The 57,671-nt window shown below is 46.3% G+C and carries 51 protein-coding genes, 1 tRNA gene and 1 pseudogene (2 of these 53 running past the window's edge); 6 read left to right on the top strand and 47 right to left on the bottom strand.

Annotated features, from left to right (window positions below; genetic code table 11):
* The 5 genes from yedF to DWX61_RS03470 all read right to left on the bottom strand — a co-directional run.
* A protein-coding gene (gene yedF / locus DWX61_RS03490) for a sulfurtransferase-like selenium metabolism protein YedF (protein ID WP_118623818.1) crosses the window boundary here: on the bottom strand, nt 1–397 show its 5' portion. Its footprint begins 215 nt before the window's first position; only the first 397 of its 612 coding nucleotides appear in the window; the start codon lies at nt 395–397; the stop codon falls past the left edge of the window.
* Nucleotides 398–492: 95 nt separating this feature from the next.
* On the bottom strand, nt 493–684 hold the full coding sequence (locus DWX61_RS03485) for a hypothetical protein (RefSeq protein WP_118368363.1): 192 nt from the start codon (nt 682–684) through the stop codon (nt 493–495).
* A gap of 2 nt (nt 685–686) precedes the next feature.
* A complete protein-coding gene (locus DWX61_RS03480; protein ID WP_118368364.1) occupies nt 687–1,331 on the bottom strand; it encodes a GTP pyrophosphokinase in 645 nt (214 codons plus the stop codon).
* Nucleotides 1,332–1,454: 123 nt separating this feature from the next.
* Nucleotides 1,455–2,702, bottom strand: a complete 1,248-nt coding sequence (locus DWX61_RS03475) for a DUF1015 domain-containing protein (RefSeq protein ID WP_118623816.1) — start codon at nt 2,700–2,702, stop codon at nt 1,455–1,457.
* Between the two features lie 116 nt (nt 2,703–2,818).
* On the bottom strand, nt 2,819–4,189 hold the full coding sequence (locus DWX61_RS03470; protein WP_118623814.1) for an MATE family efflux transporter: 1,371 nt from the start codon (nt 4,187–4,189) through the stop codon (nt 2,819–2,821).
* Between the two features lie 270 nt (nt 4,190–4,459).
* On the opposite strand from DWX61_RS03470, the gene DWX61_RS03465 reads away from it, so the two are divergent.
* Nucleotides 4,460–4,759, top strand: coding sequence for a BMC domain-containing protein (locus DWX61_RS03465; RefSeq protein WP_015524766.1), 300 nt, complete (start codon nt 4,460–4,462; stop codon nt 4,757–4,759).
* A 16-nt stretch (nt 4,760–4,775) separates the two neighbouring features.
* Nucleotides 4,776–5,066 (top strand): BMC domain-containing protein, encoded by a 291-nt coding sequence (locus DWX61_RS03460; RefSeq protein WP_021651696.1) that lies wholly within the window; start codon nt 4,776–4,778, stop codon nt 5,064–5,066.
* A 556-nt stretch (nt 5,067–5,622) separates the two neighbouring features.
* Here DWX61_RS03460 and DWX61_RS03450 read toward each other — a convergent pair.
* The 14 genes from DWX61_RS03450 to DWX61_RS03385 form a co-directional block, all read right to left on the bottom strand.
* Entirely contained in the window at nt 5,623–6,207 is a 585-nt protein-coding gene (locus DWX61_RS03450; protein ID WP_118623810.1) for a nucleotidyltransferase family protein, read from the bottom strand.
* Nucleotides 6,204–6,920 carry a selenium cofactor biosynthesis protein YqeC gene (yqeC, locus tag DWX61_RS03445; RefSeq protein WP_182433937.1) on the bottom strand — a complete coding sequence of 239 codons (717 nt, stop codon included), beginning with the start codon at nt 6,918–6,920 and terminating at the stop codon, nt 6,204–6,206. Before yqeC ends, DWX61_RS03450 begins: the two co-directional genes overlap by 4 nt.
* Before the next feature lie 53 nt (nt 6,921–6,973).
* Complete coding sequence (yqeB, locus tag DWX61_RS03440; protein ID WP_118623806.1) at nt 6,974–7,831, bottom strand: selenium-dependent molybdenum cofactor biosynthesis protein YqeB; 858 nt, start codon at nt 7,829–7,831, stop codon at nt 6,974–6,976.
* Nucleotides 7,809–8,624, bottom strand: a complete 816-nt coding sequence (locus DWX61_RS03435; protein WP_118623804.1) for a DUF975 family protein — start codon at nt 8,622–8,624, stop codon at nt 7,809–7,811. The genes yqeB and DWX61_RS03435 overlap by 23 nt, the downstream gene beginning before the upstream one ends.
* A 3-nt stretch (nt 8,625–8,627) precedes the next feature.
* Nucleotides 8,628–9,227, bottom strand: a complete 600-nt coding sequence (locus DWX61_RS03430; RefSeq protein WP_118623802.1) for a histidine phosphatase family protein — start codon at nt 9,225–9,227, stop codon at nt 8,628–8,630.
* Nucleotides 9,220–9,600 (bottom strand): bifunctional adenosylcobinamide kinase/adenosylcobinamide-phosphate guanylyltransferase, encoded by a 381-nt coding sequence (locus DWX61_RS03425; protein WP_118623800.1) that lies wholly within the window; start codon nt 9,598–9,600, stop codon nt 9,220–9,222. Before DWX61_RS03425 ends, DWX61_RS03430 begins: the two co-directional genes overlap by 8 nt.
* Before the next feature lie 27 nt (nt 9,601–9,627).
* A complete protein-coding gene (gene cobS / locus DWX61_RS03420) occupies nt 9,628–10,404 on the bottom strand; it encodes an adenosylcobinamide-GDP ribazoletransferase (protein ID WP_118623798.1) in 777 nt (258 codons plus the stop codon).
* Nucleotides 10,401–10,928, bottom strand: a complete 528-nt coding sequence (locus DWX61_RS03415) for a bifunctional adenosylcobinamide kinase/adenosylcobinamide-phosphate guanylyltransferase (protein ID WP_118623796.1) — start codon at nt 10,926–10,928, stop codon at nt 10,401–10,403. The genes cobS and DWX61_RS03415 overlap by 4 nt, the downstream gene beginning before the upstream one ends.
* A gap of 1 nt (nt 10,929) precedes the next feature.
* Nucleotides 10,930–11,982, bottom strand: coding sequence for a nicotinate-nucleotide--dimethylbenzimidazole phosphoribosyltransferase (gene cobT, locus DWX61_RS03410; RefSeq protein WP_118515914.1), 1,053 nt, complete (start codon nt 11,980–11,982; stop codon nt 10,930–10,932).
* A complete protein-coding gene (locus DWX61_RS03405; RefSeq protein ID WP_118515893.1) occupies nt 11,982–12,410 on the bottom strand; it encodes a GtrA family protein in 429 nt (142 codons plus the stop codon). Before DWX61_RS03405 ends, cobT begins: the two co-directional genes overlap by 1 nt.
* Nucleotides 12,391–13,338, bottom strand: coding sequence for a glycosyltransferase (locus DWX61_RS03400; protein WP_118623794.1), 948 nt, complete (start codon nt 13,336–13,338; stop codon nt 12,391–12,393). Before DWX61_RS03400 ends, DWX61_RS03405 begins: the two co-directional genes overlap by 20 nt.
* Nucleotides 13,335–16,109, bottom strand: coding sequence for a YfhO family protein (locus DWX61_RS03395; protein ID WP_118623792.1), 2,775 nt, complete (start codon nt 16,107–16,109; stop codon nt 13,335–13,337). The genes DWX61_RS03400 and DWX61_RS03395 overlap by 4 nt, the downstream gene beginning before the upstream one ends.
* 112 nt (nt 16,110–16,221) lie before the next feature.
* Nucleotides 16,222–19,767 carry a pyruvate:ferredoxin (flavodoxin) oxidoreductase gene (nifJ, locus tag DWX61_RS03390; protein ID WP_059085599.1) on the bottom strand — a complete coding sequence of 1,182 codons (3,546 nt, stop codon included), beginning with the start codon at nt 19,765–19,767 and terminating at the stop codon, nt 16,222–16,224.
* Between the two features lie 244 nt (nt 19,768–20,011).
* Nucleotides 20,012–20,425, bottom strand: coding sequence for an RrF2 family transcriptional regulator (locus DWX61_RS03385; RefSeq protein ID WP_110102187.1), 414 nt, complete (start codon nt 20,423–20,425; stop codon nt 20,012–20,014).
* A gap of 341 nt (nt 20,426–20,766) precedes the next feature.
* Between DWX61_RS03385 and DWX61_RS03380 the strand changes: the two genes are divergently transcribed.
* Nucleotides 20,767–22,407 (top strand): ABC-F family ATP-binding cassette domain-containing protein, encoded by a 1,641-nt coding sequence (locus DWX61_RS03380; protein WP_021650411.1) that lies wholly within the window; start codon nt 20,767–20,769, stop codon nt 22,405–22,407.
* 85 nt (nt 22,408–22,492) lie between these two features.
* Here DWX61_RS03380 and ybaK read toward each other — a convergent pair whose 3' ends face one another.
* From ybaK to DWX61_RS03340, 8 genes are all read right to left on the bottom strand, one after another.
* Entirely contained in the window at nt 22,493–22,972 is a 480-nt protein-coding gene (gene ybaK / locus DWX61_RS03375; RefSeq protein ID WP_118623790.1) for a Cys-tRNA(Pro) deacylase, read from the bottom strand.
* Nucleotides 22,973–22,995: 23 nt separating this feature from the next.
* Nucleotides 22,996–24,261, bottom strand: coding sequence for a DUF4203 domain-containing protein (locus DWX61_RS03370; RefSeq protein ID WP_118623788.1), 1,266 nt, complete (start codon nt 24,259–24,261; stop codon nt 22,996–22,998).
* Nucleotides 24,262–24,310: 49 nt separating this feature from the next.
* The gene (locus DWX61_RS03365; protein WP_244791115.1) at nt 24,311–25,519 is read right to left on the bottom strand and encodes a transglutaminase domain-containing protein; all 1,209 of its coding nucleotides are present in this window, start codon (nt 25,517–25,519) and stop codon (nt 24,311–24,313) included.
* 85 nt (nt 25,520–25,604) lie between these two features.
* The gene (locus DWX61_RS03360; RefSeq protein ID WP_118623786.1) at nt 25,605–27,575 is read right to left on the bottom strand and encodes an NlpC/P60 family protein; all 1,971 of its coding nucleotides are present in this window, start codon (nt 27,573–27,575) and stop codon (nt 25,605–25,607) included.
* Between the two features lie 263 nt (nt 27,576–27,838).
* The gene (locus DWX61_RS03355; RefSeq protein ID WP_118515887.1) at nt 27,839–28,435 is read right to left on the bottom strand and encodes a zinc dependent phospholipase C family protein; all 597 of its coding nucleotides are present in this window, start codon (nt 28,433–28,435) and stop codon (nt 27,839–27,841) included.
* 193 nt (nt 28,436–28,628) lie between these two features.
* The gene (locus DWX61_RS18850; RefSeq protein ID WP_182433936.1) at nt 28,629–29,249 is read right to left on the bottom strand and encodes a hypothetical protein; all 621 of its coding nucleotides are present in this window, start codon (nt 29,247–29,249) and stop codon (nt 28,629–28,631) included.
* A 74-nt stretch (nt 29,250–29,323) separates the two neighbouring features.
* Nucleotides 29,324–30,355, bottom strand: a complete 1,032-nt coding sequence (locus DWX61_RS03345) for a uroporphyrinogen decarboxylase family protein (protein ID WP_110102183.1) — start codon at nt 30,353–30,355, stop codon at nt 29,324–29,326.
* 54 nt (nt 30,356–30,409) lie between these two features.
* Nucleotides 30,410–31,810 (bottom strand): MFS transporter, encoded by a 1,401-nt coding sequence (locus DWX61_RS03340; RefSeq protein WP_118623784.1) that lies wholly within the window; start codon nt 31,808–31,810, stop codon nt 30,410–30,412.
* Between the two features lie 261 nt (nt 31,811–32,071).
* On the opposite strand from DWX61_RS03340, the gene DWX61_RS03335 reads away from it, so the two are divergent.
* Nucleotides 32,072–33,652, top strand: coding sequence for a PucR family transcriptional regulator (locus tag DWX61_RS03335; protein ID WP_118623782.1), 1,581 nt, complete (start codon nt 32,072–32,074; stop codon nt 33,650–33,652).
* A gap of 21 nt (nt 33,653–33,673) precedes the next feature.
* Here DWX61_RS03335 and DWX61_RS03330 read toward each other — a convergent pair whose 3' ends face one another.
* From DWX61_RS03330 to DWX61_RS03295, 8 genes and pseudogenes are all read right to left on the bottom strand, one after another.
* Nucleotides 33,674–34,456, bottom strand: coding sequence for an arylamine N-acetyltransferase family protein (locus DWX61_RS03330; RefSeq protein WP_118623780.1), 783 nt, complete (start codon nt 34,454–34,456; stop codon nt 33,674–33,676).
* 15 nt (nt 34,457–34,471) lie between these two features.
* Entirely contained in the window at nt 34,472–35,011 is a 540-nt protein-coding gene (locus tag DWX61_RS03325; protein WP_118623778.1) for a DUF2284 domain-containing protein, read from the bottom strand.
* Between the two features lie 16 nt (nt 35,012–35,027).
* Complete coding sequence (locus tag DWX61_RS03320) at nt 35,028–36,728, bottom strand: ASKHA domain-containing protein (protein ID WP_270426918.1); 1,701 nt, start codon at nt 36,726–36,728, stop codon at nt 35,028–35,030.
* Between the two features lie 91 nt (nt 36,729–36,819).
* A complete protein-coding gene (locus DWX61_RS03315) occupies nt 36,820–37,452 on the bottom strand; it encodes a cobalamin B12-binding domain-containing protein (protein WP_015524728.1) in 633 nt (210 codons plus the stop codon).
* Nucleotides 37,453–37,506: 54 nt separating this feature from the next.
* Entirely contained in the window at nt 37,507–38,322 is an 816-nt protein-coding gene (locus tag DWX61_RS03310) for a methyltetrahydrofolate cobalamin methyltransferase (RefSeq protein ID WP_021650848.1), read from the bottom strand.
* Nucleotides 38,323–38,733: 411 nt separating this feature from the next.
* Entirely contained in the window at nt 38,734–39,666 is a 933-nt protein-coding gene (gene metA / locus DWX61_RS03305; RefSeq protein ID WP_118515882.1) for a homoserine O-acetyltransferase MetA, read from the bottom strand.
* Nucleotides 39,667–39,757: 91 nt separating this feature from the next.
* Nucleotides 39,758–41,719, bottom strand: a complete 1,962-nt coding sequence (gene ligA / locus DWX61_RS03300) for an NAD-dependent DNA ligase LigA (RefSeq protein WP_118623776.1) — start codon at nt 41,717–41,719, stop codon at nt 39,758–39,760.
* Between the two features lie 85 nt (nt 41,720–41,804).
* Nucleotides 41,805–42,455 (bottom strand): annotated as a pseudogene (locus DWX61_RS03295) (pseudouridine synthase); the annotation flags it as partial.
* Between the two features lie 112 nt (nt 42,456–42,567).
* On the opposite strand from DWX61_RS03295, the gene DWX61_RS19155 reads away from it, so the two are divergent.
* On the top strand, nt 42,568–43,104 hold the full coding sequence (locus DWX61_RS19155; RefSeq protein WP_244791121.1) for an N-acetylmuramoyl-L-alanine amidase family protein: 537 nt from the start codon (nt 42,568–42,570) through the stop codon (nt 43,102–43,104).
* A gap of 66 nt (nt 43,105–43,170) precedes the next feature.
* Here DWX61_RS19155 and DWX61_RS03285 read toward each other — a convergent pair whose 3' ends face one another.
* The 10 genes from DWX61_RS03285 to DWX61_RS03240 all read right to left on the bottom strand — a co-directional run bounded on the left by DWX61_RS03285 (nt 43,171) and on the right by DWX61_RS03240 (nt 54,440).
* A complete protein-coding gene (locus DWX61_RS03285) occupies nt 43,171–44,091 on the bottom strand; it encodes an SH3 domain-containing protein (protein ID WP_286188051.1) in 921 nt (306 codons plus the stop codon).
* 57 nt (nt 44,092–44,148) lie between these two features.
* Nucleotides 44,149–44,220, bottom strand: a tRNA-Arg gene (locus tag DWX61_RS03280).
* A gap of 207 nt (nt 44,221–44,427) precedes the next feature.
* On the bottom strand, nt 44,428–45,258 hold the full coding sequence (locus DWX61_RS03275) for a hypothetical protein (RefSeq protein WP_118623774.1): 831 nt from the start codon (nt 45,256–45,258) through the stop codon (nt 44,428–44,430).
* Nucleotides 45,259–45,292: 34 nt separating this feature from the next.
* Nucleotides 45,293–46,357, bottom strand: a complete 1,065-nt coding sequence (locus DWX61_RS03270; RefSeq protein WP_118623772.1) for a DUF6077 domain-containing protein — start codon at nt 46,355–46,357, stop codon at nt 45,293–45,295.
* A gap of 1 nt (nt 46,358) precedes the next feature.
* Nucleotides 46,359–48,653, bottom strand: a complete 2,295-nt coding sequence (locus DWX61_RS03265) for a xanthine dehydrogenase family protein molybdopterin-binding subunit (protein ID WP_118623770.1) — start codon at nt 48,651–48,653, stop codon at nt 46,359–46,361.
* Nucleotides 48,650–49,120, bottom strand: coding sequence for a (2Fe-2S)-binding protein (locus DWX61_RS03260; RefSeq protein ID WP_015524717.1), 471 nt, complete (start codon nt 49,118–49,120; stop codon nt 48,650–48,652). Before DWX61_RS03260 ends, DWX61_RS03265 begins: the two co-directional genes overlap by 4 nt.
* Nucleotides 49,117–49,929 carry an FAD binding domain-containing protein gene (locus DWX61_RS03255; RefSeq protein ID WP_118623768.1) on the bottom strand — a complete coding sequence of 271 codons (813 nt, stop codon included), beginning with the start codon at nt 49,927–49,929 and terminating at the stop codon, nt 49,117–49,119. Before DWX61_RS03255 ends, DWX61_RS03260 begins: the two co-directional genes overlap by 4 nt.
* A 121-nt stretch (nt 49,930–50,050) precedes the next feature.
* Complete coding sequence (locus DWX61_RS03250) at nt 50,051–51,727, bottom strand: alpha-glucosidase (RefSeq protein ID WP_118623766.1); 1,677 nt, start codon at nt 51,725–51,727, stop codon at nt 50,051–50,053.
* Nucleotides 51,728–51,738: 11 nt separating this feature from the next.
* The gene (locus DWX61_RS03245) at nt 51,739–52,374 is read right to left on the bottom strand and encodes a GNAT family N-acetyltransferase (RefSeq protein WP_118515873.1); all 636 of its coding nucleotides are present in this window, start codon (nt 52,372–52,374) and stop codon (nt 51,739–51,741) included.
* Between the two features lie 20 nt (nt 52,375–52,394).
* Nucleotides 52,395–54,440, bottom strand: a complete 2,046-nt coding sequence (locus DWX61_RS03240) for a M28 family peptidase (RefSeq protein ID WP_286188050.1) — start codon at nt 54,438–54,440, stop codon at nt 52,395–52,397.
* A gap of 460 nt (nt 54,441–54,900) precedes the next feature.
* Between DWX61_RS03240 and DWX61_RS03235 the strand changes: the two genes are divergently transcribed.
* Nucleotides 54,901–55,488, top strand: a complete 588-nt coding sequence (locus tag DWX61_RS03235; RefSeq protein ID WP_118515872.1) for a cytidylate kinase-like family protein — start codon at nt 54,901–54,903, stop codon at nt 55,486–55,488.
* 349 nt (nt 55,489–55,837) lie between these two features.
* On the opposite strand, the gene DWX61_RS03230 is transcribed toward DWX61_RS03235, so the two are convergent.
* Nucleotides 55,838–56,944: a DUF362 domain-containing protein gene (locus DWX61_RS03230; protein ID WP_118623764.1), complete on the bottom strand. Its 1,107-nt coding sequence runs from the start codon at nt 56,942–56,944 to the stop codon at nt 55,838–55,840.
* 177 nt (nt 56,945–57,121) lie between these two features.
* Nucleotides 57,122–57,671, bottom strand: the 3' portion of a protein-coding gene (locus tag DWX61_RS03225) for an alpha/beta hydrolase (protein ID WP_118623762.1). The gene runs 299 nt beyond the window's last position; 550 of the gene's 849 nt are visible here — the last part of the coding sequence; its start codon lies beyond the right edge, outside the window; its stop codon occupies nt 57,122–57,124.

Here is a 57,671-nt window from a genome sequence, read left to right as displayed (position 1 = left end):
CTGACGGCGGTGTCTCCAGCTGTGTCAGCGCATACACAAATCCCTTGATCAGGATCCCACCAAGCTCCGGATCTCCGTCGCCCATCTTATCAGAAGTGATGGCAACGGTATAATCTCCCTCAGGAACAGCCGGTGTGCAGACGATCTCAGGCTCTGCCTGGCTTCTTGCAGCAGGATCAGATTTTACTGTCATATTGATCTCGTAACCACCTTCTGTTTTTCTGGATACGAAGCTGCATCCGGCACTTCCGGCAAGTCTGCTTAAGTTGTTTACTGCCGTTTCGTTGTCTACCAGGATTAAGATCTCGTCTCCCTGCTCTGCCTTGTCAAGGATCTTCTTGGTCATCACCACCGGGATCGGACACTGCTTTCCCATCGCATCTACTGTGTGCTTCATACGTATTTCTCCTGTTTTCTGTGATTTTTTTATAATTGTTTTTTATCATTATTAATTTATATCATTATTGCATTTTCGCTGTTTTCTTTGATCTTTTATTTCTGCTCCAGTTCATGAGCCTGTTTGAAGATCTCACAGGCGCCTGTATTTACACATCTCTCATGCGCGCAGTCCATAAAAGTCAGCTTCCTGCTGCCGTCCTCCTGCCGTGTATACTCACAGCAGACGGTTTCGCCCCCGTTCATGGTACGGCAGAAACCGGATACAAATTCCTCTTCAATCTCCATTTTTATCCCTCCGACGGATTCTCAGCAATCTGGGCTGGTGTGATCTCCTCCAGCATTCCTGTTTCATTGTAGGCTTCAAACTGTTCCTCGATCTTTCCGAGGATATCTGCGTACTGACAGAAAGCCTCTGCCAGCTCATCCCTGTGTTCCGGAAGCTTCTTGTAGCAGACACGGTGCTCCATGCTTGCCCAGAGATCCATAGTCATCGTCCTCAGCTGGATCTCCACCGGAAAATACTCCATGGTATCCAGATAGTATACCGGAACTGCGATGATCACATGAAGGCTGCGGTATCCGTTGGGCTTTGGATTCTGTATGTAATCCTTCTCCCTGATAAAGATCAGCTCACTCTGCCGTTTCAGCGCATTTACAAGATTATATATATCATCAATAAAGTAGCAGATCACACGGATTCCGGCGATATCCCGGAGATGATCCTTGGCGTTCTGCACACTGTCCGAATGTCCCAGCTTCTCCAGCTTTTTTTCGATGCTCCTCTTGGATTTGATCCGTTCCTGGATATTGTGGATCGGAGATACGGCAGACTTCTGATACAGACTTCCGTTGAGCACTTCAAGCTTGGCGCGCATGATCTGGCATGCATTCTGGTATGGCTGGATGCAATCGTAATACTGTTCGTTTGTCATGAAAACCTCTCTTTCTCATTTGCTCAGCATATACTGTATATTACCGGACAAATGTGAGCGATCTGTATTAATTTCCTAAGATTTTCCTGACGATTTTATTAAAATTCTATAAAGTCTCCGGCATCAGTCTGAAAGCTTATGGATAAAAAGGCCACTGCGGAGCTTCGGCTCAAACCAGGTGCTCTTTGGCGGCATAAGCTTCCCCTCGTCTGCGATCGTCATCAGCTCCTCCATAGATGTAGGATACATGGCAAAGGCAGCTCCTCCTGTCTCATCTGCAGCTGCTGCCAGATCTTTCAGCCGGTGGTTTCCTCCCATAAAGCGGATTCTCTCATCGGTACGCGGATCACTGATCCCCAGAACCGGACCCAGGACCTTATCCTGAAGAATAGACACATCCAGCTGACCTACGCTGTCTTTACCCGCATAGATATCCGGATATGCCTTCAGATGGAACCATTCTCCGTCTACATACAGCCCAAAACAGTGTTTCTCTACCGGTTTACATGGAAAGCCCGGCATTGCCATCAGCTCAAAATTAAACTTCATGCTTCCGATAAAGGCTTTGGGTTCCATACCCTTGATATCCTTTACGATCCTGTGATACGGAAGGATGGTCAGCTGGTCATACGGAAATACCACCGACAGGAAAAAGTTAAATTCTTCTTTTCCGGTGTAGTCCGGATGCTCCGCTCTTCTCTTCTGTCCAACCTTTACTGCGGAGGCTGCTCTGTGGTGGCCATCTGCAATATAGATAGATGAGATCCCGCCAAAAAGACTATGTATAGTCCGGATCTTTTCTTCATCATCTACGACCCATACACGATGTGTGATCTCATCATCGGAAGTAAAATCGTACACCGGAGCATGTGCATTTTTCCATTCTTCCATAAGAGTAAGAAGCTCTGCCGGATATCTGCACGCCAGAAAAATAGGGCCTGTGTTGGCATCACAGACATCCACATGATGGATGCGGTCCTGCTCCTTATCCTCTCTTGTAAGCTCATGCTTTTTGATCACACCATTCATGTAATCATCAATGGAGCTGACACCTACGATCCCGGTCTGGGATCTTCCCTTACGGATCAGTTCATACAGATAATAGTTCGGTTTCTCATCCTGGATCAGGATCCCTTCTTTCTGGAAACGATCCAGATTTTCCCTTGCCTTCTGATAAACCATCGGATCATAAAGATCGGTTTCCGGATCCAGATCCATCTCTGCACGGTCTATATGGAGAAAAGATTCCGGATTTTTTTCCCCGATCTCTCTCGCTTCCTCTCTGCTGACTACGTCATAGGGAAGTGCAGCTACCTTTTCTGCTTTTTCTGAAGCAGGTCTTACTGCCCGAAATGCCTGAAATAAAGCCATTATATTTTCCTCTCATTCCTGTCCGGCCATACGCCGGCCCTTCTTAAGATTTCTGCTTAGTTTGCAGAAAAATCATCCTGTCCATTCTAACACATATCAAAATTTCCCGCAAACCTTTATCCGGCCCGTTTGAGGTCACTGTTCAGCTCCGGCAGTACTGTCGCCAGCATGGTAAAAAAGCATGCACAGCCGCCTACAAGGTTGGAAACCGGTTCTGCCCAGAACACGCCGTCTGTTCCCAGGCCATTCACATGAGGCAGCAGAAGCGTCAGCGGTACCACGATCACTACCTTTCGAAACAGGGAAAAAAAGGTGGCCTTTTTTGCCTTTCCAAGTGCCACGAACACGCTTTGTCCGGTAAACTGCAATGCCATAAAGCAGAAGCCGAAAAAGTAAATATGAAGGGCGGGAACTCCCTTTTCCAGAAGCCCGGGATCGCTGTTAAAGATCCGGATGAAAAATTCCGGAAGCAACTTCAGGATTCCCCAGCCTGCCAGGGTATAGATCACACAGACAGCTGTAATAAATTTAATTGCTTTTTTGACTCTGTCGTATGCTTTTTCTCCATAATTGAAGCTCATGACCGGAGAAGCACCTGTGGTAAGCCCATGGACCGGCATGGTGAAAATGTCACGGACAGAATTTAAAACTGTCATGACACCAACGTAGATATCACCACCCCAGGTCTGGAGTGTGGCATTGCATACCACCTGCACAAGACTGTTTGTAAATGCCATAAAAAATCCGGACATACCAAGGCTTACGATACTGCCCACTCTTTTCCGGGAAATCTTCATGGCACTTTTTTTCAGGTTCAGGATTGCCTTTTTTCCTGTGAGAAAGCGCAAGACCCAGATGGCAGAGCAGAGCTGGGATATAATAGTCGCCAAAGCCGCTCCACGGACTCCCATGTGCATTCCAAAGATAAACAGGGGATCCAGAAGGATGTTCAGTACTGCACCAATCAGTATCGTAAGCATTCCGGTGTTTCCAAAGCCCTGGCTGTTTATAAACGGGTTCATTCCCAGAGTGATCATCACAAACAGGGTTCCCAGAAGATAGATCCTTATGTAATCTGCCGCATAGGAAAAGGTTACATCACTGGCACCAAACGCATAGAGGATCGGCCTGTAAAAGATAAGGCCGATGGCTGACAGGATCACTCCTGTGCCGATCAGCATCACAAAGGTGTTTCCCATGAGCATTTCTGCTTCTTCCTGGTTTCCTCTTCCTCGTTCCATGGAGCAAAGCGGTGCTCCTCCATTTCCAAAAAGATAGGTAAATGCAGTGATCAGACTGATAATGGGAAAACATAGTCCCACTCCTGTCAGTGCGGTGGCTCCGATATCGGGGATCCTTCCGATATAGATCCGGTCTACAATGTTGTAAAGGAGGTTCAGGACCTGTGCAATGATCATCGGCACAGCTACCTCCATAATGTTACGATAGACATTTCCTGTTGAAAAGTCTGTCTGATGTGTCTGCATTTCTTTACACCTTCCTGCTTTTTTACTATTGTAAATAATACTATATCTGATATGCAAAGTAAATATTTCCCTGCAAGGCTACTGCGGAAGTATCAGACGTTACGTTGCTTTTCACTCCGTTCTCAGTAACTATCTGATCATCCGCGTATTTATTCCTTGCTATTTTTGTCTAAAAAAGTTATAATAAAGCCATAAAAACGGTAATGATTCCACGTAAAACCGGTCAAAAAACCACATTACCGGGAATCTGTTCCGCATGGAGGTATTTTTATGGATAATAATTATAAGGGCATGGCTGTAGGTGTTTTTGAGCTGGATAACCTGGTTGCCTGTTTTGTTGCTCTTGATGCTGCTTCCAAAGCAGCCAATGTCAGGATCCAAAGTGTTGAGCGTAACCGTCTGAAGAGTGGCGCCTGTGTCAAGATGCGTGGTTCTGTTTCTGACGTTAATGCAGCTATGGAGGTTGCGCTGGAGGCAGCCAAACCTCTTGGTAAGGTTGTTTCTCATACTGTGATCGCTTCTCCTTCTGAGGATACTGAGATTGCACTGAAGATGACGATCAATAAATAAAGGGGGCGACGGATTTATGAATTATGGTGCTTTTGGTTTAGTTGAGGTTGTTGGCAGCAGTAACGCGATCCTGGTGATCGACCAGATGCTGAAGACTTCTGATGTTTCTTTTCTTACCTGGCAGACGAAGTGTGGTGGTCATGCCACTGTTTTTCTGACTGGTGATGTTTCTGCTGTTACGGCTGCCGTTGACAGTGTAAAGGGGAACCCGCCTTGTGAGATCGTAGCTTCGGCAGTGATCTCCAATCCTTCCGGTGAGACGGTTCGTCTGGCTGAGGAAGAAGCGGCTAAGAATCATTTTATGTAGGATATATTTGTATATTTATATTTAACGAACGTACGCAGGGAACCGCCCTGGCGTAGCGGGAAGGGCTTCGTCGTCCGCTGGCTTCTAAGATGCTGCGGCTTCTGCTAAAACCATTCCAAAAAGTTCTGAACTCGCGTCCAGACGCTCAGACAGCAGAATTTTTTGGAATAACGCAGAAACCACACCACCTAAGAATCAGCAGGACTCCTGCAGAGCATCCCGCCACGCCAGGGCGGTTCCCTGCTGGCTTTTGTATACGTAAAAATTGCCTCAGACACGGTGATTTCGTCGTTGATGCTCTGCTTCTACAAACTTCACACTTTCACTCTAGCCTATCTCCCCTTTCGCACGTCAGCCGGCGAGGTACCGTCTGGTTTGTGCTGGCTCTGCAGGAGGGGTGCGCTTCTTAGGCGGTGGGAATCTGCGTTGCTGGAAAAAATCCAGCTGTTTGAGCGACGCAGGAGCGAGTTCTGGATTCTTTTCAGCGGTTTTAGCAGATTTCTGGCGTCTTAGAAGCCAGCCCCCGACGAAGCCCCAGCACAAACCAGACGGTACCTCACCGGCGTCCGTCCGAAAAATCCACATCCACCATCTCCCGTCCATCTTCCACCTTCATCACAGCCACATCCTCCCTATGTGCCACAACCACTCTCTTCCCTCCGACATCACCGGAAAGCTTCATAAGTTCCTCATAATACTTTTTCGAAAAAACACAGGGATTCCCGGTCTTCCCATCATGCTCCACACAGGCAATCCCCTTCCCATCTCTCAAAAACACATCCACCAGTCCAAAAACCGTCTTCCACCGTAACCACGGCTGATCTGCCACCGTAAACAGGCACGCATCCATCTCCCGGTTGACCCACAGCCCGATCTTCAGTGAGGAAGATATCCCCTCATCCGGATGCAGATTGTAAAGAAACCGTTCGCCAAGCTTCTCTGCTTCCTGTGCGATCTCCTCATACTGTGTGACAACTGTGATCTCACATTTATGTCCCTGTGCCTCCAGTGCCTCCTTCACTTTTTTCAGTTCCAGAAGAATATGTCTGTACATCGGCATTCCGTCTACACTATACAGCAGCTTATTGCTTCCAAAACGCCGGCTGTTTCCTGCTGCCAGCATGATCAGTCCCAGTTTCATATCACCGCTCCTCTTCTTTTCGATTCTAGTACACTTCTCTGCAGGCTGCCGCAGATCACCATGATCCCAGCCTCCTGACCTTGCGCCATAAGCTTCTCCGCCATACTGGGATCCTCCAGAGTATCTGCCTTGTTCAGATACGCGAGAAATCTTCGCCCGTCCACGCCTTTTTGCAATCCGGCTTCAGACCGGATGATCTTCCACACATCCATCCATGTCACAGGCTCATCTGTACGCTTTCCCAGAAATCCCGCCACATCATCCGGACGGTGTGACGTATCACAGATCTTTTTGCCGATGCAGTCAAGACCGATCACTCCTACTACAATATCTGCAAAAGAAGGGATCACCGGCTCATGAACAGCCGGTACTTTAAGCGGCCGGCGCCTGGATCCGTCAGCTTCCACAAGAAGAAGATCACAAAAGCCGGGCAGCTTTTCCAGGATCTCCTTTTCAGGGCCGGAAATCTTGGGCTGTCCGGCCTTATGATGTGCCGCGATAACGTATCCGTATTGTTCTATAAGCCGGCATGATCCCGAAACATCCTCTGCTTCTGCAAAGGGATGTTCCGGTTCCCATGCCATATGTGTGGTTGTGGTCACGATCACCCGTTTTCCCTGTCCGGAAAATTTTTCTGCCAGTCCAAGGATCAGACTGGTCTTTCCGCCTCCTCCTGTGAATGCCACAGTAAGCGCTTTTTCATTTTTCTTCATGACACACTCCATTTATTCTCGTACTTCTTCCGAGGAAAAAAGCTCTGTATCGGTCACAGTTCCTCATTCTTTACGGCTTTCTCTTTTCCCGGAAGCACTCCGCAGGAAAGCAGCACCTCCAGTACTCCCCCTGCGATACACCTTGCCTTGTCTGAGATCGTAAAACAGTTTTTCTTCTGTTCTGCCCTTGGGTCAATGTCCGCGATCTTCATTCCCGCAAAAACAGGATAACCGTCCCGGATCAGCCCACGGATCACGCCGGAAATAGCAGCCTTCACCGGCGTATCACCTACCATGGCGATCACCTGGTCTTTTTCAACAAGATCTGCGATCTGACAGATGTTTTTCATGTTACCGGCTGCCGGTGAATGGATCACACGTTCCTTCCCTATCCCCGCGATCAGTCCCGGCACTCCGGTATTCGGCAGAGCACTGCCTTTTTTTATGATCCTTCCCAGGTTATGTCCACGCATGGTCTCGATCACATAATCCACATCCTCCCCTGCGGTAAAGCCCGGGCCAAGTCCCACAGTCAGTGGAGCCATGTCCCTGCTGGTCCCAAGATTCTTTTTTGCAAGGATGGCATCGATCACTGCCTCCGGCTCCAGTTCGCGGATATATTTTCCATCGGTATCTGTCAGAAGGGGGATCTCTCCCTGTGCCCAGCATTTCCTGCACTGGGTCCGGATATCGTCCTCCGTGACCCTCCTGCATACAACGCCTTCTACCTCTGCAGTTCCGTCATAAACGGCTTCACAGAAAGCCACATGACGGCGGATGGCACTTGGACGGTCACATTCCAGGATCAGGATCTGATAACCACTCTGATGAAGCTTGTGGATCACTCCGGTGGCCAGATCTCCGCCACCGCGCACAAGAATCATTTTATCAGTAAATACCGCTGTTTTCATCTTCATACACCTGCTGTCCGTTTCCCGGCATTCCTGCCGCAAGAGTATCATAAAGTTCCGCATAGGTTGCATCCTTATACGGGGATACATAAAAGAGTCCCACGATCCCTGCCGTGATCGCCGAAAGGACAGACCAGGGAATAAAGGAAATATCCAGGATAAAGGTATCCATCTTCTGTCCGTCCATCATCTCACGGCTTTTTGCAAATACTTCCTTTGTGCTCATATCCGGATATTCCGCAAGAAGATAAGGTATCATCTTATATTCGTAGGATTTTACCACTCCGGGAATAATAAAAAGCAGCGTCCACAATACAAGATACAGGTCCCGTAAAAACATGGTTTTTACGATATTACCGTAATTCCCTGAACGAAATACACTGAGGAGCTTTCCGGGCCCGGGTACAGAATAAAGATTCTCAATGTAAAAATCTCTTCCGCCTACCTCCAGAACATTTCCCACAAAAAAATGGAAAAGGATTCCGATCAGAGCCACAGCTACCACGGCACTGGCACTCAGAAGCGCAAAAAGCACTGCCAGTGGGGAGCGAAATACATGGCTGACATAAGAAGTAACGCCATTGATATCCGTACCCAAACGATACGTTGTAACACCGTAATCCGGACTTGCCACATTTCCGGCACTGCCTGTGGCCGCACCGCTTCCGCCGGTTGCCATCACAATAGCCAGCACCAGACTTACCAGCACTGCTGACCAGTAATTTTTTTTGAATGCCTGTTTTCCACGCCATTTCAAGTCACTACGTTTCCAGCTGATCTTCTGTTCATTCATAACTTAACCCTCCATATATGCTTCACGGACACAGAGTTCTCTCCGTCCCTTCTGCCACAGCGCAGGCTCCAGCTCTGCCAGATAACCACCGCCGTTTTTTACATGCCATTCATAAAAAGCCCTGGGTCTGTCCGCATATTCTTCCATAATGTTCATGATCGTACCGCCATGTATCACAAGAGCCGCTGTCTTTATGTTGTTACGGATACACTGTGTGACGGCCTTCTGAAATCCTGTAAGGCTTCGGTGCTTAAAAGCTTCTCGACTTTCTCCTCCCGGAAAAGGAAGCGTTCCATTGCTGTCGATCCACCTCTGATAATCCTGATTTCCGGAAAGCTCTTTATAATTTTTATTCTCAAACTCTCCAAAATCACACTCGGAAAGCTCTTCGATAATATGAAAGCTTTTTCCCGGAAAAAGAATCCCCGCAGTTTCCACACAACGGCAGAGCGGACTTACGTAAAGGGCCTCCGGCATGGGATAGGTCAGCTTTTCCAGAAATTCCTTTCCTTCCGTGCTCAGTGGTTCATCCGTTGTTCCGATATAACGCTGAAGCTTATTTCCGGGTGTCTGTCCATGTCTTATCAGATATAATCTAATCATCCTTCAGCACCGTCCCGATCCCGCATACCACTCTTGTGACCCTTCTACTTTTTGCAGCCAGTGCAGTGCACACCCGGCCAACAGCTTCACGGTACTGCCGCTCAAAAGCATCCGCCGGAACGATCCCGTAGCCTACCTCCTCACTGACAAGGATCACATCCGTATCCTGCTGTGCCAGCTTTTCTGCCAGGCCGGTGAGATCTTCTCCTGCTTTCAGAGCTTTTCTTATGTATTCCTGAAATCCCAGAACGCCCTCTGCCTTCAGAAGTTCCTCTTCTGTGATCTCTCCTCCGAATTTCCAGTCCACATCCGGGAACTGCGCTTTTGCATAGGCAGCTTTTCCCTGATATGCACCTCCGATTATCATTTCCATATCTTTTTTACCTCATCCAAATCTTTATTACAAGTGAAATGCGCCACAAAAAGCAAGCACCAGTGCCATCACGACCTCGCAGATGCAGAGGAAAAATCCGGAAAGATCGCCTGTGGTCCCTCCAAAATATTTCAAAGCCATATGGTGATACCACCAGAATACCAGAAGCGCGCTGACAGCTGCCAGAACACCCAGGATCGGATCCACCCATATCATCAGCGCTGCAAGGATCACAAACATCGTGATAAGAACATTTCGCACTGCGATCTCCGACGCATTTCTGGAAAATTCTGCCACAGTCCCGTCTGTCCTTGCCTTGGGAAATGTGATCACACCGATCCCGGAAAGACATCTGGACATCATAAAGCCCAGGCTCATGATACAGATCCCATTATAATTTCCAAGGAGCTGATCCCATGCTCCCAGCCAGAGGATAAAATATACGCAGGCTGTGATAATGGCAAATGCACCTGCATGGGAATCCTTCAGAATCTCCAGCCTCCTTGTGCGTTCCTGCCAGGAGCTTAATGCATCCGATGTGTCCAGAAGCCCGTCTACATGAATGCCGCCGGTAATAAATACCGGGATCACAGTAAGGATCACAGCGAGAAAAAATGGTTCCAGAGCTGCATGCATTCCGAGGATTCCTCCTGCAAGCCATGTCAGAATACCGATGACAGTCCCCACAAAAGGAAAAAAGCACATCATATATTTTATGTTTTCCTTCTTCCAGTCCACCATGGGCATGGGGATCTTTGAAAACATGGCAAAGGCTGCCTTAAAACTGTTCCACAAGCTTTTCATGCTTCCTTTCCTCCTTTATGCCATACAGGGATCCCGTACACGACTTCCACAACCTCTTCCGCCATCTTTGCCAGTTTCTGGTTGATCTGTCCCAGCTCTTTTTTGTACTGTTCTGATTCTTTCTCGTAGAGGATCCCGTCTGAAAAGATCTCGTTGGTGACGATCACCACATGCTTTGCCTGGGAAAGAAGATTTTTCACTCCTTCTGTGATCTTTTCTGCCACCTCCGGGTGGAAGCCGTCTTCCCGGAACATCTCATTTGCAACCAGATTGGACATGCACTCCAGAAGAACCACACAGTCCTTCGGGATGAGCAGCTCATCAAGTTCTGTATATCTTTCTATTGTCTCGAAGCCTTTTCCTGCACGCATGTGCCGGTGTCTGCGGATACGCCTGTGGCTTTCTTCGTCAAAAGCCTGCATGGTAGCAATATAGATCCTTCTGGCTTCGCCAAGGGAAAGTATGGTTTCTTCCGCAAAAGCAGATTTTCCGCTTCCGCTGCCTCCTGTTACAACAACCAGCATATTATTTCAGCTCCTCGTACTGTTCTACATTGATATCACCAAAGGTACTCATGGAATTATATACTGCACAGGACAGATCCATCATAGGAAACAGTGCCACAGCTCCGGTTCCCTCGCCCAGGCACATGCCTGCGTGGATGATCGCTTCCTTGCCAAGCTCCTTCAGGATCAGATGTGCTGCAGGCTCTTTGGATACATGAGACGCAATGATATGATCACTTACCTGCGGGCAGATCTTTATTGCGATCAGTGCAGATACGCAGGAAATAAATCCGTCCATGACAACCGGCATTCCAAGTGCTGCTCCTCCAATGAATACTCCTGCCATTCCTGCAATATCCAGTCCGCCTACCTTTGCCAGGACATCAATGGCATCTGAACGATCCGGATTATTCAGCGCAATCGCCTTTTTGATCGCATTGATCTTCCGGACAAGCCCTTCACTGGTTAATCCGGCACCACGTCCGGTCATATCTTCCACCGGTTTTCCGAGAAGCACAGCTGCTACTGCACTGCTGGTGGTGGTATTTCCAATGCCCATTTCACCGGTTGCAAGGACCTGATATCCTTTATCCTTCAGCTCCTCTGCCATGGCAATTCCGGCTTCGATGCCACGAATCGCCTGATCTCTTGTCATTGCCGGCTCCCTGGTCATATTTCTGGTCCCATAGGCAACCTTAAGATCTGTACGGACCTTTGTATCTGTGACCATTCCCACATCTACAGGAAAAAGCTCTGCTCCACACTGACGGCACATCACACAGCAGGTAGTAGTCCCTTCCAGAAAATTCTCAGCCACGACAGCCGTCACTTCCTGTCCGGTCTGGGTCACGCCCTCTTCTACAACTCCGTTATCCGCGCACATGACAACCACCGCTTTTTTCTCCACACGTATCTCCGGCGTACCTGTGATGCCGGCGATCTGTGTCAGCATATTCTCCAGTTCTCCCAGAGAATGCAGTGGCTTTGCAATACTGTCCCATCTCTTTCTCGCCCCCTCCATAGCCTTTTCATCCAGAGGGCGGACTTTCTTCACTGCCTCATCCAAAGTCATCATTTGCTACCTCCAATCCTTTTACCTGTGGTAAAAATAATAAATTTACTAAAAATATAATTCAACGCCAGCACGATAAATTGTGTGCAGAATTTTGCAAACATATCCTGCAATCCCAGGATCTCCGCCAGAAGCCATACACCGCCTACCTCAATGACCATGGTCACCAGACGGGCACTTATAAATTTCAGAAAGGGCTGTATATGATCCCTCCATGTTTCACAGCGGTCATGAAATACAAATCTGGAATTCACAACATAGGCAAACAGGATCGCCAGGATGATCGATATGATGTTGGCACTCATCAGCGGGATTTTCACTGCCCTCATGATATAAAAGCTTAACAGATTTACAAGAGTCGTACAACCACCCCAGAAAATATAACGGATCACATCATTTTCATAGAATTTAAGGATCCACTTTTTCATTGGTATCTCCTCCTCGTATGATCTTTGACACGATATATCTTGGACGGCGTTTTACTTCCTCATAGATCCTGGCGATATAATATCCGATGATCCCGAGGCTCATCATCACGGCACTTCCGATAAAGAGCATCACGATCAGAAGTGTGGTATAGCCTTCCACCGCATGCCCGGAAAAATACCGGATCAGAGAATAGACCAGAAGGAGCAGGGAACACCCAAAGCAGCCCACAGCACCGGCTGTTACAAACTGCAGCGGAAGTGTTGTAAATGCCACGATATTCCGAAACGCATAGCTGATCAGCGTTCCTGCAGACCATTTGGATTCTCCTGCCTCACGCTCCTGCACCTCAAAAGGTACGGAGATGCTTTTGAAGCCTATCCAGGACGATGCCGCCCGGAAAAACATGCTCCGTTCAGGCATGGCGAGAACACTCTCCACCGCTTTCCTGTCCAGCAGCTTGAAATCGGAAGCATTTTCCATATCAAAGCCGGTGGCACGGGACATGATCCGATAGAAAAATCCGGCACTTTTTCTGTGAAAAAGAGTTTCTTTTCCACGTTTTTTCTTGATACCCTCCACAACCTCGTAGCCCTGCTTCCAGAGCCGGTACATTTCCAGGAGGATCTCCGGCGGATGCTGCAGGTCACAGTCCATCACAGCCACCGCATCTCCGCATGCCTGTGCAAGGCCGGCCATAATTGCTGCTTCTTTCCCGAAATTTCTGGAAAAATGCACACCTGTCACATTTTTATCTTCTCCGGATACTTTTTCTATCGCTGCCCAGGTTCCGTCAGAGGAACCGTCATCTACCAGGACCAGTTCATAAAGGATCCCGGCCTGCCCCAGGAGCTCTCTGAGAGTCCGGCAGGTTTTCTCCAGCATCGGTTCCTCGTTACAGGCAGGCAAAACTACCGATAAGCGGCTCATTTCTCCTGTTTTCCCCTTTCTTTTTGTTTTCCCCGGTGCCGGTAAGATATTACGATCCCGGCAAACAGGATAAGGCCGATCACCGTCAGTATCATTCCGGGCACAATATACGGTGTACAGTATCTGAGCGTGACCGTATGCCTGCCTTTTTTTAATTCCAGTCCCATATACATACTGTTTGCCTTCACAAGTTCTGTTTTTTCTCCATCTACATAGGCGGTAAAGCCTGCGCTGTAGGGAATGGAAAATACCAGGATCTTATCGGAAGTGGTTGTGATATCTCCATGAATGCAATTTGTCTCCATTTTGATATTCTGAAGAGCTTCTTTTCCAAGCTCCTCTGTCTGTTCTTCGACAGAAGACATAGGCTGACATACCACATACAGATCATCAAAGGTATATTCTCCCGGCATGGAGAATGTCAGTGTCATAGTTCCTGCAGAATAGTTTTTATATCCCATATTCAGAAGAAAATTATGTCTTCCGCTGTAGCCGTTGTATTTATCTGTAAAGATCCGGATAGTCTTGTCCACGGATCCCAGCGAAACATCCACTGCTGATTCCTTGCTTTCTTTCCAGTAGCGCCAGTTATTATCTTCATAACGTACTGTATTCTTCTCATATTCTGTCATGGAATCCCATTTTTTATCACTGACCACTGTACGTGGAGAATAGGCATTAAAATCCAGATTTTTTGCCACAAGATAAACCTCTGCCTCCGGTTCTCCCTGATATCCGATCTGTACGGTTGCTCCTTCTTTGGTCACAATGATCTTTCCGTCTTTAATCTTACAGCCTTTTCCTGCTTCCAGTGTAAAATCTGCTTTCTTATCATCAAAGGTCAGATCTGCCTCAGAAAGACTGCTGTCCTCAAGAACTGCCCCCTGCAGGAGTGCCTGCTGCTTTTCGGTCACGGAAAGCTTTTCATACTTTTCTCTGGGAATCCAGGAATCATAGGTATAACCAAGGGGAAGGGAATCCTCGTCTTCGTAGATCCTGTATTTTTTTGTGACTGCTGCTTCACTGTCATAGCCGTATGGCAGATACCCATATCCGCTTTTTTTGATGGCAAAATATTTCACGGAGGCAAGACGATCCAGGATACTCCGTCCGTCCAGGCTGCTGTAATGATAATCCCAGGGGGTATTCAGATACATCTCATCAAAGAAACGGCTGATATTTCCATTGGCCACACTGAAATAATAGGAGGTACTATTGGTTCCCATATACATGGCAGTGTTTACGTAAGAGCCCGTTTTGTACTGGTCATATCTGGCAACCGCTGAATCATCCATTGACCGGATTGCTTTGTCCGGTCCGGCCTGAAGCTTTTCCAGCGCCTGATTCTTTTCCTCAAATTCTGACAGGTAATCTTTTTCGTAAGAATACTGATATGAAACATTCAGAAAGATGCTGGTCACAAGCACTGCGACGATCATTCCACAGAGATATTTTCCCTGTGTAAATACGTTTCCGTAGGAAACCACTGTAAACACAGCCAGGACCAGCATCATCAGTGCCATAATATTGCGTTCCGTGCGGGCAGATTCCGAAAACAGTGCCAACCCGCCATATATCAGCAGCATCACAAATATCCGTCGTTTTTCCCTGATACCCAGAGTAAACAGTTCAGGATATGCCTGTACCAGGATATATGCGATCAGCATTCCATATGCCCAGATCCATCGATTGGACACGTATGAAAATCCGTTCAGTACATGACCTGCAAAGGGGATCAGCAAAAACAGGTTCAGAAGCACAAAGCCCAGCTTCAGTCCCGTATATTTTTTCTTTTTGGAAAAGATCACAAACACGCCTGCCATTGCGACTGCGGAATATCCAGCAACGCCCCACTGGATCATATTTTCGCCGATCAGGCAGCCGAGATATTTTTCGTAGTAAATGCGGTCATATAACAGCGGCACATAATTCTGCGCCTGAAAGCGCTCTGTTCCAAACAGAGTCATGACCACAGGTAAAAAGATCAGTGCAGCGATCATAAGTGCAACCAGATAAAAGCCTGCAAATTTCAGGAACCACTGAAATACATCTTTTACTGAACGCCTGCGGAATATTCCAAAATACCGGAAAGCTGCATACAGCACCATAAAGATACTGATCATATAAAAGAAATAAAAATTAGACATTGCCGCTACAGCCGTCGCACAGATAAAAAGGTGTGGCTTTTCTTTTTTGTAAATCTTTTCAATTCCCATAAGGACCAGCGGCAGATAGATCATGGGATTGGAAAAATATGGATGCTTCATGGACGCATAAATGGTCCACCCTGCAAAAATATAAACAAGGCTTCCAAGGAATGTGGCCTGTTTGGGATTTTTGCGGTAAAAACAGTAAATACTGAATGTGATGCCCGACAGATAAATACGGAGAAAGATCAGGAGCTCATATAAAATCTCTGTATCCTTTTCCGGTACAAAAACGGACAGTAAGGTCAGCGGATCGCCGATCACATAATAATGAAGTGTCGTAAGGATATCGGAACCGTATCCGATATGCATATCCCACATAGGAAGAGAAAGATTATGCTCCGTCACCAGCGTCTGCAGAACATTCCGCAGATATTTTCCATAATAGGCAAGTGCATTGATGTGCTGCGGAACACCGTCATGACTCCAGATCAGGGATTTTCCATTGAAATAAAAACAACTGTAAATAAACAGCGAGATCGCTGCAAAAACAATCGTATACAGAATATAAAAATCTGCTTTTTTTTCTTTCCGGGATTTCTCCTTCGAAAAAACTCTTTTCATGTATGTCTCTCCTGTATATGAAAAAGGCCTGCGGTGCGCTAAACACCGCAGGCCTGTCACCTAATGCTTAATCAGCAAGCACACTGTATAAACAGCAACTATTGATCAATAATTAGTCTTCTTTCTTATCTGCTCCGTAAAGAGTGATAAGTTTCTGCAGATACTCATATCTAGCCTGAGCCTCAGACTCGTTCTTAGCAAACAGTCTTGCAGCTTTCTCAGGATTCTGACGCTGCAGAGAATTGTAACGAACCTCACCGTTCAGGAAGTCCATATAGTTCTCCATATCCGGTGTCTTGGAATCAAGGCTGAACTTGTTCTCAGCAGCCGGGTTGAATCTGAAGTTGTGCCAGTATCCGCACTTAACTGCCAGCTCTTCCTCTGTCTGAGCTTTGCTCATACCTTTCTTGATACCATGGTTGATACATGGAGCATAAGCAATGATCAGGGATGGTCCCGGATATGCTTCTGCCTCTGCGATTGCTTTTACAGTCTGGTTGAAGTCAGCACCCATGGAGATCTGTGCTACATATACATAGCCATAGCTCATTGCGATAGATGCCATATCTTTCTTCTTAGTCTCTTTTCCGCCTGCTGCGAACTGAGCGATCGCACCTGTCGGTGTAGATTTGGAAGACTGTCCGCCTGTGTTGGAGTAAACCTCTGTATCGAATACCATAACGTTGATGTCACGTCCGCTTGCGAGAACATGGTCAACACCACCGAATCCGATATCGTAAGCCCATCCGTCACCACCGAAGATCCACTGGGATTTCTTGGAGAGGAAGTCTTTCTGTGCAAGGATCTCGTTAGCCTTGTCACATCCGCAAGCCTCAAGAGCTGCAACGAGTTTCTCTGTAGCTGCACCGTTTGTTGCGCCTACAGCGTAAGTATCCAGCCATTCCTGACCAGCTGCCTTAACATCCTCGTTTGTTCCGTTAGCTACAAGGTCTTCGATCTTCTCTTTCAGACCGCCACGGATCGCACGCTGTGCAAGAAGCATACCATAACCGAACTCTGCGTTATCCTCGAACAGAGAGTTTGACCATGCAGGTCCCTGTCCCTTAGCGTTTGTTGTGTATGGTGTAGATGGTGAAGAGTTACCCCAGATAGAGGAACATCCTGTAGCATTTGCAATGTACATTCTGTCACCAAAGAGCTGTGTGATCAGCTTAGCGTATGGTGTCTCACCACAACCTGCACAAGCGCCGGAGAACTCAAGGAGCGGCTGTTTGAACTGGCTGCCTTTTACAGTTGTCTCTTTATATTTAGCGATAACGTCTTCCTTCTGTGGAAGTGTTACACCGTAATCGAAGAATTTCTGCTCTTCTGTGTTAGCTTCAAGCGGAGCCATCTCAAGAGCTTTGTTGCCTTTCTTTCCTGGGCAGACATTTGCACAGGAACCACATCCTGTACAGTCAAGAGCAGATACAGTCATTGTGAATGTATAGTCTTTCATTCCTGTAAGCGGAAGTGTCTTGATACCCTCTGGAGCGTTAGCTGTCTCATCTGCTGTCATAGCAACCGGACGGATTGCAGCATGCGGGCAGACATATGCACAGCGGTTACACTGGATACAGTTGTCCGGAACCCATACAGGAACGTTAACTGCGATACCACGTTTCTCATATGCAGCTGTTCCGGATGGTGTTGTACCATCTACATAATCCTTGAATGCAGATACCGGGAGGCTGTTACCTTCCTGAGCGTTGATCTTGCACTGGATGTTGTTTACGAAGTCCTGAGCTTCCTGAGCACCGTGGGATGCGTGAGACATGAAGAGTCCCTCGTCCTCAGCGTTCTTCCAGCTCTCCGGAACCTGAACCTCTACGACCTGTTTAGCACCGGCATCGATAGCTGCCCAGTTCTTCTTAACAACGTCATCACCCTTACGTCCGTAAGTAGCCTTAGCAGCAGCCTTCATAAGCTCGATAGCCTGCTCCTCAGGAATGATTCCTGTAAGCTTGAAGAATGCGGACTGAAGGATTGTGTTGATACGTGTTGGTCCCATGCCGGTCTCAATACCGATCTTAACACCGTCGATGGTGTAGAATTTGATATTGTGGTTAGCGATGAAAGCTTTAACCTGTCCCGGAAGATGTTTCTCAAGTCCTTCCATATCCCAAGCACAGTTCAGAAGGAATGTACCTCCGTCAACAAGCTCCTGTACCATGTTATATTTGTTAACATAGGACGGATTATGACATGCAACAAAGTTTGCTTTGTGGATCAGGTATGTGGATTTGATCGGTTTCTTACCGAAACGAAGGTGAGACATTGTAACACCGCCGGACTTCTTGGAGTCATAATCGAAGTAAGCCTGAGCGTACATGTCTGTATTGTCACCGATGATCTTGATGGAGTTCTTGTTAGCACCTACAGTACCATCAGCTCCAAGTCCCCAGAACTTGCAGTTTGTTGTTCCCTCTGGTGTTGTAACAAGTGGTGCGCCTGTCTCAAGAGAAAGGTTTGTAACATCATCAACGATACCGATTGTGAATTTCTCTTTCTCAGTGTTCTCATATACTGCTACGATCTGTGCAGGTGTTGTATCTTTGGAACCAAGTCCGTAACGTCCTGTAAAGATCTTAACATCGCTGAACTTGCTGTCGCGAAGAGCTGCAACAACATCAAGATACAGAGGCTCGCCAAGAGCTCCTGGCTCTTTTGTTCTGTCAAGAACAGAGATCTGCTTAACTGTATCCGGGATTGCATCGATAAGAGCCTGTGCACAGAATGGTCTGTAAAGACGAACTTTAACAACACCGACTTTCTTGCCAGCTGCCATAAGGTAATCGATGGTCTCCTCGATGGTATCGTTTACGGAACCCATAGCTACGATGATGTGCTCAGCGTCAGCAGCTCCGTAGTAGTTGAACAGTTTGTAGTCTGTTCCGATCTTCTCGTTAACTTTGTCCATGTACTCCTGAACAACTGCCGGAAGAGCGTCATAATATGGATTACATGCCTCTCTTGCCTGGAAGAAGATATCCGGGTTCTGAGCGGAACCTCTCTGACATGGATGGTTCGGGTTCAGAGCACGGTTACGGAACTCTGCGATTGCGTCCATATCTGCCATATCTTTCAGATCTTCATAGTCCCATGTCTCGATCTTCTGGATCTCATGAGATGTACGGAATCCGTCGAAGAAGTTGATGAATGGAACTTTTCCTTTGATCGCTGCAAGATGAGCAACCGGTGTAAGGTCCATAACCTCCTGTACAGAAGACTCACAAAGCATTGCGCATCCGGTCTGACGACAGGCCATAACGTCGGAATGATCTCCGAAGATACAAAGTGCGTGAGAAGCAAGTGCACGGGCAGATACATTGATAACTCCCGGAAGCTGCTCACCAGCGATCTTGTAAAGGTTCGGGATCATAAGCAGAAGACCCTGGGAAGCTGTATAGGTTGTAGTCAGGGCACCTGCTGCCAGAGAACCGTGAACGGCACCTGCTGCACCTGCCTCAGACTGCATCTCTGTAACCTGTACTTCCTGTCCAAAGATGTTCTTTCTTCCCTGAGTTGCCCACTCATCTGTAGCCTCAGCCATTACAGATGAAGGGGTAATCGGGTAAATAGCAGCTACATCAGAAAAAGCGTATGATGCATGAGCGGCTGCATGGTTACCATCCATGGTTTTCATCTTTCTTGCCATTGTTTTTTCCTCCTTAAAGGTTTGTTAAAAAATATATTATTTAGGCTTATGAAGGCCTAAAATTCCATTGGTTATTATATCATAGATTCCCAGTTATGTCCATTTTCTTTCATTGTTTTTTGTACAATATCTTGTACAAACGCCGTTATCTTTTTCACAAATAAAAAAGAGCTGTTCGGAAATTTTTCTCTCCAAACCGCTCTCCTTATCATCTCATACGCTTATCCCAACTCACATCCGGGAATCACTTCTCCTCTTTTCCGAAAAGATCCTTCATGGATTTCCGCCGGAGCATTGTCCACAGCTGATCCTGGATCTCCTTAAGCTCATCATGTGCATGGCAGGGAACTCCGTCCTGTCCGTTCCTTGGACACTGATATGTGCCGTTCAGGCACTCAATGATGGACATATCCGGATCGATCGCACTGTATATCTCATATAATGACAGTTCTTCCGGATCTCTCTTCAGCGCGTAACCGCCATGAACTCCGCGGTATCCTTCCACGAGCCCTGCATTCTGAAGCTTCTTCAGTATCTTGTATGCAAAGGGTGCTGTGATCGATTCCCTCTCACAGATCTCGCTGACGCTCAAACGCGGCTCCCACATCAATGCGCGGATAACCCGCATCGCATAATCGCTTTCTCTGGTGATAAACATTTTTAACCTCTCTTCTGTTCAACTAAGCTGCTGATTTATGATAGTTTCCGCATTCCATCCGATCTGCCACGTTCCCGGGTGTTTCTGACGTACCAGAGAGCCGGATATCCATATCCCCGGAATGCTTCATTACCACATACGACAGTATAACCCATTTTTTTATATAATAAAAGGTTATTATTTTCCTGTGATCCAAAGTAATCCCCTGTTTTTCCTTTATTTAGCCGAAAAAAGGAAAATACAGCTTGCAAATTTTTCAGTTTACGGTACAATAGGAAACGATTGTAATGCTTTCGTATGTAATTGAAACGATATTTATTTAATGAAAAAAGAGGTATGATATGATTTCAGCAAATAACATCACACTGCGCGTTGGAAAAAAAGCGCTGTTTGAAGACGTTAACATCAAATTTACAGAGGGTAACTGTTATGGATTGATCGGCGCCAACGGCGCAGGAAAATCTACATTCCTCAAAATCCTTTCCGGTCAGCTCGAGCCTACCAAGGGTGACATTGTGATCACCCCCGGTCAGAGACTTTCTTTCCTGCAGCAGGATCATTTCAAATATGATGCTTATCCGGTTCTGGATACTGTCATCATGGGTAATGAAAGACTCTATCAGATCATGAAAGAGAAAGAAGCCATTTACGCAAAGGAAGATTTCACAGACGAGGATGGCATCCGTGCCAGCGAGCTTGAGGGTGAGTTTGCAGAGATGAACGGATGGGAAGCAGAGTCCGATGCTGCTACTCTTCTCAACGGTCTCGGCGTCGACACCGAGTTCCACTATACACAGATGGCAGACCTTACCGGTAGTATGAAGGTCAAGGTTCTTCTTGCACAGGCTCTTTTTGGAAATCCTGATATCCTTCTTCTTGATGAGCCGACCAACCACCTGGATCTTCCTGCTATCGAATGGCTGGAGGAGTTCCTGATCAATTTTGACAATACGGTTATCGTAGTATCCCATGACCGTTATTTCCTGAACAAGGTCTGCACACATACTGCTGATATCGATTATGGCAAGATCCAGCTTTATGCCGGAAACTACGACTTCTGGTTTGAATCCAGCCAGCTTCTGATCAAGCAGATGAAAGAGGCCAACAAAAAGAAAGAGGAGAAGATCAAAGAGCTCCAGGAGTTCATCTCCCGTTTCAGCGCCAATGCTTCCAAATCCAAGCAGGCGACTTCCAGAAAGCGTGCCCTGGAAAAGATCCAGCTGGATGACATGCGTCCTTCCAGCCGTAAATATCCATACATCGACTTCCGCCCGAACCGTGAGATCGGAAACGAAGTCCTCATGGTGGAAAATCTGTCTAAAACCATTGATGGAGTAAAGGTTCTGGACAACATTTCCTTCACTCTGGGTCGTGAAGATAAGGTTGCCTTTGTGGGTGCCAACGAGCAGGCCATCACAACCTTCTTCAAGATCCTTACAGGTGAAATGGAGCCGGATGAAGGAAATTACAAATGGGGTGTTACCACTTCCCAGGCATATTTCCCAAAGGATAACACACAGGAATTCGATAACGACCTTACTATCACCGACTGGCTGACACAGTACTCCGAGATCAAGGACGCAACCTACGTCCGTGGATTCCTTGGCCGTATGCTTTTCCCTGGTGAGGATGGTGTAAAACGTGTCCGTGTTCTTTCCGGTGGTGAGAAGGTCCGCTGTCTTCTTTCCAAGATGATGATCTCAGGTGCCAATATCCTGATCCTGGATGAGCCGACCAACCATCTGGATATGGAGTCTATTACAGCACTGAACAACGGACTGATCAAGTTCCCTGGAGTGATCCTTTTCACCTCACACGATCACCAGTTTGTACAGACAACTGCAAACCGTATCATGGAGATCCTTCCTAACGGCAAGCTGGTAGACAAGATCACCACTTACGACGAGTATCTTGCCAGTGACGAAATGGCCAAGAAGCGTCACGTATTCCAGGTTAACGAAGAGGACGCACAGGATAACTAAATCCCATGCTTCTGTAACAAAAAAACTCCCCTGCTTCCGCCTTTACAGGCAGTCAGGGGAGTTTTTTTGTCTGTTTTATATACGCTTACTCCATGGTGATCGGAGCAAGCTTGCCCTGTGTTACATCCAGAAGATCTTTAAGCGGTACCTTCAGGGTAAGGCCCACTCTTCCACCGCTTACATAGATCTCATCAAAGTTTTCGGCAGACTGGTCAAACACCACCGGATAATTTTTTTTCATTCCAAGAGGGCTGCAGCCTCCGCGGATATAGCCCGTGATCTTTGTAAGATCCTTTACATGGATCATATCTACTGTTTTTTCACCTACAGACTTTGCTGCTGCCTTACGGTCCACCTCTTTTTCGATCGGAACTACAAACACATAGTAGCCGCCTCTTTTCCCTTCCATGACCAGGGTCTTAAAGGATTGATCATGAGGGGCTCCTGTGATGTCTGCACAGTGGATCCCATCTATGAACTCTCCACAGTCATATGTGATCGCTTCATATTTTACTTTTTTTCGATCCAGCATTCTCATCGCGTTTGTTTTGGCTTCTTTTCCCATTTCTGTCACTCCTCGGATTTTTCTCAGTTGTCTTTCCACTCATCAAGCTCATCCAGATCCTCATCATTCATCAGATCCGGGTCATTCCTGTAATTTCCATATTCTTCCTGCTCATCAAAATCCGCCATATTTTCAATATCCATCCGGCGTCTTTTCTGCTGCAGTTTTTCAAAATCTTCATAGCTGTCCCTGTTTTCCGGCTCATCAAAGCGATCATATTCTTCATGATCCTCCGGATCTGCATAGCGGGATCTGCTTCCCGTTCCTGCATTCCTTCGTTCCCTGGTGCTGCTGCTCTGGCTGTATCTGCTGCCTCTTCTGTCATCCGAAGCATAATTTCTGCCGGTGGTTCTGTTTCTGCCGGAGGTTCCGGAAGTGCTTCTTCTTTCAGCGGAACTACTCTTGCTGTTTCTTTCGCTTCCGGATTTTTTCCTGCTGTCTGCATAATTTCTTTCTCTTCTGTCAGAGTTGCGTTCTTCTCTGTCAGATGGTCTGCGGGAACGTCTTTCACCCCGGCTTTCCCGGTCATCGTTTGCCCGGTTTTCGGATATATATCTGCGATCGTCCCTGCTACGGTCAGAGGTGTATTCACGGCCGTTTCCTCTACGGTCCCTTCCTGCCGGCTTCCTGATCTCCTCCGGCAGAGCTCCATCGTCGTCATCCTCTTCTTCGTCATCGTCATCTTCCTCATCGTATCGGTCTTTGTTGATAGCGAACTGGATCAGCATACCAAGGATCACAATTCCCGCTGCCATACCGACGCCATATGGAAACTGCGCCAGCCCTGCGATCTTTGCAATGGATAATCCTGCCAGAACGCCACCCAGTATACTGGTTCCGACAATGATCACGCCTTTTGCATAACGCATGGCAAGTACTCCCAGTCCCACGCCGATAAGGATGCACAGGAAAAAGGAAAAGGAACTGGTCGGATGAATCAGATAAATACTCAATGTTATTCCGATACCAAATCCCAGTACAAAGATTCCTGCCCTGTAGATCAGAAACGAAACAACAGCCAGTACGATTCCAAGTCCCGCCATGGCACCTACGATCACCATTTTATCCTGAACACCGGACATATAGGTCACACCAAAGCCGGCACCTGCTCCAATGATAAATCCAAAGATCATCATCCAGAACCGGAGGATACGATATCCCAGGATACAGTTCAAAAGCCCGAAAACACAGAGCACTCCGTATACGATCACCATCAGCTGGCTGATCTGTTCCATACCTCCTGCTCTCTGCAGTATGTCAAATCCTCTTGACAACATATCCATATTCATAATTTACTCCTCTCTTTCCAAAACCTCCGGAAATCTTCCCAAAGATATTTCAGAAAATAAAATATATGGTATAAAAATTATCCATCACTCCATAATGATACTCCACCTGACCAAGTCCGTGAAGTTTCATATAATACTGTGCCACATTCTGTACCACGCCATCATCCAGCAGTTCCTGACAGGCTTCGGAAAAAGCTTCCTGACCGCCAAACTTGAAACGCACAACAGCCGCACCATTATCCAGTCTCATCTTACAATAATCATATATATCCTGCCAGCTGTAATCTTCAAAGTACCCCTGGTTCAGCACATAAAAATCCAGATCCCTCGCAGTACATGCCGGAACTGTCAGTTCTTCCGATGGTGTATAGGTTTTTTCGTATTCTTCCGGGAAAGGGCAGAGATAATCGTAAATGATCGTCTTATGTTCTTCCAGCTGCGCGGCATCTCCATTTAGAAAATCCGGCTGATCCCCATTGGTAGCATCTACATAATAATACTCCTGGCCAATTTTTACAATATCCCATGCATGACCCTCTGTACTTCCTTTTGTGCTTCCGTCCACATAAATACAGGGAATATCCAGCCTTTCCAGAAGATACTGGACAGCTCCTGCATATCCGGCACAGACTGCGGATTTTTTCCAGAAAACACCTGCTATGCTCTGATCATCCTCCCCGGTCTGATACTGGGTATGGTCAATAACATACGTATAAACAATGCGTATCTTCTCGTAGTCACCGGCATCCTCCGGAATCAGGGCTCTGACCTCCTGAAAGCTCTGCTCCATTGCCGTTTGTATCTCATCGATCTCGCTGTCTGTATAAGTATAACCCGGAGTAAAAACGCAGTAATCACTGTCTGAATACGTAGTTTTGTAGATTTTTTCACGATTGTGGACCCAGAATATCTCCGGGTGGTCTTTCAATACTGCATGATAGCTTCTGTCAATACTGTCATCATCGGAGATTGTCAGATAAAACTCCTTTTCCCGGGCACGGATTCCTTTCAGCAGCTCCCGATATACTCTCTGCTCTTCTTCCGTAAGCTGTTTGAAATAATATTCCTGATGTCCTTCTTCGCTCTGGGCAACCTCCATCTGACGCAGTTCCTCTACTTCCTTTGGCTCCCCTGAAATAACGCTCTTTGCTATGGATCGGATCTGATCCAGTGCCCCTGCCGAAGCGCTAAAGGGCTGAAGGATCACTGCGGCTGCAAGTACTGCGGCTGCCATGGGGCAGAAATTTCTTTTTTTCATAATATCATGTCCTCTGTCTGAAGCAGCGATTGTAAGAAAGGGCAGCCTCCCGTGGGAGACTGCCCTTATCTTCAATCGCTGTCCCTTAGTTTTCCATTTCCAGTGTTTCTACATCATCATCAAATGTATCCACTGCATCGTCCATGGTCTCCTGATCCAGAGTCAGCGTCTCAACTTCATCTTCTTCCTCGTCCTCCTGCAGAGCCGTATTCTTAAAATCTGCAAGAAGGTTACTGGAAACAGTATCACTGGATGCCAGTGCATCCTTCAGTGCATCGGATCTAACCACATCCGTAAGGAGCTTTTCTGCACTCTCCTCTGTCAGAACATCATTCTCTATAGCTGTGGTCTTATCAACTGTTTCCTCCGCTGTTGTATCCTGATAGAAGGATGGTTTTCTGATATAACGGAAGCTTGCACTGTATGCCTCACCAACCGTTACACCATTCTTGCTGGAAGAACAATGTACTGCGATCCAGTCGCCGGAATCCGTCTTTCCGCACAGGATACCAACGTGGTTGTTGCTTCCTGCTTCCGGTCCTCTCTGGAATACCAGATCTCCTGGCTGTGCATCTGCTTCGCTGACAACACCGGCCTTCTCCCACTGGTCAGAGGTTCCGTCTCCAACTGCTGCCTGCATTCCCTGATTCTTATATCCATTGATCACCGCCCAGGTAACAAAACCGCTACAGTCCAGACCATATGCACGGAGCGTACCGGAGCTTCTGCTGCCGTCTGCAGATACCTTCTCAACGGAACCCCAGCTTGGGTCTTCTCCGATCACCGTAGATTTACCGCCCCAGAAATACCCAACCTTACCAACCAGTGAATACGCTGCAGTGATAACATCTACACGATCCTCAGAAACATCGTCTCCCACACTTTCACGGACAAAGCCTTTGGATGCGGTAACTACCGCACAGAGAAGCTTACAGTCTGTTTCCACATATTTCTTAAGGACGCTTCTGTCTTCCTTCGCAATATTGTTCTTCTTGATGTAGTAGTTGATCTTGCGATTTCCGTAGGATATCTTGGTAATATCCTGTTTGTCCCTGACGATCGGGTTCATCTCCGCAAAGATCCTTGCCAGATCATCCTTACAGGATGCATCCAATGTAAATGACGTTACTCCTGCTTTGCTCTTTTCATAAATATAAACAGCAAGGATATCCTGCCAGTTTCTTACCAGAAGTGTATTCTCCGTATCGGTAAGCTTGTTCTTCTCTTTATATTCTCTTTCAATCTCTTCCATTACAGAAGCAAAATCATCGGAGAAGGACAGATGATAATTGTTCTTAAGACTATCCAGATAAAAATCCTTGCCTGCATGAAGATTGGAAACCATATTTGTCACATAAACAGGATCTCCGATCTGTGTTGCTGTTGCGTTATTTCCATCTGTGATCTCTGTATTTTTGTTATCACTGTCGTTCTTGTCGACAGCTGCAAGCTTGGCTTCTGCCTCCGTCAGAATCTTATAATTCGTAACTTTGGCCTTTTCTTTATTAGACAGCGCCTCATAAGCTGCACGTGCGCTCTCTATCTCAGCTTTATCTGCTGCTGTGATCGTTCTGCCTGCCAGTGCTTTGATCTTCCGGATCACCGCCTGTACCTTTGCAGAATCATCCCTAGCCGGTGTTTCCGTCGGTGCGGGTGTTGCGGTTGGTTCCGGCGTTGTCGTTGGTGCAGGTGTCGCTGTCGGTTCCGGTGTCGCCGTTGGTGCAGGTGTCGCGGTTGGCTCCGGTGTTTCCGTCGGTGCAGGTGTTGCGGTTGGCTCCGGTGTTTCCGTCGGCGCAGGCGCCGGTGTATCCGTTGGTCCCGGTGCTGTAGTTGGTTCCGGTTCAGGTGCAGCAGTTATTTCCGGCTCCGGCGCAGCTGTCGGCACCGGATCTGCCAGAACTTCCGATTCACTTACCTCACTTCCGTCTCCCGAAACACCTTCCTCAGCAACAATATTATCTGCTTCCTCGGCGGCTTTTACTCCGGTTGGAACTGCCAGTACCATAGCTGATAACATCGTGATGCAAAAAAACTTATTCAGGTACTTGTTCTTCATATTTATTAAGATGCTCCCTTCTTTCCTTGAACATCCCTTTACTTCCCCTATAATAAAGGTCTGCCTTAAACCATTTGATAATTTAAAGTTTAATTCAATTTATTTTAGCATACGAAAATTGTGAAATCAACCGTTCTGGTAGGATATCTCTTCCAATTCATCTTTTTTTCACTTTTTATTCATATTTTTGTAAGATTCTTTTTGGTTTACCATAACATAAAAAAGCCACAGCGTTCTCACACACTGCGGCTTTTTGTATACTGTCAGACAGTCACTGCCGGCTGTCCGCCCATATGAAACTGTTTTCTGACACAGAGCTGAAAAATCCCCTGTACAACCTGATAGCACACCCGAAGGATAAAACGAATGTCATCGGCAATGCACCGCGGGCTTTCCAGATAATATGCATGACGCTCACGGATATATTCCACAAGTTCCTCAAAGCTTTCAAACTGCTTTGCTTCTTCCAGCTGGCTGTCTGCTGCGCCGCTGAGGATACACTCTCTCAGGCGGTTCTTCAGCTCAGCTTCATAAGAATTATGTGCTGCAAGATTTCCTTCGTATGTTTTGTTATGAGGAAAAGTAAAATAATCAGCCATATAATGCATGACCTCACCGAATCTTCTCCAGTATACTCTGGCATTCTCTTCCTCCGGGTTCTTCTCGACAAGCGCCCTCATCTTATTCTGGAGATGATCAAATGTCCCGAAAAACTCATGTCTGGTGGTGAGAAATGATGGTTTCAGATCAGGCATGATATTGCCCAGGCAAAACGCTTTTCTGTGCTGCTGAAGACTGTACACCTCAGACATCTGGTCAGCCAGGTATCTGCCTAACAGTATATGTGATTTTTTACGCAATTTTTTCCCTCTTCCTTCTTTCCTGATCCAGATTCTGACCGGTCAACAGTAATTGGTTCCGCCCGGTCCTCTTCTGGTATCCATAAATCATCCGTTTTCCGGAACCAACTTTACTATAGCACTGTTTTTTCAAATAATCAAATAAAGATTATGTGAATTTTAATCCATATCCAAAAGCTGCCGCTGCTTCAGATCAATAGATGCCCAGACGGTACTTGTCTTCGGTTCTCCGTAAAGATAAACCGTGCTGGAAACCAAGCAGCATATATAATTCACTTTTTGTTCCAATCTCTCCGTCAAGTCCAACACTGTTGTGCGCAGCTTCAACCAGGGTCTTTGCCCTATCTTCAGTAACTCCTCTGCCACGCATCTTTTTATCATGCCAGATCTTTCGGATCCCATTTACTCCAAGCGCGATCACATCTTTTGGCAATGGTGCTTTTTCAAGCACTGCCAGGCCGCTTATTGCATCAAATCGTGTGTATAATCCCAGATATTCCGGGAAATGTATTGCAAGCCATCTCTGGATCCTGTTTGCAGATATGTTGTGCTGCTTTATGATCCTGTCACGGCTGTATACCAGGTCTCTTATCAGAACTGCAGTCTTTTTATTCTCAGTCTTAAGTGTCTCTGCCCAAAGGTTGAAAGAATTGAACCCTTCCAGATTGTTATGAAAAGAAAAAATACGTTTTGTAAGTTCGCGTCCTCTGTTATCAAAAGCTCTTGCATAATGTATCTGGCTTCCGATATCAACTCCGACAACCATTGTTGAATCTGTTACTTGCTCAATCTTTTCATTCTGTGTATAATTCATTTGGAACCTCCAGTGCTTGATTGTTTTGTTTACATCCGCCAAGATGCAACTCAATCATACCTTGAGGTTCTTTTTTATTCAATTGGCGCTTTTAATGAATTACAGGAATGCTCCTTATTATATTTTTCAATCTCGTCATCAATAATTGAATCTACATGAGGGAACAGACAACCGGGACCTCCATAGGTAATACATGGGATGAAATGTCCGTGTGGTGCATACTCCTCACATGCTCTTCTGACCTCCTTGCGGATCTCTTCTTCTGTGGAATCCACACGGTCTACAATAGAAGCATCGATTCCACCCATAAGTGTCATTCTTCCGTTCAGCTGTTTCTGGAGCTTCGGAATATCATTCTGCGGAAGTGTTCCCTGCCAGATGTCAATCCCAAGATCAACCATATCCTCTATGATCGGTTCCATGAAGGAATCTGCGTGATGCATGATGATCACTCCATGGTCTTTCATATATTTATAGGATCTTTCATACTGTGGTTTGATAAATTCTCTCCATGTGTCCGGACTGATGAACAGGGACTGCTTGGAACCCCAGTCATCGTGGGAAAGGATGATATCCGGGTGGAGATTATCAACGATCAGCTTTGTAAGCTGAAAACGGTACTCCCCAATGGCATTGCAGAGATCCATCATATCCTCCGGCTCAAGAAGGAAGTTCACCAGCATATCCTCAAATCCCATCAGGAAGTGAAGCCTCTCAAAAACACCTGTAGGCATAAATGCCATGAAAAGGCTTCCTGAATCCTTTATCTCCTGTGCCTTCTGTTTAAATGGTTCCCATAAAGCCGGATCCGAGCACTGACCGACAATATCAGGGATCACCAGCTGCTCTTTCCATTCTGTGATATCATCAATGACTTTGTTGTCCTCTGTTACATGTGGCATTGCAGCCAGCTGTTCCTGGGGCCAGAGGATCTCAGTTCCGAAAAGATCCTTCATAGGCTCCATACCACGGTGACGGTTTCCACGCACATAATTATTTGCCGGGTTCGGCGGGTAAAAGGTCGCACCCTCATACTGTCTCAGAAGTCGTTCCGGCCTGCCGTCCTTTTTTATCGTTTCAAGTAAAATCTCCGATGCTTTCAACATAATGCTTCCTCCTTTATTATCCTGTGATCTTTCAAAATACCCGATCACTTATCTTTATGATCTTGCATCAATCTCAGCCTGATACTGAAGAACCTTTTCCTTTGTGATCTTAAATCCAAACACCAGAAGCAGAAGACCTGCCAGACAGAAAATAGCCGGAACAAGCGCAAAGGAAATCGTCATTCCCTGACGAGCCGTCCCCTCAAGAACAACTCCGGATTTCCAGCCTACCGCCACAAGACAGGCGCTGAGAATCGTTCCTCTTAAGAACACGGCAATCTTCAGCGGAAGATTCTGTAATCCCATGATCCATCCGGATGCATCTTTTCCGCTCTTCCATGTTGCATACACTACAGTGTCCGCATAAAGTGCAGGTGAAGCTGCAAAAGCCATGCCATAAAAGAACTGGGCAAGTGTCATAAGAGCGATCACTGTCATTGCATTTCCGTAGAAAATGTATACAAGGAACAGTGATACTGCCATTCCTGCATAAGCGATGATCATAGTTGTACGGGATGATATTGCTTTTGCAATGTATCTCATGGAAAAAGCACCGATGATGGCACCGATAGCAACCCAGAGAAGATAAGTGGTCATCAGTCCCGGATTTCCCATTGCATCCCTGAAATAGTAAATAGCAGATGCTGCTGTTACAAATTTCACACACCATTTTGCAAGGTCTGCCAGCATCAGGACCATAAGAGGCGGATTCTGAAACAGGGAAGCAAACATCTCTCTGATCGTGATCTTTGTTTTGTCATTTTTCTTTCCTGCTGTTTCCGTTTCAATCTCTTCATAGCCTTCCGTCATCTTGAAATGGGCAAAATAGGTTACGACCATCAGAATACCCAGGCAGAAAGCTGCTGCTGCAAATTTATTTTTCTCACCGACATATCCGGCAAGAAGTGTTGCAAACGGAAGACCCATATAGGAAAACAACAGACCGCCTATGTTATTCCAGGTTGCCCTGGAGGATGCAAGCGTTGCTTTGTCTTCCGGTGTTTTACCAACAACACTGATCAGGGTTGCGTTGGCAACATAGCTGAAATTCCATGCCACATGAGATGCGATGGATGCGACAATGATCACCACTGCCGAAACCCATTCATTATCGCTGACACGTATGAACATGAATGCATACAGAAACGGCACCATCCACGGAACCATGATCAGCCAGGAACGATAACGCCCCCATTTCTTTGCTTTTGTGCCATTGATGATTCCTCCGTAAAGCCAGGACAGACAGGCATCAACAATGGTAAATACGGAATTGATCACACCAGCTACACCAGCTGCAAAGCCTGCCAGATCCGTCAGAAATGTCATAAAGTAAAATGTCTCGATGTTACTCATAAGAACAAATCCGGCATCACCAACACCAAAGAAATATTTCAGGGCATTTGTAAGACCCTTTTTCTGTTTCGGATCTTGTTTCGGTATTTCATTTTTACTCATTTTCTTTCCCCCTTCGCTGTTTTTTGTGGGGCCGGCCATTTCCACAACTTCACGTTACCTTTGATGGTTATAGTATAGTTGTTTTTTTCCTGTTCGTAAATCCGCACACTTCTTCATTCTTTCTCCAATACTTCATACTTTTTGTACAGTTATTATTGTAAATATGCACAAATAATTTTCTCTCCGTTTTCTTTTTATTTTCCGTCTAATATGTTATAATTTCCTATAAATACAAGGCTTTTATGAATTGGAGGAAATATTTTGAATAAAAGAGAGCATTTCGTGAATAGCCCGCATACCGGCTTCCATCTTAATCTCCAGATCATTGCTGACGATTTTGCGGAGAAAAAAGAGGATGTTTCCATCCTCTGCCGTGAAGACCCCCTGACGCTGGATGGTCTTCGCATATATCAGGCAGGAGCCCTGCTGAAGCCATGCTACCTTTATCTTGTCTTCGGCAATTCTCTTTCCGAAAGCTTTCTGCGATACCAGAACATCGCATTTGTAGTGGTGGGCTCCGGTGATCTTTCCTGCTTTTCCGAAAGCTGCAGGATCCTTCACATTAAGGGAACCCTTTCTTTTTCTGAGATCTTCAACCAGATACAGCAGACCTTTGACAGATATTCTGACTGGGACAGTAAACTCCAGCTTGCACTTGGAAGTATCGATCCGTTGAATGAAATGCTGGAAGCCAGTCTGGATATATTTCATAATCCGGTTTTTGCCCACGACACCAACTTCTATATCCTTTCTTCTCCCCGGCACGTAACCGGTATGTCCGAATGGGTCCATGACCAGCGTACAGGAAGACTCATCGCACCTTTAAGCCTGATTCAGGATTTCAAGCTTGACGCCGAATACCAGCGCACACTTATCACCCACGGCGCCAATATTTATTCCGAAGAGCTCCGCGGTTACCGTATCCTCTACATGAATCTCTGGGTCAGCGGCAATTATCAGGGCCGGCTTTGTGTGGATGAGCTCCAGACGGAGATACAGCCCGGACATTTTTCTGCTCTTGAATATCTTGGCTCCTTTATCGAGCTGTGCATCCGTCGGCATAATCTGTTCCAAATTTCAATGGGAAATGACTCCCGGCAGTTTTTCACGGAGTATCTTTCCGGAAAGCTCACAGAACTACAGGCAGTTACCGATCAGATCCAGTATCTGAACTGGAATCGCCATGACCGGTATCTTGTACTTCGTCTGGAAACCCAGCAGCAGGATGACCGTATGCACTCTTCCATCGCCACACTGGGACACATTGAAGCCCAGATCCCGGAAGGTCTGGCTTTTACCTATCAGCAGGGAATCGTTGTGATCGTTAATCTGTCCTTTAAGCACTCTGTATCTTCCGATGTTATCAGTTCACTTGCGATCATCCTGCGCGAAGGGCTTTTTAAAATGGGAGTAAGCTCTGAATTTCGTGATTTTCTCCTGATCCCTCAGGGATATATTCAGGCTGTTTCCGCCTTGCGCCTGGGCAAAAAAAGTCAGAGCATGGCCTGGTGCTATCATTTTGATGCTTATCTTCTGGAATATATGCTTTCCCAGATCAGCCATCAGATCAGTCCCGAGCTTCTGGTCTCTTCACGGCTGGATGCACTGCAGAATTATGACCGAAAAAACAATACTGAACTGTATCACACACTCAAGGTCTATCTGGAGCATGAACGCAATTCTCTTCAGACAGCCCGTGAGCTTTTTATACATAGAAGTTCCCTGACCTACCGTCTGGAGCGCATCCAGAAGCTCACAAAGGTTGATCTGGATAATCCGAAAGACCGGCTTCTTCTGCAGCTCTGCTTTCTTCTGCAGGAAAAGGACCAGACTGTCACCTGACAACCTGGTCCTTTTTTCTGTTTATATCTGTAAAAACTCCAATCCGAAATAATGTTCCATCCATAGCCTGATGGTTTCTTCCGAATCGCTTATTTTCGTTTCAATGGATCCATCTTCCTTCTGGATCGTAAGAACATCCCCGGTCAGCGCAACACTTCCTTCCGGCCTGCAGATGCTCACCACTCTTTTTCTGGTAAACAATACATCCGGAGATTTTGCACAATAGAAATTCAGCAGTTCAAAATCTGCTTCTACTGCAGGAATCTGTGAAAATCTGAGTATTGGCAGATATTTTTCTTCTTTCTTTCGTTCAACAAGAATCTCTCCGTTTGTATTTCCCGGTTTCATGTTAACACGGTACCATCCGTTTTTTTCTCTGTGGATACCATCCTTCATAAGAACCGGCTTCTTGGGTCCGGGACCTCCGTATCCTACATCACAGTAATAGCTTCCTTCCTCAAAAATAACAAGGGTTGCCCGGTGCAGGACCGGCGGAAGCTCTTCCCGGTTCCACAATATCCTTACCGCCACAGGGATCACACGGAAATCCAAAGCTTTCAGAAACTCATAAAACAATTTATTCAGCTCAAAGCAATATCCGCCTCGTTTTCTGGCAATGATCTTCTCATAAATATCTTCCGACCTCAGAGAAGGAATCCTTCCCTCGTCAAAAACTTCCAGATTTTCAAAGGGAATACTGCAAAGATGAAGTTCCATTATCTTTTCCAGACATTTTTTATCTGTTCTCAATTCACCCTCATATCCGATCCTGCTCAGATATGCCTCCCGTTCTCTGTCATTCATTTTTTCACTCCTGTTCTATTCAAGAAGATAGCAGCTGGTATAGGCGATCGTACAGGGACCATAATAGTATTCCAGACCATTTGCCTGGCATACCTGTGTTACCAGCATTCCATAGGCTTCCATCGAAGAAAATGCCTGTTCGGGGAAACGGCATGGAGCATCCGGATATGTACACGTTTTACATTTTGTACAGCACCCGGCCCCTATGGGGAGCATACCCGGCCATCTTTCTCTGAGCACTTTTTCAAATTCATAAAAATTCTGTTTATGAACCGCTTCTGTCTCCATCATCGTCTCTCCGTCCAGAGGATCCTCCAGTTTCCCCACTGTCTGGACAATAATGCCTTCCCTGTACTTTTCTATCTTTTTTCTGCATACTTCAAGATCTCCGCATCCGGGAGGACAGCTCCAGCGTTTTGCATACATATGGCAGATATTATTTTTGCACATTTCCCTTACCTCCGGCATAAGCTCGATCGAATCGCTCTTCAGAAGCGCTACATGAGAAAATCCTGCCTTTTTTCCCATTTCTTCCAGTTCTTTTATATTAAGCATATCCATTCTCCTCGCATTACGGAAAGCATAAGCCATCCACAAAACAGTCCTGGAACTCCGGCGAGGCTGCCAGCTCCACAAAATCCATATTTTTGACAATCCGATCCATTTCTTTTCTTTCCTCTTCATTCAGAAGCGCGATCCTGGCACCTTCTCCGGCTGCATTTCCCACCGGCTGTATCTTGGGCAGCAGCTCAGCCGGGAACATCCCGATCGCCGCCGCACTTTCCGGATTCATGTAATTGCCGAATGCACCGGCAAGATAGACCTGTTTAATATCCTTTTCCGTGATCTCCAGTCTTTTCATAAGAAGAAAGATTCCCGCTGCGATAGCCGCTTTTGCCAGCTGCACCTCTCCGATATCCTTCTGTGTCAGATAAACGCCCCTGTCATTTCCCGACTTTTCCGGAGGTACCAGCACAAACACTCCCGCCTTTTCCTGGCCGCTTTCCAGATGACCACTTTCATCAATAAAGCCAGCCAGGTACAGCTGTGCCACAAGATCGATCAGACCTGAACCGCATAAGCCTGCCGGAGCCTTATTTCCTATAGTCGTGTATTCCCATTTTCCATCTTTGTATACTACATGATCTACTGCTCCTGCTCCTCCGCGCATCCCGCACTCGATCTTTGCACCTTCAAATGCCGGACCGGCAGCTGTTGAACAGCAGGCTAATCTCGTTTTATTTCCAAGGACCATCTCCCCGTTCGTTCCAATATCGATCATAAGGCTGATCTCGTTCTGGTGATCCTGTCTGAGCGTCAAAATGCAGCCACAGGTATCTGCCCCTACATACCCGGCTATATCAGGCAGCATAAGCAGCTGCCCCTTTCTGTGGATATGGAGCCCATATTGCTTTGCATTCAGTGTAAGCCCCTGACTGATCGCCGGATTATACGGTGCATGGACCAGCGATGCCGGAGAAATCCCAAGAAAAAGATGATGCATGCAGGTATTTCCTACCACAGATACCTGACAGATATCTGATGTGCTTCTTCCTGCTTCCTCTGCCAGTTCCTGGAGCATTTCATCAACCGCATTCCGTATGCAGCCGGTCAGCTGCTCTACGCCATGCTCCAGAGCATGATCCGCCCGCATGATCACATCTGCGCCATACTGAGTCTGTGGGTTCATTCTGCTCTTGAGAGCCAGCTGCTTCCCGGTCAACGCATCCATAAGATAGCCGACCACCGTCGTTGTACCTATATCAAAAGCCGCAAAACAGATTTTTTTCTCTTCTCTGCTGATATCCAGGAGCTCATTTCCTGCACAGATCACATACCATTCTTCTGCTTCTTTTCTGCAGCCGTAAAGCTTCGATGCAATTTCAGTATCAGGCAGAACAGGTTTTTCCACATCCAGCTGTTCTGTCAGCCGCTCCCATTCAGAGCGGTTGTCTCCTGTCTCCGGTTTCTCAAGAATCACTTTTTTCTGTTTCAGATCAGGCCTGAACGCAACCGGTCTCTGCATTCCTTCTGTAAGGATTTCCTCTTCCTGGCATCCGGACAATGTATCTACTTCAAGGTCACTGTGGATTTCCGTCTGACATGCAAGCACCATGTGATCCTCTATTTTAACACGACATTTCCCGCACTTTCCCCGGCCTCCGCAAGGTGCATCAGGAACCAGCTTTGCTTTTCTTTCCGCCTCAAGGATCCTGGTACCCGGTTCCACCAGAATCTCCTTTTCCTCCCTGATAAATTTTATTCGGTACATTTTTATCCCTCCGATGGTCACTGTAAAGCAAAAGCCGCTCTGCCGTCTATGCCATGCACAGACAATACAGAGCGGCCCGTTTTATTTTCCCTTATGCTGCCAAAGCTTTTGCAAGAACTGCTGCGCTTGCTGCATCTTCTGAATATCCATCTGCGCCGATCTCATCTGCAAATTCCTTCGTGATCGGTGCTCCTCCAACCATAATCTTAACATTGCTTCTGAAATCTTCCGCATTAAGTGCTGCAACTGTATCCTTCAGAGCCGGCATTGTAGTTGTGAGCAGCGCTGAAAGTGCAATTACCTTAACATCCGGATTTTCTTTGTAACATTCAATAACCTTCGATGCAGGTACATCAACACCGAGATCAATAACTTCAAAGCCGGCACTTTCGATCATCATCGCAACAAGATTCTTCCCGATATCATGAAGATCTCCTGCTACAGTAGCGATGATAAGTTTTCCCATACTTCCTGTAGCGCCGGATGCAAGATGCGGTTTCAGAACCTCAACACCCTTTTTCATTGCACGGGCTGCTACCAGCATTTCCGGAACAAAGATTTCTCCGTTTTTAAATCTTTCACCTACAACAGCCATTGCATCGATCATGCTGTTAAGAATCTCTGTTGCCTCACAGCCTTCATCAAGAGCTGACTGTACAGCTGCACCTACAAGTTTTGCTTTTCCTTTTTCTACCAATTCTGCTACTTCTGTGATTTTTGACATAATCAAACACCTCCGCTTTTTATTTTTTATCCGCATTCCGCATATGCGTTTTATTTATTTTTTTACAGGTCCGATCAGACCTTCTCTGTATGCTCCGATGTATTCCATACAGTAATCATCCAGACCAAGCAATGCCTCTGTTGCATATACAAGTCCAAGCATATCTCTGTTTGTAGGATCCATGATCGCGCTGTCAAGGCCAGCATTCATTGCAAGTACCACAAATCCGAAATTGATAAGCTTACGTACCGGCAGATTGAAGGAAATGTTGCTGATCGCCGCTGTGATGTGGATCATCGGATACTGTTTACGGACACTTGAAATTACTTCCACGTTCATCGCAATACCATCTTCAGATGTACAGAGCATCTCAACCAATGGATCAATATGGATACGATCCGGTGAAATTCCGTACTCTTTTGCTTTTGCCATGATCTTGTCAAATACCTTCAGCCTGTCTTCCGCACTTTTGGGGATACCTGTATCATCGCTTAGAAGTGCGATAACCTGCCACCCTTTATTTTCAGGCTGTGCCATAAGAGGAAAAATCTTATCGATCTTATCTCCCTCACCGGATACAGAGTTAAAAATACCCGGTTTTCTGCAGAATTTGTAAGCTTCTGTAAGAACATCTGCGCTGGGACTGTCTACGGAAATCGGAAGATCTGTCACTTCCTGAATACAGTCGATCATCCATTTCAAGGTTTCTACTTCTTCTGCTTCCGGAACAGATGCGCAGCAATCGATATAGCTTGCTCCTGAGTTTGCCTGAGCAAGTGCCCGCTGCTTGATGAATTCTGCATCTCTGTTTGCGATCGCCTCCGCCACAGAGGGGATGGATCCATTGATCTTTTCACCTATGATTATCATATTATTTATCCTCCCGTTAACATATTCTGGCCTGCATCAAGAACTGTTACTGTTCTCTCCGTTCTCAGCAACACGCTTCGCGATATACAAAATTTATGCTAATCTCATAAATTCACGCGGTATTTCCCGGGTTTTCTGTGACCTTTGCTCACAAAAATCACCTCGCGGAATATTACCAATGAACAGTAACCAAAAATTCTTATTTCAGTTCCATGTCTTTTATGTAATAATTGTATCAAAATAAATGCAAAAAGCCAGCCGCATTTCATACCATAAACATTGCATTTATTCCTACATTTTGTAGGAAAATTTTTCAGGGAAGATATTCGTGAGCGACAATCTAAAATAAACCCATAAATCATAGCTTTATCTACGATTTATGGGCTTATGCCAATACTTATTTCATATTCCTTACAGTTCCCTAAAATCCGGTGTCCCGTACAGGTCATACGGAGTACTCTGGTATACGTAATAATTCAGCCAGTTCGTATACAGATTGTTGGCATGGGCTCTCCAGGTAAGGAGTGGTTTGTTGTTTGGATCGTCATCTTTGTAATAGTTCTTCGGGATTTCAATAGGCAAGCCCTTGGCAAGATCTCTCTTATATTCGCCATCCAAAGTCACGCGGTCGTATTCCGGATGTCCCATAACAAAGATTTTACGGCCTCCCTCTGCCATTGCAAGGAACAGACCAGCCTCTTCGCTTTCCGCCAGGACCGTAAGATCTTTGCATGCATGGATATCTGCAATGGGAACTTCTGTGTGCCTGGAATGCGGCGCAAGAAATACATCATCAAAGCCCCGGACCAGCGGGATCTTACGGTTCAGTACCCTGTGCTGGAAAAGTCCGAACATTTTCTTATCCAGAGGTTTTTTCTCCAGACCATAAAAATGATAGAGACTGGCCTGCGCTGCCCAGCAGAGAAAGATTGTGGAAGTCACATGCTTCTCAGTCCAATCCATGATCTCAGTCAGCTCATTCCAGTAATCCACTTCCTCAAAAGGCATCTGCTCCACCGGTGCTCCTGTAATGATCATTCCATCAAATTTACGTTTCTTTATATCAGTGAACGTTTCATAAAACTTGTTCAGATGGCTGAGTGATGTATTCTTCGCTTCATGGCTCTCCACAGCCATAAATGTTACATCCACCTGCAGCGGTGTATTGGAAAGGGAACGCAGAAGCTGCAGCTCTGTTTCTTCTTTCAGCGGCATCAGATTCAGGATCAGAATCTGGATCGGACGGATATCCTGGTGCATGGCACGTTTTTCGTCCATTACAAATATATTTTCTCTCTCGAGGATCTCCTTTACCGGAAGATCCCCCTGTGTTTTGATCGGCATTGTTTGCCCTCCTTATATATGAAGCGTCTCTTACAAAGGAGCCGCTCGGCTTTTTTCTTCAGATAAAAAGTATCTCCAGTCTGTACGGCCTTTACTGCACTCCGGCAAGTTTCCGAAAATCTTCTTCTGAAAGGATCGGAATTCCCAGTTCTCTTGCCTTTTTGTTTTTGGATGAATTGGACTGGATATCGTTATTGATCAGATAATTGGTCTTTTTGGTAACTGAACCGGTAACCTTGCCTCCCAGGGATTCGATCAGCTCTTTGGCCTCACTTCGATTTCCAAAGTGCACCAGACTTCCTGTGATCACAAAATTCATTCCTTCAAAGATCTGTTCCTGTTTGGGACTGTCCTCCTGAATATGAAGAAAGCTCATCAGATGATCCAGGCGGCGATTGTTATCCTCATCCTTAAAATAAGCTACCAGATTTCCGGCAATGACCGGCCCGATGGTATCAATATCACTGACCTCTTCCAGACTGGCATGACGTATCCTGTCCAGATCATTGTCAAAATGGCGGCAGATCACTTTTGCATTAGCCAGACCGATATTTGCGATCCCAAGACTGTAGATCACCCTTGGAAGTGTGGTCTCTTTCGCCCGTTCCAGACTTTCCATAAGATTATCATAGGATTTCTGCCCAAAGCCTTCCATTTCCACAATCTCATCTTTATACCGGCTGATCTCAAAAATATCGCCAAAGTCATGGATAAATCCCCTGGCAATAAATTTCTCCAGTGTTGCCTCGGAAAGTCCGTCGATATTCATGGCATCCCTGCTTGTAAAAAGCCCAAAGGACTTGATCTTCTTGGCCGGGCACCCCGGATTGACGCAGAAAAGACATTCCACATCGTTTTCTTTCTTCACTATCGTTTCCTGTCCGCAGGCCGGGCAGTTATGCGGGATCGGTGCATTACCGCTTCCGGTCAGATTTTCCGCGATCTGAGGAATGATCATATTTGCTTTGTATACACGAATGGTATCTCCGATCCCCAGTTTCAGTTCCTTCATGATACTGATGTTATGCACACTGGCTCTGCTCACTGTGGTGCCTTCCAGTTCCACCGGCTCAAAAATTGCTACCGGATTGATCAGTCCGGTCCTGGACGGGCTCCACTCAATCTCCAGAAGTCTCGTATCACGCATCTCATCGGCCCATTTAAATGCCATGGCGTTCCTTGGAAACTTGGCCGTAGTTCCCAGCGATTCTCCGTAAGCAATATCATCATACAATGCCACAAGCCCATCTGACGGAAAATCATTGGTCGTAACTGCTTCCGCAAAGTAATCCATCGCTTCATCCAGAGTTTCTGCTGTGACTTTTCGATATTCCACAACCTCAAAGCCCTGTTTATTCAGCCACCGGAACTGCACCTCCCTGGAATTTCGGAAATCCACACCTTCCGCGCTCACTAAAGAAAAAGCATAAAACCGTACGTTTCTCTTCGCTGTAATTTCATTATTCAGCTGACGGACAGAACCACTGCAGAGATTTCTGGGATTTTTGTATTTGGCATCTGCATCTCCGATGGTTTCGTTGATCTTTTCAAAATCCGAATAGGTAATGATGGCTTCTCCGCGAAGGACCAGTCTCCCTTTAAAAGAAATTTTCAGGGGTATGTTCTTAAATACTCTGGCATTATTGGTAATAACCTCTCCCACAATACCATTTCCCCTGGTAACTGCCTTTATAAGCTCTCCGTTTTCATAGGTAAGCACGATCGTCAAGCCATCCAGCTTCCAGGATAAAAGTGTAGGATGTTCCCCCATAAACTCTCTCAAGGCTTCTCTCTCTTTAGTCTTGTCCAGGGACAGCATCGGACTCTCATGTTCCTCCTTGGGGAGCTGTTCCACTGCCTCATATCCTACATTAACGGTTGGACTGTCTGCCAGAACGATCCCTGTTTCTTTCTCCAGTGCGCTCAGAGTGTCGTACAGGGCGTCGTACTCCACGTTGGACATGATCTCCCTGTCTTCCTGATAATAGGCCCTGGACGCTTCCCGGAGCTTTTCTCCCAGCTCTTTCATTTTTTTTATGGATGATTCGTTCATGGCTTCCTCCCGTCCTTTTTTCTGATTTTTCGGAGGAAAGCATCTCCTCCAGTTCTTTTCGTTCTTCCGGCCGGATCTCACGATATTTCCCCTCTTCCAGGCCATCAAGGTGCAGATTCATGATCCGAACACGTTTCAGTGTTACGACTTTATATCCGAAATATTCACACATACGACGGATCTGGCGGTTCAGCCCCTGGGTAAGGATGATACAAAAACTGTTCTTACCTGTTTTTGTAACCTTGCAGGGACGTGTGACCGTATCAAGAATCGGCACCCCGCCACTCATGCCACGGATAAATTCTTCTGTCACCGGTTTATTCACGGTTACCTGATATTCCTTTTCATGATAGTTTCCCGCCTTCATGATGCGGTTCACCAGATCTCCTTCATTGGTAAGGAGAAGCAGGCCTTCGGAATCTTTATCCAGCCGTCCTATGGGATAAACCCGCACCGGATAATCCAGATATTCTGTTACTGTCATCTCATTCCGCTGTTGTCTGGTGCTACAGACAATCCCTTTTGGCTTATGAAAAAGAAGCAGGATCTTTTTTTCCTGTTTTTTTACAGGCTTTCCGTCAATACAGATCTCCGCATCCGGGAGGATCTTCATTCCTGTGGAAACCAGTTCTCCATTGGCAGTAACTCTCCCCGCTTCTGTCAGTCGGTCTGCCTCTCTTCTTGAGCAGACTCCTATATCGCTTAAATATTTATTGATTCTGATTTTTTCGTCCATTGTTCTATTATATATTTTTTCTCAGGTGTTCGCAACCGGTTATTTTTCTTGTATTTTCCTGCTCATTATTGTATGATAAACAGAAATGTACTTAAATATCAGGAGGAAAAACATGTCAGAACGTACTCCACGCATAAAACGGCTGCTGATCTTTGTCACTGTTTTCCTGTGTCTGATCTGCGGTATTCTCTTTACCCAGTCATCGGCCGGTCCTTTTGAAAACAGCAGTACTTCCGTAATTTCCGTAAATACAAGCGATATTTCGGCTATTGAACCAGGTTCAGATCGCGATCACCATACAGATGCATCTATATCTTCCGGCGCTCCCTCGCCTTCCGCCACACCGTCTCCTGTTCCCACAGAGATTCCCGAAACAGAAAAGGTTTCGCCGGAGGCGGAAAACGGAGTCTGGACACCAGATGGCACCAACTGGAAATTTATGGTTGACGGAACCGCCTATACCGGATGGCTTACCGACACAGATGCTCATCGATATTATTTCAACAAGGATGGGATCATGCAGACCGGCTGGATCACCCTGGGTAAAAAACGTTATTATCTGGACGAAGACGGAATCATGCAGACCGGAACCATCACCGTAAATGGAAAAAAATACATATTGGCAGCAGACGGTTCGCTCAGAAAATGATCTTTCGTTATATCAGAACAACAAAAATGCAGGTTCTTCCGGAACCTGCATTTTTGTTAACCCTTATTATTCTAACAGACCACTATAGACATAACCGGTCTGTCCATCATAATCAACCTGTATCCAGTCGCCTTCCTGCCCCTTCTTTTCAACTTCCGTTCCTGCAGAAAAACCACCGATAACCTCACCCTCTGAATCTGCGGAAGCACGAACATTACAGTCCTCTGTAACTGTAAGCATTGTCCCTGCATCTGCGGAAGCACTGGCATCTTCACCAAGGCCCTGAAGGAATTCTGCCAGAGAGGAATCACTCTCCTGCGCAGCTTCATAGTCTGCCTTCACCTTTGTGATAAGCTCCTGCACATCCTTCTCAGATTCCAGTTTTTTCACATAGGCACTGATATCTGCATCGTCATCAGCACCACCTTTGATCTTCAGATTGCCGTCACTGCCCGTCTCCACATAAAACTGGCTCAGTGCCGGAACCGGAGTCTCAATTCCAGTACAGATATAATTAAAGACTACATAAACGACATACGAATCGTCCGTCAGTCCCTTCTTAGCGTAAACATTCTGTACCTCATACCCATCAATATAATCCCTTGAATTAACCTGCGACTCGTCAGCCGGCGTAAATCCGTCCTCGATCGTCTTAAGTGTTGCAATGTCTTTTTCCCTAAAAGCTTTATAATAGCTCTGAATCAGCTCGGTTACTTCCGTGCTGGCTTTTTCCATGGTTGTCTCCGCATCCGTATCTGCCGCGGGACTGGCGTCTTTCTTCTCGTCTGTCTCCCCATCATTTGCCGGAGAAGAAGGATCATTTTCCTGGTTACTTTGGGCTGTTGTCTGATCTTCATTGGAATTCCCCTTCTTACCTCCAACACAGGCGCGGACGCCAAAGATCAGAACAAGCACGATCACCAGAATGGCTCCGCCTAACATAAAATAGCGAAGGTTATCTGATAACCATTCTCTGAAATCATCCAAGTTCTTGTCCTCCTTATCATAACAACACGCCGGAACAATTCCCACTGTTCCGGGTAACACACCTGAAGGGAATCGAACCCCCGCACATGGTACCGGAAACCACTGCTCTATCCACTGAGCTACAGGTGCATAATGAAAAACATAACTTCTAAATTCAGGTATGAAATTATCAAAGTAGGTTTACACTGTTTATGATTTTAACACAAATCCATGAAATTGTAAAGATTTTTTTAAACAGTACATATTCATCACACATTTTATGGTTGCTGTTCACTCCGTTCTCAGTATCATTTTACGCACTTTAGTCATTTTCCCAGGCCAGAAGGGTGAACACATTCACCCTTCAAACCTGTATACCACATATTTTTCTGTCTGCGCAACAGGGGTACATCCTGCCTGACGGATATAGTCATGATTTGTAAGATTTACCGGAAGAACGAGATAATCGGTTTCCGTTCTTTTCAATACCTGCCGGAACTTATCGATTCCTACATCCATCTGATAACTTATCACATCCATGATCACTTTCTGGATCTGGTAGGCCTTGCTGTTTTCGTAGTTTCCTACCACAGTACTTCCTGCACGATACAGGGTAAAATTACGATCCAGAACAAGGATCAGTGAAGGATCATACTGTCTTGCCACCAGATTCAGCTCATTGTCAAAAACAACCTTGGGTTGTTCTTTATCGCAGTCCTGATGGATCACATCGCATACTGAACGCAGCTCATTCGGGACTTTATAGATATTTTCCGCCATCACATAATCTTTTGCAATGCCGGGCACAGGTTTCCCCGTAGTGACGATCACTGCCGCAAGGATCAGCGCTGTTACAACTTTCAGCCATCGAAACCTTACCGCTTCCACGATCCGTACAACATAATAGGCAGCACCCGGGATCACCGGAAGGATCCAGATAAAACGATAATATTCACTTTCAAAATGCACCTTTGGTATCACATATTTTACAAGAACCGGATTATATACCGTAAGTGCCAGAAAGACCAGATAATACAGGAACACTCTGGATTCTTTTCTCCTGCGGTAAAAAATATCCCAGAGTACACCTGCCAGAAAAAATACAGGCAGCAGACAGCCGCTCCAGTAATTCTCCATACAGATCTGCACAAAACGCAATCCCAGTTCTTCAATTGTTACTCCCGCCATTTTCTTCTCCTATCCATGGTATCTTCCCAGTTTCCTATGATGCCGGAAATGCGATCCATCCAAGCTTTGCCGAAAAATAAACCAGGGCATACAAGAATCCCGGCAGCATACAAAGCGCATAGGGAATTGCGTAGGAAAGCTTTTTCTTCAGCACCATCACCGGAAGGATCGCCGTACTGACTACTGCCGGATAAATAAGGGAGGATCCTGAAAACGTCAGCGCACTGACGGCCGCAATGAAAAGCAGCACCCAGCTTTCTTTATTTCTGCCATCTTTGTTGAGCCAGAGACGTATACTTACCAGAAGCGCCGCCGGAATGGAAATATTTGCCAGCAGGGCCTTCCCTTCATAAACCCGCATAAACGCAAAGGTTCCTGTTGTATAGATAGAAAAAGAAAACAATTGCATCAGGCACACAAAAAGAACCATCAGGTCTGCTTTTTTTTCATCTCCACGAAAAAGGCTTTTTCCGATCTGGTAGATCAGAAGATTGATCATCAGCATGTTGATCACAGACATCACGACCTTGGACTGAACGATCGGGTGGATGCCCAGAAGGACACACCACACCGCATTGTTCATCGGATATGCAGAAAGATCATAGCGGAGATTAAAATTTCTCTGGATCACACCGGTAAGCGGACTGTATCGGGCAAGAGTGTCTGTATACACAGAAGTGCTTACTGCACCAATATAATGTGTTGCATCTGCAGTAACGTCCTGATATGCAGCCACCAGAAAACACTGCAGGATCACTGCCGCAGCTACCAAAAGCAGCAGCAGTGAATGTTTCCGAAATGTTTCTCCTATCCGGTCCAGCTGTCCCTTCCAAAGTTTATGCGCGAACAGACATGCAGCCAGTACACAAGCTGCCATGATCGCCATCCACAGATACGAAAAGGCACTCAGTTTTACCCATTTCAGTGTCATAGGAACTGCAAGTATCTCAAAAACCGCAAAATACAGAAGATATCCCAGGACCAGTTCCATGGTTATTTCCGCCTTAATTTTCAGTATCCGTGTCAGCAGACTTCCTGCACAGAAAAATACCAGCAGCTCCAGGATCAGTCCGGCAATTGCCAGTATCAGCTCCTGCATTTCACACCTTCTCTCCGGTTTCTCTGGCAAGGATTCCCATTGCAACCTTCTCCGGAGTGATCGGAAGTTCTCGGACACGTACACCTGTTGCATTATAAACTGCATTGGCAATAGCCGGACATGGTGTATCGATCACAAGCTCACCAATGGATTTTGCACCGAAAGGACCTGTCTTCTCGTAGCTGCTCTCAAACTCGATCCGCACCTTCGGAATATCCATACGATTGGGGATCTTATACTGCATAAAAGAATTATTACGGATCTTTCCCTTATCTGTATACTGCACATCCTCATACAGAACCATTCCGATTCCCTGACCAATACCGCCTTCTGCCTGTACTCTGGCAAGATTTGGATTGATCGGGGTTCCACAGTCGATCACGCCCACATAGTCAATGACATCGATCTGTCCGGTCTCTTTATCGACCTCCACTTCAGCGGCACCTACCATAAACGGTGGCGGAGAGATCGGAGAAGAATATTCTTTTACAACCTGAAGCTCACTGCAGACTCCACAGGTCGCTTTTCCTGCGATCTGCTGCAGCGTTACCTCTTTTCCGTCTTCTGTGCATACTTTTTCTCCGTCAAAATCAGAATCCTCAGCTGATACTCCAAGCATCTGTGCGCCAAAAGCGTGGATTCTCTTTCTGAGTTCTCCGCAGGCCTGGATCACGGCATTTCCGGTAGCGTAGGTTGTGGAAGATGCATAAGAACCGGAATCATAAGGAGAAATATCTGTATCCACACTGAATACCACGATATTTTTCATATCTGTATCCAGACAGTCTGCTGCCATCTGAGCAAGAATGGTATCACAGCCGGTTCCCATATCAGAACATCCAAGTGCCAGGGTATAGGAACCATCCTCATTTAATTTAATGTCTGCTCCGCCGACATCGATCCCTGCAATAGATGAGCCCTGCATGGCCATAGCAATGCCGACACCCCGTACTTTACCGTTACCCATATCACGGAACGGATATTTCTCATCCCATCCGATCATTTCCTTTGCACGGGCAAGACATTTATCCATGGTACAGCTGCCATTGACCGGTACATCCGGATATCCCGGAAGTGCCTCTCCCTCCATAGGCATGTTCAGCTCACGGAATTTTACCGGATCCATCCCCATCTTATGAGCCAGCTCATCTGCTGCGGACTCCACAGCAAAAATACCCTGTGTGGCACCATAGCCACGATAAGCGCCAGCTGCCTGCATATTGGTGTAAACAACATCATAAGCAAAACGGTAAGCTTCCGTATGACGATACAGCGCAATGGATTTGTGGCCTGAAAGTCCTACGGTTGTAGGCCCATGCTCTCCATAGGCACCGGTGTTGGAAAGAGTATAAAGATCGATTGCCTTTACAATACCGCTTTCGTCTGCACCCATACGGATATGGACTTCCATCTCATGACGCGGAGAAGACGCGATCATGGATTCCTTTCTGGAAAAAACGATTTTGGACGGACGCCCGGTAACCCATGTTACCAATGCCGGGAAAACCTCACTGACAGAAGACTGTTTTGCACCAAAGCCCCCGCCGATACGCGGCTTGATCACACGAACTTTGGAAGAAGGAATGTTCAGCGCGTTTCCTACGATCCTTCGGATATGAAACGGGATCTGGGTGGAAGAAACCACCGTCAGTCTCTGAAAATGGTCCATATAACAGTAGGTGCGGAAGGTCTCCATCATGGTCTGCTGATTTGCCTTTGTGTGGTAAACCTGGTCTACTGTATACGCACATTTCTCCAGCATAGCATCCACATCACCCACTTCTTCTACATTGGAGGAACAGAGATTACGCTTATTATCTCCGCCGGCCGGGATCGGCATATACCAGTCATCCTCCGGGTGCACCAGAATGGGATTATCCTTGGCTGTGTGGATATCCAGAACTGCTTCCTCCACACGATATTTTACCTTAATGCGTTTCAGGGCTTTATCTACTGCCTCTTCTGTCTCACCAGCTACGATGGCAACCGGATCACCTACAAAACGCACATGCTTATCTATGATATAACGATCCCATGGACTGATCTCAGGCGCTGTCTGTCCGGCCAGAGTAAATCTTTTGTGAGAAACATCCTCATAGGTCAGAACACAGGCAATCCCCTCGATCTTCTTTGCCGCATCTGTCTTGATTTCTTCCACCCAGGCATTTGCATGAGGACTTCTTAAGATCTTGACGATCAGGCAGTCAGAAGGTGCAAGATCATCGGTATAGACCGGTTTTCCGGTTACCAGCGACATTGCATCTGTTTTTGGCACTGGCTTGTTTACGTATTTCATTTTCCTTCCTCCTGTCCTTTTTTATAGTCAAGAAATTTCAGGATACTTCTGGTCTGTCCCACAAATCCCGAGCAACGGCACAGATTTCCGGAAAGATACTCCAGGATATCCTCTTCTGTGGGATCTTCCAGTTCCTTTAACATGGCAAATACATTCATGATAAATCCCGGATTGCAGAAACCGCACTGCTCTGCTCCCTCATTTGCCATAAAAGCTCCGAATTCCTTTGCTTCCTCCTGCATTCCCTCCAGAGTCACGATCCGTTTCCCGTCTGCGCGGGCAGCCAGCATGGAGCAGGACAGTACCGGACGTTCATCCATCAGCACAGTACAGAGACCACAGTTTGCAGTCTCACAGCCACGTTTTACGCTGTAACAGCTGTTTTTCCGCAGGAAATCCAGAAGCAGTTCATCCGGACGTACCTCTGCCTGCCGTTTTACACCATTCAGCCAGAAAGTGATATTCATTCTGCTCTCCCTCCGATCTCTTCCCAGGCTCTTCTCGTGAGGACTTTCACAAGAAGACTCCTGTATTCTTTTGAAGCACGCATGTTCTTGTCTGTAGGAACATGTTCCGCTGCATATGCAGCAAAAGAAGCTGCTGCATCCTTTTTCTGCTGTACATTCATCTGTACAAAATCTTTTAAAATTCCCTCTTCATCTTCCACGATCATTGCTTTTCCGGGTCTGGCCCCAATGACAGTTCTTGCTTTTCCGTCAATAAGAGCGGCCGCACAGGTGAGCACAGGAAAATCTGTGGAATTGTTCCGCTGACTTAAGTACACACTGTTCAGCGGCTGTTTTTTTACAATGATATTTACCAGGATATCGTTATCCTTTTCCATGGATGCAAACTGTGCCAGCGGAATGGTTCCGCCATTATACAGCTCCACCCAGGTATCCAGTGCCAGAAACATGGTCAGTACATCGGAAAACCCGAATCTTCCGAAAATACTTCCGCCCACTGTGGCACAGTTTCGAAACTGCACACCCACAATGTGCCGTACACTTTCCCGGATAGCACCGTTTGTATAGGCATTCAGCTCTTTATGGGTTTCCAGCGCATGAAGTGGTGTCATGCAGCCGATCACAAATGCTTCTTCTGTTTCTGTAATAGTATCCAGCCCAAGACCTGACAGATCAATGGCTGTCATGATGTTCCGGTTTCCCATTTTCAGCCAGACCATACCGCCCAGCACACAGGCTGTTCTTTTCTGGTTCAGTTCATATGCCTGTTCAAGGCTTTCTGCCTTTACATAATTCTTTATCTTCAGCATACTTTATTCCCTTCTGAATTCTCATTCTCTTTCTTTACGGCTGTTTTTTCAGCCGAACATTTATTTTAACAGACTGTCAGCTAAATAGCTATTGTTTTTTCTCTGCTGTTCTGACGCCGCATTAGTCAGCTGTCTCCAGAACGATAAACTGATACGGTTTCAAAACAATCTCCTTTTCTGTGATCTCCACAGCTTTCTGATTATTCAGAAGCACCTTTTTCACTTCTCCCGGCAAAGATACCTTCTGTGACTGTGCCTGCATATTTCCCAGGATCAGAAGATTTTTCTCACCGTTTCTTGTATATGCGATCAGATTCTTCTGTTCTTCCTGATATGGAGCGAATGTTCCGTATACAAGCGTTTCTTTATATTCCGGAGCTTTTCTCAGTGCAGTCAGCTTTTTGTAGAAAGAAAGGAGGGAGTCACTGTCCGTTAACTGGGACTCTATATTGATCTCCTTATAATTCGGATTAACCCCAAGCCACGGCTCTCCTTTTGAAAATCCCGCATTTTTCTCTGCGCTCCACTGTACCGGAGTTCTGGCATTGTCTCTGGAAAATGCGGAAGCAGCATCAAGCGCTTCTTTTTCACTGCATCCGGCACGGAGCGCTACCTGGTATTCATCGATGGTACTGATGTCATCGATCTGGTCCATAGAAGTAAACTCCATATTTTCCATACCGATCTCCTGCCCCTGATAAATAAACGGAATTCCCTTCAGCAGGAAATAAACACCTGCCAGGAGCTTCCTTGAATCCGGACAGCGGTCTTCCGGAGAAATATAGTGACAGACACCTCTTGGCTCATCATGATTCTCAATAATGTTGGAGATCATACCAGTATCCCCGATCCTTTTCTGAGTATGGAAAATACACTTCTTGTACTCTTCCGGAGTCAGGTACGGTTTGGATGCATACCAGCCATCCTCGCTCTTTCCGTAACAGGTTTCCTCAAAATCAAACATGGATGAAAAGTATCCGTTTTCTCCGATAAAATCTTTGATCTCATCTTCCTTCTCATTGAATACCTCTCCTACAGTAAAAGCATCATAGGGATGAAAGCACTTCTCAGCCATCTCTCCCAGGAATTCTCCAATCCCCTCTGCCTCCTCCAGCATCCTCTCGATGCTGCAGAGCCCGTCTGCACGATCGGCAGGATAATCAGAAAATGGAAGCTTCTTCTTGATATTGATAATGGCATCAATACGGAATCCTCCAAGCCCCTTTTCCATCCACCAGCGGATGTTTTTGTAGACTTCCTCTCTTACTTCAGGATTCTCCCAGTTGAGATCCGGCTGCTTTTTGTGGAATACATGGAGATACTGTTTATCCGGATGTCCCGGAAGCTCTTCCCATACCGGGCCACCGAAATAGCTTCTCCAGTTGCAGGGAGCCTTGTCATCCTTTTTGTCCCGGATATAAAAGAAATTTCCATACTTTCCGTCCGGATCCTTAATGGCCTCCTGAAACCACTCATGCTCATCGGAGCAGTGATTCACCACCAGATCCATAAGGATGTACATTTCTCTTTTTTTTGCTTCTGCGATCAGACGATCCATATCCTCCATGGTCCCAAACCTCGGATCAATAGCATAATAATCTGCAATGTCATATCCCTGGTCTGCAAGCGGAGATTTATAAATCGGGGAAAGCCAGAGGATATCTGCTCCCAGTTCCTTCAGATAATCAAGCTTGCTGATGATTCCCGGGATGTCTCCGATCCCGTCTCCGTTAGAATCATAAAAGCTCTTGGGGTATATCTGATATACCACCTTGTCATGCCACCATTTTCGTTGCATCCTAATTCCTCCTATGCCTGTTTGATCATGCAGTACTGCTTCAGATCAAATCCTTTTTTCTGTACAATGCCATATAATTTAAATCCGAATTTCTCATACATGGAAACATTTGCCGGATTATGGGTTTCCAGAGAGATCATCAGCTTATGCCTGTCCGCATAATCAATCACCTCATCCATCAGTTTTTCAGCAAGACCGTGATGCTGCATCTTCGGCGCCACTGCCAGATAGATCACATGAAGCCTTTCTGCTGTATGAAGCTGGGAAGTCCAGCTGGAATTCAGATAGTCTTTTCCCTGGATGAATTTCCGCAGGGTCGCAAGACTTGGATCCTCTTTGATCAGATAGCCATCTGTTTTCAGAAGGGCAAAAAAATCCACCATCAGATTATGTAAGGCTGCTTCATGCTCCGTTCCGTCGGATACTACCAGGATACTGTTCAGCTCACTGCTGTCTGCATAGATCTCGCAGGTCTCAAAAAACTCCGTAAGATCACAGGTAAAAAGCTCCGGCATCAGCCGTTCTCTGGTATCCCTGTCCGGGATCAGTGCATGATACAGAGGATCCTCCGAAAAACATACAGTCAATATCCGGATCAGCTTGTCCAGATCTTCTTCTTTCACTCGGTATAAATTCTGGCTTTCCATTCTTTCCTCCAGGTATGGTTTTATTCTGTTCTTTTTTCAAACATATCACTGACCTCACAGATCAGATTCCTGAGTTTTTCCACTGCACGGATCAGATATTCAATATCATCCTCATAATAATGCTTCTGTCTTTCCCAGGCTTCCCTCAGGGTCTGCTTTTCCGCCTCCAGGCTGTCACCCGGCTTCTTTTCCTTCAGCCTTTCCACAAGATCATAAAGGTTCTCATGGTGGATGATCCTGCCCTTTCCCCACATCAGGCGATCCGGGGACTGCTTCAGGATATATTCTGTAAAATGATAAAAGACTTCCCGCTCAAACTGAAAGGCATAACAGTTGTTGTCAATACTGTAAAAGGCCTCCAGCGCAGGTGCGATCTCTCCCTTTTCCAGATATCCCATAGCTTTCTTCAGTGCATAAAGATTGTTCTGCACTGCCTGCTGCGGAAAGATCACATTATCATCCCAGTCCAGACGTACCAGATAATCCTGAGATTTCCGGAATACACCGAGAAGCTTTTCGGTAATGGCATCGGCTTTTTTCCAGTCACGTTTTTCTTCCGGAAGGCTGTTGAAGCGCCGTACCTGCTCTGCAAGGATGGCAGCCGTTTTTTTTGCCTCTTCTGTTTTTTTCAGAAGGAGTGTACTGTCGACGCCAGTCTGCATACACAGATCCATATCCAGGGTCTTAATACTTTGGTCCAATACCCGCCCGAAATCCATTGGCGGCAGAGCAAGGCTGTCAATAGCCAGAAGAAGTTTCAGATAAAATTCATGATGGAATCTGTATACCTCTTCCTCATAAACATCCTGGTTATCATACTGGGAATGATAATAATTTTCCATAAACGGGCCACCGCTGAAATCATTGACCATGGACGGGATCCCGGAAATAGCCATGGTAAAATCATCAGACCAGGTTTCAATGGGATACAACGTGGTCATGCCCTCCGGATAAATCCCCTCCGGCATCTGCACAGTATCCACGAAGCTGCGCACAAAATCCGCATACTCATAGGTACACCGTACTGCATCTCTGGTACTGTGTGCATGAGCCGGAAGCTCAAAATTCAAATCTGCGATCACGCGACCCTGCCACTCCGGTCTTGCCTCAAACACCTGGCGGTAAGCACCTGTGGACCAGTCATATTTTGTGTCGGAAATCCCCCATTCTTCTGCTGCAAGAGCACATACCACAATAGTATGGCGAGGTTTGTAGCCACCACGGATCAGCGCCCTGGCAATTCCAATGATCATGGCCACTGCCGCATTATCGTCCTGAAATCCTTCAAAATAGGAATCATAGTGAGCGCTTAACAGGATCATGGAATCCGAATCAGTTCCCGGGATTTTGCCAACGATATTGTAGGTATACTGGTCTTTGATCACCTCTGTGTCCGCATCAAATTCCACGGAAAGCTCCGGAACACGATTCCCATTCTCATTTTTCTCTTCCATTAACCGGCGGATCATAAGAAAATCTGCCCGTGACATGGAAAATGCAGGCGCACAGGAAGGTCCTGCGATATCCTGTGCATTCAGAGCCGTATCATCGATCTGTGCGTATCCCCTGCTCTGTACGGCGATCAAAGCCGCTGCACCCTTCAGGTGTGCCTGATACACCGGGTAGTTGATCCACCATTCTTCTCTCTGATTGATCTCAATAAGAACCAGCTTTCCTTTCACATCAATATTCTTATATTCGTCGGCTGTACCTTTTCCAAGATATACAAGATCAAACTTCTGAAAGCCATTGGTCTTAAAATCTGTCTGATATGCGCCAAGCTGGATCTCCCGGCAGGTTCCCTCTCTGTCATGGCAGCGCATCACCGCTTTCTTAAATTCCCATGCATCCACACGGATCTTATCTTTTTCTACCTGTGTGAGACCGGCTTTTTTCATTTCTTCCAAAAGCATATCTCCGGTTTTTCGCTCTGCCAGGGAGCCTGCTGTACGGTATCCCAGAACCGGATTTGTTTTTTCCTGTTCCATGCGCCTGGCCAGATCATAAGATTCTTTTATATTCAGGCATGAAACACATTTCTCCACGATGTTCAAATTTACTGTCATCCCTTTCTCGGCAGTGTCCCGGTCATCAGTTCTGTCAATCCGGCAGGGACATGCCTTTAACTGCTATAAATTATACATTATCAATGTGCGGATTTCCAGATAAAAAAACGCGATTTGTTCAGGCAGGAAAAATCCTTCTCACAAATCACGTTTTTATAATATCTTATCAACCGGAATACCGAAGCGCATCAATAGGCTTCCTGCGCCGATCGCCTTTCGGATACCGATCTCTCTTCTGTGAAAACACGGTGAAAAAGGTATGATATTTTTCATATGTAAATACGGATAATTAATCATATTTTCTGTCTGTTACCGTCGTTTTTGTATATATTAAATATTATTTTAAGTATTATATATTATTTTCTGGTATTTTTTACTGAAATATGTTATAAAAGAAGTAAGAAAAACTACCGGAAATCAGATATTCCTGCTTCCGGTCCGAGATAAAGGAGGTATCTTTATGGAAAAACGTATTATCACCATCAATCGTATGTTTGGAAGCAACGGACGCCTTATCGGCAAGACTCTGGCTGAAAACCTGGACATCGGTTTTTATGATAAAGAACTGATCGACATGGCTGCCAAGAAAAACAATATCCCCTTCGACACCCTGGCAAAGGTAGACGAGAAAAAGGCCAGTCAGTGGGTATTTCCCGTTGACAGCGAGCTGCAGTTTACAGATAATTTCTCCTTTGTACCAATGAATGATGTTCTCTATGATCTTCAGAGAAAGATCATTCTTTCCCTTCCGCAGAGAGAGGACTGCGTAATCGTCGGCCGCTGTGCGACCAATATCCTGAAGGATAAATCACTTAAAATTTTTATCCATGCTCCTTTTGAGGAAAGAGTTCAGAATGTGATACGCCGTACCGGCAGAGAAGAAGCCAGCGCACGGAAGCTGGTCAAAAAAATGGATAAAGAGAGAAAGGCTTACTATGAATACTTTACAGACAGCAAATGGCTGGATATGACACAGTATGATCTCTGTATTGACAGCAGCCGGTTTTCTATGGAGCAGATTGTTGAGATTGTAAAGAGATGTCTTTAGGATTCTTTTTTTCTGAAAAATGTTTTTACGCTTTGGAAGCGTAAGTGAAACCGCAGGGGAGGGGAAGCACTCGTAGTTGCGAAAGGCCGTTTCCCCTCCCCTGCACCCCTTCCCTCTGGCCCCGCTATGAACCGTACGTTTTGGTTATGTTACGTTGTTGACAGGGTGATGGATTCTGCGTTTGTTTAAAACGACAGGCTGTGCCGATCTCATCGGCATAACACCTTTCAACAAGAAGACGTATTCTTCCCACACCTCCAACGGCGGACGCTCAACTCATCAAAACGTAAGGATAGGACACCACGCGTCCGCTTCCACCTCTCCGGCTGAAACGTCAGCCGGAGGACTGTCACTTCCCCGGCGTCCGTTCGCCAATGTACCCTTTCAAAAACTCATATATATCCCTCTCCAGCGGCGGACACCCTTCCACATAATTCTGAAACTTACAGGTACAGTGTCCCACACCAAGCACGCCCGTCTTACCACGATACCCCTGCCCGATGCAGATTTTTTCATCCAGCTTCTCAAAAAGCCCCTCTTCCTTCAGCATCTCCAATGCCGGGATCAGATACCCGTAGCAGGCACTGCAGGATTCCACTTCCTCCACGGCATCCGCAAGTTCCACAACCTTTCTGGATACCGGCATCCTCTGATCCGCACCATCCTCCAGAAATCTGACATCTGCCTTTGAAATATCTGAGCAGCCCACCCCAAGCTCACCTGCCAGCTTCACATAGGGAACCTCAGCTACCTCATAATGCATCATCTGACACACATACGCGTCCACGAGAACCGGATCACAGGCAGCCATTACACGGTTCATCACGACAGGATTTCCGCCATCTTCAAAATCCAGATCCCCGCAGATATTATCCACAACAATAAAGTCCTGCTGTATCCCCATATTCAGATGAGCAATGGGTTTATGAAGCCCCAGAGAATGAAAACGTCTCTTTTCCTTATTTGGGATCAACCCCTTCATATTCTTAAGGGCACAAGTGATCTTTGTCTGACAATGGCCTTTCAGAACCGGCACATTAATCAGAAAATCAAGCTCCTTTACCCGCTCACAGACATTCAGCTCCATGCCGCCACAGTCCACAGAAACACCTTTATCCTTCTGCATATCCCAGAACGGCACCTGATACTCTTCCTCAAGTCTGTCAAAGCCACAGGTCTCAAAGGCCTCCCTTGTCTTATCTCCTACCCAGGATCCCTCCAGCATCACCATATCCCGGAAGCCATGCTCCTTCAGATACTCGATAATTCCTGCAACCACTTCCGGATGAGTCGTTGCACCCCAGGAAGCCTCTGAAGGAGAAACCAGATTCGGCTTGATTCCGATCTTTTTCTTTCTGTCCCCGATATGGGACTGAAGATCCGCTTTTTCCAGAAGCTCCTTTGTCATTCTTTTATATTCCGTGCCATTGGTAATAAAAATCTGATTTTTATCCATAATTATCAAAATTCCTTTCTTTCTGAAATGTGAATACTGATCTATAGCAAAGCTTTTTTCATCAGACAGGCCAGACAAAACAGCCGACAAATACAGCAGTCATCACAATTATAAAAAATACCCTCTCTACCGGTTTCCCGGTAAAAAGGATATTTTATCCGACATAGCAGTCTCGTATTATCTTTCAATCTTTGCTCCATTCCACCATGGGAATTCACGGTTCAGCCATTTTCCTGCAAGCTCACTCCATGGTTCACAGGCTCTTGCGATCCCTCTGCCGTTTTCGTTGGCAGTCAGCTCATTTGCCAAGCCGATTCCATGGGGACCCTGCGGAAAAACGTGATACTCCACTGGAATGCCCTTTTTATAGAGTGCCTGAACAAAGAGAAGTGTATTATCCAGCAGCACCGTCTGATCCTCAAAGGTATGCCAGATAAAGGTTCTGGGTGTATCTTCCGTAACCTGAAATTCCAGAGACATCTGATCTTTCAGCTCCTCATAACGATCTCCCAGAAGATTTCGAAAGCTTTCTTCATGGCCAGCTTTCCCTGAAGTGATCACCGGATAATTCAGGATCATGCCATTGGGACGGATCCGCTCGTTTTCCATTCCCGTGATCCCGGCAAGCTCCTCAGTATTCCAGAACACTCCCAGAGAAGCTGCCAGATGGCCTCCTGCCGAAAAGCCGGATACAATGATCTTGTTCTTTTCAATATGCCACTTATCG

The sequence above is a fragment of the Ruminococcus sp. AF20-12LB genome, from assembly GCF_003478985.1.
In the GTDB taxonomy this organism is placed as follows: Bacteria; Bacillota; Clostridia; order Lachnospirales; family Lachnospiraceae; genus Blautia_A.
The sequence above is the reverse complement of the archived record's forward strand: the minus strand, read 5'-3'. Positions and strand labels throughout refer to the sequence as shown.

Coding starts and splice junctions, on each gene's coding strand:
- DWX61_RS03485 (WP_118368363.1), bottom strand. CDS start 684: ATGGAGATTGAAGAGGAATTTGTATCCGGTTTCTGCCGTACCATGAAC.
- DWX61_RS03480 (WP_118368364.1), bottom strand. CDS start 1,331: ATGACAAACGAACAGTATTACGATTGCATCCAGCCATACCAGAATGCA.
- DWX61_RS03475 (WP_118623816.1), bottom strand. CDS start 2,702: ATGGCTTTATTTCAGGCATTTCGGGCAGTAAGACCTGCTTCAGAAAAA.
- DWX61_RS03470 (WP_118623814.1), bottom strand. CDS start 4,189: ATGCAGACACATCAGACAGACTTTTCAACAGGAAATGTCTATCGTAAC.
- DWX61_RS03465 (WP_015524766.1), top strand. CDS start 4,460: ATGGATAATAATTATAAGGGCATGGCTGTAGGTGTTTTTGAGCTGGAT.
- DWX61_RS03460 (WP_021651696.1), top strand. CDS start 4,776: ATGAATTATGGTGCTTTTGGTTTAGTTGAGGTTGTTGGCAGCAGTAAC.
- DWX61_RS03450 (WP_118623810.1), bottom strand. CDS start 6,207: ATGAAACTGGGACTGATCATGCTGGCAGCAGGAAACAGCCGGCGTTTT.
- yqeC (WP_182433937.1), bottom strand. CDS start 6,920: ATGAAGAAAAATGAAAAAGCGCTTACTGTGGCATTCACAGGAGGAGGC.
- yqeB (WP_118623806.1), bottom strand. CDS start 7,831: ATGAAAACAGCGGTATTTACTGATAAAATGATTCTTGTGCGCGGTGGC.
- DWX61_RS03435 (WP_118623804.1), bottom strand. CDS start 8,624: ATGAATGAACAGAAGATCAGCTGGAAACGTAGTGACTTGAAATGGCGT.
- DWX61_RS03430 (WP_118623802.1), bottom strand. CDS start 9,227: ATGATTAGATTATATCTGATAAGACATGGACAGACACCCGGAAATAAG.
- DWX61_RS03425 (WP_118623800.1), bottom strand. CDS start 9,600: ATGGAAATGATAATCGGAGGTGCATATCAGGGAAAAGCTGCCTATGCA.
- cobS (WP_118623798.1), bottom strand. CDS start 10,404: ATGAAAAGCTTGTGGAACAGTTTTAAGGCAGCCTTTGCCATGTTTTCA.
- DWX61_RS03415 (WP_118623796.1), bottom strand. CDS start 10,928: ATGCTGGTTGTTGTAACAGGAGGCAGCGGAAGCGGAAAATCTGCTTTT.
- cobT (WP_118515914.1), bottom strand. CDS start 11,982: ATGACTTTGGATGAGGCAGTGAAGAAAGTCCGCCCTCTGGATGAAAAG.
- DWX61_RS03405 (WP_118515893.1), bottom strand. CDS start 12,410: ATGAAAAAGTGGATCCTTAAATTCTATGAAAATGATGTGATCCGTTAT.
- DWX61_RS03400 (WP_118623794.1), bottom strand. CDS start 13,338: ATGAGCCGCTTATCGGTAGTTTTGCCTGCCTGTAACGAGGAACCGATG.
- DWX61_RS03395 (WP_118623792.1), bottom strand. CDS start 16,109: ATGAAAAGAGTTTTTTCGAAGGAGAAATCCCGGAAAGAAAAAAAAGCA.
- nifJ (WP_059085599.1), bottom strand. CDS start 19,767: ATGGCAAGAAAGATGAAAACCATGGATGGTAACCATGCAGCCGCTCAT.
- DWX61_RS03385 (WP_110102187.1), bottom strand. CDS start 20,425: ATGTTTATCACCAGAGAAAGCGATTATGCGATGCGGGTTATCCGCGCA.
- DWX61_RS03380 (WP_021650411.1), top strand. CDS start 20,767: ATGATTTCAGCAAATAACATCACACTGCGCGTTGGAAAAAAAGCGCTG.
- ybaK (WP_118623790.1), bottom strand. CDS start 22,972: ATGGGAAAAGAAGCCAAAACAAACGCGATGAGAATGCTGGATCGAAAA.
- DWX61_RS03370 (WP_118623788.1), bottom strand. CDS start 24,261: ATGAATATGGATATGTTGTCAAGAGGATTTGACATACTGCAGAGAGCA.
- DWX61_RS03365 (WP_244791115.1), bottom strand. CDS start 25,519: ATGAAAAAAAGAAATTTCTGCCCCATGGCAGCCGCAGTACTTGCAGCC.
- DWX61_RS03360 (WP_118623786.1), bottom strand. CDS start 27,575: ATGAAGAACAAGTACCTGAATAAGTTTTTTTGCATCACGATGTTATCA.
- DWX61_RS18850 (WP_182433936.1), bottom strand. CDS start 29,249: ATGAATTATACACAGAATGAAAAGATTGAGCAAGTAACAGATTCAACA.
- DWX61_RS03345 (WP_110102183.1), bottom strand. CDS start 30,355: ATGTTGAAAGCATCGGAGATTTTACTTGAAACGATAAAAAAGGACGGC.
- DWX61_RS03340 (WP_118623784.1), bottom strand. CDS start 31,810: ATGAGTAAAAATGAAATACCGAAACAAGATCCGAAACAGAAAAAGGGT.
- DWX61_RS03330 (WP_118623780.1), bottom strand. CDS start 34,456: ATGAATGACAGAGAACGGGAGGCATATCTGAGCAGGATCGGATATGAG.
- DWX61_RS03325 (WP_118623778.1), bottom strand. CDS start 35,011: ATGCTTAATATAAAAGAACTGGAAGAAATGGGAAAAAAGGCAGGATTT.
- DWX61_RS03320 (WP_270426918.1), bottom strand. CDS start 36,728: ATGTACCGAATAAAATTTATCAGGGAGGAAAAGGAGATTCTGGTGGAA.
- DWX61_RS03315 (WP_015524728.1), bottom strand. CDS start 37,452: ATGTCAAAAATCACAGAAGTAGCAGAATTGGTAGAAAAAGGAAAAGCA.
- DWX61_RS03310 (WP_021650848.1), bottom strand. CDS start 38,322: ATGATAATCATAGGTGAAAAGATCAATGGATCCATCCCCTCTGTGGCG.
- metA (WP_118515882.1), bottom strand. CDS start 39,666: ATGCCGATCAAAACACAGGGGGATCTTCCGGTAAAGGAGATCCTCGAG.
- ligA (WP_118623776.1), bottom strand. CDS start 41,719: ATGAACGAATCATCCATAAAAAAAATGAAAGAGCTGGGAGAAAAGCTC.
- DWX61_RS19155 (WP_244791121.1), top strand. CDS start 42,568: ATGTCAGAACGTACTCCACGCATAAAACGGCTGCTGATCTTTGTCACT.
- DWX61_RS03275 (WP_118623774.1), bottom strand. CDS start 45,258: ATGGCGGGAGTAACAATTGAAGAACTGGGATTGCGTTTTGTGCAGATC.
- DWX61_RS03270 (WP_118623772.1), bottom strand. CDS start 46,357: ATGCAGGAGCTGATACTGGCAATTGCCGGACTGATCCTGGAGCTGCTG.
- DWX61_RS03265 (WP_118623770.1), bottom strand. CDS start 48,653: ATGAAATACGTAAACAAGCCAGTGCCAAAAACAGATGCAATGTCGCTG.
- DWX61_RS03260 (WP_015524717.1), bottom strand. CDS start 49,120: ATGAATATCACTTTCTGGCTGAATGGTGTAAAACGGCAGGCAGAGGTA.
- DWX61_RS03255 (WP_118623768.1), bottom strand. CDS start 49,929: ATGCTGAAGATAAAGAATTATGTAAAGGCAGAAAGCCTTGAACAGGCA.
- DWX61_RS03250 (WP_118623766.1), bottom strand. CDS start 51,727: ATGCAACGAAAATGGTGGCATGACAAGGTGGTATATCAGATATACCCC.
- DWX61_RS03245 (WP_118515873.1), bottom strand. CDS start 52,374: ATGGAAAGCCAGAATTTATACCGAGTGAAAGAAGAAGATCTGGACAAG.
- DWX61_RS03240 (WP_286188050.1), bottom strand. CDS start 54,440: ATGACAGTAAATTTGAACATCGTGGAGAAATGTGTTTCATGCCTGAAT.
- DWX61_RS03235 (WP_118515872.1), top strand. CDS start 54,901: ATGGAAAAACGTATTATCACCATCAATCGTATGTTTGGAAGCAACGGA.
- DWX61_RS03230 (WP_118623764.1), bottom strand. CDS start 56,944: ATGGATAAAAATCAGATTTTTATTACCAATGGCACGGAATATAAAAGA.